At 62.1% G+C, this 52019-nt stretch carries 50 protein-coding genes and 1 other RNA gene (1 of these 51 running past the window's edge); 13 read left to right on the top strand and 38 right to left on the bottom strand.

Features of this window, described 5'->3' with window-relative positions:
• Positions 1-194: 194 nt before the first annotated feature.
• The 5 genes from groL to NLX68_RS21975 form a co-directional block, all read right to left on the bottom strand.
• On the bottom strand, positions 195-1847 hold the full coding sequence (groL, locus tag NLX68_RS21995; RefSeq protein ID WP_254285777.1) for a chaperonin GroEL: 1653 nt from the start codon (positions 1845-1847) through the stop codon (positions 195-197).
• A gap of 47 nt (positions 1848-1894) precedes the next feature.
• Positions 1895-2188 (bottom strand): co-chaperone GroES, encoded by a 294-nt coding sequence (locus tag NLX68_RS21990; RefSeq protein ID WP_016395539.1) that lies wholly within the window; start codon positions 2186-2188, stop codon positions 1895-1897.
• A 257-nt stretch (positions 2189-2445) separates the two neighbouring features.
• The gene (locus tag NLX68_RS21985) at positions 2446-2949 is read right to left on the bottom strand and encodes an FxsA family protein (protein ID WP_115085452.1); all 504 of its coding nucleotides are present in this window, start codon (positions 2947-2949) and stop codon (positions 2446-2448) included.
• 64 nt (positions 2950-3013) lie between these two features.
• Positions 3014-3745 carry a HugZ family protein gene (locus NLX68_RS21980; protein WP_254285776.1) on the bottom strand — a complete coding sequence of 244 codons (732 nt, stop codon included), beginning with the start codon at positions 3743-3745 and terminating at the stop codon, positions 3014-3016.
• A gap of 110 nt (positions 3746-3855) precedes the next feature.
• Complete coding sequence (locus NLX68_RS21975) at positions 3856-4863, bottom strand: DUF481 domain-containing protein (RefSeq protein ID WP_254285775.1); 1008 nt, start codon at positions 4861-4863, stop codon at positions 3856-3858.
• 161 nt (positions 4864-5024) lie between these two features.
• Between NLX68_RS21975 and NLX68_RS21970 the strand changes: the two genes are divergently transcribed.
• A complete protein-coding gene (locus NLX68_RS21970) occupies positions 5025-5369 on the top strand; it encodes an MGMT family protein (protein ID WP_254285774.1) in 345 nt (114 codons plus the stop codon).
• A 43-nt stretch (positions 5370-5412) separates the two neighbouring features.
• On the top strand, positions 5413-6954 hold the full coding sequence (locus tag NLX68_RS21965; protein WP_010220811.1) for an AmpG family muropeptide MFS transporter: 1542 nt from the start codon (positions 5413-5415) through the stop codon (positions 6952-6954).
• Between the two features lie 24 nt (positions 6955-6978).
• On the opposite strand, the gene NLX68_RS21960 is transcribed toward NLX68_RS21965, so the two are convergent.
• From NLX68_RS21960 to NLX68_RS21950, 3 genes are all read right to left on the bottom strand, one after another.
• Complete coding sequence (locus tag NLX68_RS21960; RefSeq protein WP_254285773.1) at positions 6979-8229, bottom strand: MFS transporter; 1251 nt, start codon at positions 8227-8229, stop codon at positions 6979-6981.
• Positions 8230-8410: 181 nt separating this feature from the next.
• Positions 8411-9253 (bottom strand): mechanosensitive ion channel family protein, encoded by an 843-nt coding sequence (locus tag NLX68_RS21955; protein ID WP_254285772.1) that lies wholly within the window; start codon positions 9251-9253, stop codon positions 8411-8413.
• Positions 9254-9369: 116 nt separating this feature from the next.
• On the bottom strand, positions 9370-9855 hold the full coding sequence (locus NLX68_RS21950; protein ID WP_010220808.1) for a YajQ family cyclic di-GMP-binding protein: 486 nt from the start codon (positions 9853-9855) through the stop codon (positions 9370-9372).
• A 113-nt stretch (positions 9856-9968) separates the two neighbouring features.
• Here NLX68_RS21950 and NLX68_RS21945 point away from each other — a divergent pair, with 113 nt between their 5' ends.
• Genes NLX68_RS21945 through NLX68_RS21935 form a run of 3 tightly spaced genes read left to right on the top strand, consistent with a single transcriptional unit; the run spans position 9969 to position 13513 of the window.
• Entirely contained in the window at positions 9969-10886 is a 918-nt protein-coding gene (locus NLX68_RS21945; RefSeq protein ID WP_254285771.1) for a putative 2-dehydropantoate 2-reductase, read from the top strand.
• A 51-nt stretch (positions 10887-10937) separates the two neighbouring features.
• Positions 10938-12950: an ATP-binding protein gene (locus NLX68_RS21940; protein ID WP_254285770.1), complete on the top strand. Its 2013-nt coding sequence runs from the start codon at positions 10938-10940 to the stop codon at positions 12948-12950.
• 2 nt (positions 12951-12952) lie between these two features.
• Entirely contained in the window at positions 12953-13513 is a 561-nt protein-coding gene (locus NLX68_RS21935) for a cob(I)yrinic acid a,c-diamide adenosyltransferase (RefSeq protein WP_254285769.1), read from the top strand.
• Between the two features lie 72 nt (positions 13514-13585).
• On the opposite strand, the gene NLX68_RS21930 is transcribed toward NLX68_RS21935, so the two are convergent.
• The 4 genes from NLX68_RS21930 to secA all read right to left on the bottom strand — a co-directional run bounded on the left by NLX68_RS21930 (position 13586) and on the right by secA (position 19317).
• Positions 13586-14530, bottom strand: coding sequence for a Nudix family hydrolase (locus NLX68_RS21930; protein ID WP_254285768.1), 945 nt, complete (start codon positions 14528-14530; stop codon positions 13586-13588).
• Positions 14527-15159: a glutathione S-transferase gene (locus NLX68_RS21925; RefSeq protein ID WP_254285767.1), complete on the bottom strand. Its 633-nt coding sequence runs from the start codon at positions 15157-15159 to the stop codon at positions 14527-14529. Before NLX68_RS21925 ends, NLX68_RS21930 begins: the two co-directional genes overlap by 4 nt.
• 81 nt (positions 15160-15240) lie before the next feature.
• Positions 15241-16458 (bottom strand): bifunctional glutamate N-acetyltransferase/amino-acid acetyltransferase ArgJ, encoded by a 1218-nt coding sequence (argJ, locus tag NLX68_RS21920; protein ID WP_254285766.1) that lies wholly within the window; start codon positions 16456-16458, stop codon positions 15241-15243.
• A 126-nt stretch (positions 16459-16584) separates the two neighbouring features.
• Positions 16585-19317 (bottom strand): preprotein translocase subunit SecA, encoded by a 2733-nt coding sequence (gene secA, locus NLX68_RS21915; protein WP_254285765.1) that lies wholly within the window; start codon positions 19315-19317, stop codon positions 16585-16587.
• A 283-nt stretch (positions 19318-19600) separates the two neighbouring features.
• Here secA and NLX68_RS21910 point away from each other — a divergent pair, with 283 nt between their 5' ends.
• Positions 19601-20068, top strand: a complete 468-nt coding sequence (locus NLX68_RS21910; RefSeq protein ID WP_254285764.1) for a DUF721 domain-containing protein — start codon at positions 19601-19603, stop codon at positions 20066-20068.
• 137 nt (positions 20069-20205) lie between these two features.
• On the opposite strand, the gene lpxC is transcribed toward NLX68_RS21910, so the two are convergent.
• The 18 genes from lpxC to rsmI form a co-directional block, all read right to left on the bottom strand.
• Entirely contained in the window at positions 20206-21117 is a 912-nt protein-coding gene (gene lpxC / locus NLX68_RS21905) for a UDP-3-O-acyl-N-acetylglucosamine deacetylase (RefSeq protein ID WP_010220795.1), read from the bottom strand.
• 112 nt (positions 21118-21229) lie between these two features.
• The gene (ftsZ, locus tag NLX68_RS21900) at positions 21230-22420 is read right to left on the bottom strand and encodes a cell division protein FtsZ (protein ID WP_010220794.1); all 1191 of its coding nucleotides are present in this window, start codon (positions 22418-22420) and stop codon (positions 21230-21232) included.
• A gap of 57 nt (positions 22421-22477) precedes the next feature.
• Entirely contained in the window at positions 22478-23737 is a 1260-nt protein-coding gene (ftsA, locus tag NLX68_RS21895) for a cell division protein FtsA (RefSeq protein ID WP_010220793.1), read from the bottom strand.
• Between the two features lie 15 nt (positions 23738-23752).
• The gene (locus NLX68_RS21890; RefSeq protein WP_254285763.1) at positions 23753-24622 is read right to left on the bottom strand and encodes a cell division protein FtsQ/DivIB; all 870 of its coding nucleotides are present in this window, start codon (positions 24620-24622) and stop codon (positions 23753-23755) included.
• A 4-nt stretch (positions 24623-24626) separates the two neighbouring features.
• A complete protein-coding gene (locus NLX68_RS21885) occupies positions 24627-25586 on the bottom strand; it encodes a D-alanine--D-alanine ligase (RefSeq protein ID WP_254285762.1) in 960 nt (319 codons plus the stop codon).
• Entirely contained in the window at positions 25583-27037 is a 1455-nt protein-coding gene (gene murC, locus NLX68_RS21880; protein WP_254285761.1) for a UDP-N-acetylmuramate--L-alanine ligase, read from the bottom strand. The genes NLX68_RS21885 and murC overlap by 4 nt, the downstream gene beginning before the upstream one ends.
• The gene (gene murG / locus NLX68_RS21875; protein WP_254285760.1) at positions 27030-28109 is read right to left on the bottom strand and encodes an undecaprenyldiphospho-muramoylpentapeptide beta-N-acetylglucosaminyltransferase; all 1080 of its coding nucleotides are present in this window, start codon (positions 28107-28109) and stop codon (positions 27030-27032) included. Before murG ends, murC begins: the two co-directional genes overlap by 8 nt.
• A complete protein-coding gene (ftsW, locus tag NLX68_RS21870; protein ID WP_174242338.1) occupies positions 28099-29310 on the bottom strand; it encodes a putative lipid II flippase FtsW in 1212 nt (403 codons plus the stop codon). The genes murG and ftsW overlap by 11 nt, the downstream gene beginning before the upstream one ends.
• Entirely contained in the window at positions 29310-30656 is a 1347-nt protein-coding gene (gene murD, locus NLX68_RS21865; protein WP_254285759.1) for a UDP-N-acetylmuramoyl-L-alanine--D-glutamate ligase, read from the bottom strand. Before murD ends, ftsW begins: the two co-directional genes overlap by 1 nt.
• A 6-nt stretch (positions 30657-30662) precedes the next feature.
• A complete protein-coding gene (gene mraY, locus NLX68_RS21860; RefSeq protein WP_036996790.1) occupies positions 30663-31745 on the bottom strand; it encodes a phospho-N-acetylmuramoyl-pentapeptide-transferase in 1083 nt (360 codons plus the stop codon).
• Complete coding sequence (murF, locus tag NLX68_RS21855; protein WP_254285758.1) at positions 31745-33115, bottom strand: UDP-N-acetylmuramoyl-tripeptide--D-alanyl-D-alanine ligase; 1371 nt, start codon at positions 33113-33115, stop codon at positions 31745-31747. The genes mraY and murF overlap by 1 nt, the downstream gene beginning before the upstream one ends.
• Positions 33108-34571 (bottom strand): UDP-N-acetylmuramoyl-L-alanyl-D-glutamate--2,6-diaminopimelate ligase, encoded by a 1464-nt coding sequence (locus NLX68_RS21850; protein ID WP_254285757.1) that lies wholly within the window; start codon positions 34569-34571, stop codon positions 33108-33110. The genes murF and NLX68_RS21850 overlap by 8 nt, the downstream gene beginning before the upstream one ends.
• Positions 34571-36304 carry a penicillin-binding protein 2 gene (locus NLX68_RS21845; protein ID WP_254285784.1) on the bottom strand — a complete coding sequence of 578 codons (1734 nt, stop codon included), beginning with the start codon at positions 36302-36304 and terminating at the stop codon, positions 34571-34573. Before NLX68_RS21845 ends, NLX68_RS21850 begins: the two co-directional genes overlap by 1 nt.
• Positions 36304-36597, bottom strand: a complete 294-nt coding sequence (gene ftsL / locus NLX68_RS21840; RefSeq protein ID WP_036996796.1) for a cell division protein FtsL — start codon at positions 36595-36597, stop codon at positions 36304-36306. Before ftsL ends, NLX68_RS21845 begins: the two co-directional genes overlap by 1 nt.
• Positions 36594-37535 carry a 16S rRNA (cytosine(1402)-N(4))-methyltransferase RsmH gene (gene rsmH, locus NLX68_RS21835; protein ID WP_254285783.1) on the bottom strand — a complete coding sequence of 314 codons (942 nt, stop codon included), beginning with the start codon at positions 37533-37535 and terminating at the stop codon, positions 36594-36596. The genes ftsL and rsmH overlap by 4 nt, the downstream gene beginning before the upstream one ends.
• 2 nt (positions 37536-37537) lie before the next feature.
• On the bottom strand, positions 37538-37993 hold the full coding sequence (mraZ, locus tag NLX68_RS21830) for a division/cell wall cluster transcriptional repressor MraZ (protein WP_010220775.1): 456 nt from the start codon (positions 37991-37993) through the stop codon (positions 37538-37540).
• Between the two features lie 310 nt (positions 37994-38303).
• Positions 38304-38663, bottom strand: an RNA gene (rnpB, locus tag NLX68_RS21825) — RNase P RNA component class A.
• Positions 38664-38730: 67 nt separating this feature from the next.
• Complete coding sequence (gene rsmI, locus NLX68_RS21820; RefSeq protein WP_026001180.1) at positions 38731-39606, bottom strand: 16S rRNA (cytidine(1402)-2'-O)-methyltransferase; 876 nt, start codon at positions 39604-39606, stop codon at positions 38731-38733.
• Between the two features lie 186 nt (positions 39607-39792).
• Between rsmI and NLX68_RS21815 the strand changes: the two genes are divergently transcribed.
• From NLX68_RS21815 to NLX68_RS21795, 5 genes are all read left to right on the top strand, one after another.
• Positions 39793-41613, top strand: coding sequence for a penicillin-binding protein activator (locus tag NLX68_RS21815; protein ID WP_254285756.1), 1821 nt, complete (start codon positions 39793-39795; stop codon positions 41611-41613).
• Positions 41613-41984, top strand: a complete 372-nt coding sequence (locus tag NLX68_RS21810) for a YraN family protein (protein WP_010220772.1) — start codon at positions 41613-41615, stop codon at positions 41982-41984. The genes NLX68_RS21815 and NLX68_RS21810 overlap by 1 nt, the downstream gene beginning before the upstream one ends.
• Before the next feature lie 134 nt (positions 41985-42118).
• Positions 42119-42712 carry a phosphoheptose isomerase gene (locus NLX68_RS21805; RefSeq protein ID WP_026001179.1) on the top strand — a complete coding sequence of 198 codons (594 nt, stop codon included), beginning with the start codon at positions 42119-42121 and terminating at the stop codon, positions 42710-42712.
• Positions 42709-43287: a BON domain-containing protein gene (locus NLX68_RS21800; protein WP_254285755.1), complete on the top strand. Its 579-nt coding sequence runs from the start codon at positions 42709-42711 to the stop codon at positions 43285-43287. Before NLX68_RS21805 ends, NLX68_RS21800 begins: the two co-directional genes overlap by 4 nt.
• 98 nt (positions 43288-43385) lie before the next feature.
• The gene (locus NLX68_RS21795) at positions 43386-43604 is read left to right on the top strand and encodes a YgdI/YgdR family lipoprotein (protein ID WP_010220769.1); all 219 of its coding nucleotides are present in this window, start codon (positions 43386-43388) and stop codon (positions 43602-43604) included.
• 51 nt (positions 43605-43655) lie between these two features.
• Here the strand turns inward: NLX68_RS21795 and NLX68_RS21790 are convergent, their stop codons facing one another.
• The 7 genes from NLX68_RS21790 to rplM form a co-directional block, all read right to left on the bottom strand.
• The gene (locus NLX68_RS21790; protein WP_254285754.1) at positions 43656-44087 is read right to left on the bottom strand and encodes a ClpXP protease specificity-enhancing factor; all 432 of its coding nucleotides are present in this window, start codon (positions 44085-44087) and stop codon (positions 43656-43658) included.
• A gap of 17 nt (positions 44088-44104) precedes the next feature.
• Entirely contained in the window at positions 44105-44722 is a 618-nt protein-coding gene (locus NLX68_RS21785; RefSeq protein ID WP_010220766.1) for a glutathione S-transferase N-terminal domain-containing protein, read from the bottom strand.
• A gap of 118 nt (positions 44723-44840) precedes the next feature.
• On the bottom strand, positions 44841-45620 hold the full coding sequence (locus NLX68_RS21780) for a cytochrome c1 (protein WP_254285753.1): 780 nt from the start codon (positions 45618-45620) through the stop codon (positions 44841-44843).
• Positions 45620-46831 (bottom strand): cytochrome bc complex cytochrome b subunit, encoded by a 1212-nt coding sequence (locus tag NLX68_RS21775; RefSeq protein ID WP_254285752.1) that lies wholly within the window; start codon positions 46829-46831, stop codon positions 45620-45622. The genes NLX68_RS21780 and NLX68_RS21775 overlap by 1 nt, the downstream gene beginning before the upstream one ends.
• Positions 46831-47424, bottom strand: a complete 594-nt coding sequence (gene petA / locus NLX68_RS21770) for a ubiquinol-cytochrome c reductase iron-sulfur subunit (RefSeq protein ID WP_010220763.1) — start codon at positions 47422-47424, stop codon at positions 46831-46833. Before petA ends, NLX68_RS21775 begins: the two co-directional genes overlap by 1 nt.
• A 264-nt stretch (positions 47425-47688) precedes the next feature.
• Entirely contained in the window at positions 47689-48081 is a 393-nt protein-coding gene (gene rpsI / locus NLX68_RS21765; RefSeq protein WP_115085418.1) for a 30S ribosomal protein S9, read from the bottom strand.
• Positions 48082-48095: 14 nt separating this feature from the next.
• Positions 48096-48524 (bottom strand): 50S ribosomal protein L13, encoded by a 429-nt coding sequence (gene rplM, locus NLX68_RS21760; RefSeq protein ID WP_010220758.1) that lies wholly within the window; start codon positions 48522-48524, stop codon positions 48096-48098.
• 252 nt (positions 48525-48776) lie between these two features.
• Here rplM and NLX68_RS21755 point away from each other — a divergent pair, with 252 nt between their 5' ends.
• Positions 48777-49817 carry an NADP(H)-dependent aldo-keto reductase gene (locus NLX68_RS21755; RefSeq protein WP_254285751.1) on the top strand — a complete coding sequence of 347 codons (1041 nt, stop codon included), beginning with the start codon at positions 48777-48779 and terminating at the stop codon, positions 49815-49817.
• Positions 49818-50031: 214 nt separating this feature from the next.
• Positions 50032-50928 carry a GlxA family transcriptional regulator gene (locus NLX68_RS21750; RefSeq protein WP_254285782.1) on the top strand — a complete coding sequence of 299 codons (897 nt, stop codon included), beginning with the start codon at positions 50032-50034 and terminating at the stop codon, positions 50926-50928.
• 72 nt (positions 50929-51000) lie between these two features.
• Here the strand turns inward: NLX68_RS21750 and zapE are convergent, their stop codons facing one another.
• Positions 51001-52019, bottom strand: the 3' portion of a protein-coding gene (gene zapE, locus NLX68_RS21745) for a cell division protein ZapE (RefSeq protein ID WP_010220754.1). It continues 76 nt past the right edge of the window; 1019 of the gene's 1095 nt are visible here — the last part of the coding sequence; its start codon lies beyond the right edge, outside the window — the gene reads right to left on this strand; its stop codon occupies positions 51001-51003.

Raw genomic sequence — 52019 nt, 5'->3', positions numbered from 1 at the left:
AGCTTGAAATGCTCTGAGTACTTGCTCATAACTCCCCCAAGGGTTGGATTGGTGTCCAACTTCTTGGGGGCAGTCCATACAGATCCCTGTGGGAGCCGGTCTTGCCGGCGATGGGTTGCACAGCAACCCCAGAATTCAGGCAAAAAAAAAGCCCCGCACTAGGCGGGGCTTTTTATCGAGCGGGTCAGGCTGGCTTACATCATGCCGCCCATGCCGCCCATACCACCCATACCGCCCATGTCTGGCATGCCGCCGCCAGCACCAGCTTCTACTGGAGCGTCAGCAACCATGGCTTCGGTGGTGATCATCAGACCACCGATCGAAGCTGCAGCTTGCAGGGCCGAACGGGTTACCTTGGCAGGGTCGAGGATACCCATTTCGATCATGTCGCCGTACTCGCCGGTAGCAGCGTTGTAACCGAAGTTGCCGGAACCTTGCTTGACCTTGTCGACCACCACGCTTGGCTCGTCGCCGGCGTTGGCAACGATCTGGCGCAGCGGCGATTCAACAGCGCGACGCAGCAGCTGGATACCAACGTTCTGGTCTTCGTTGTCGCCTTTGAGCTCGGCAATCGCTTGCAGAGCGCGAACCAGGGCAACACCACCGCCAGGCACCACGCCTTCTTCAACGGCTGCACGGGTAGCGTGCAGGGCGTCTTCAACGCGGGCTTTCTTCTCTTTCATTTCGACTTCGGTGCCAGCACCGACCTTGATCACGGCAACACCGCCAGCCAGCTTGGCCAGACGCTCTTGCAGTTTTTCACGGTCGTAGTCCGAGGAAGTCTCGGTAACCTGAGTGCGGATCTGGGCGATGCGCGCTTCGATGTCGCCTTGTACACCAGCGCCGTCGACGATGATGGTGTTTTCCTTGGACAGGGTCACACGCTTGGCGTTACCCAGGTGCTCCAGGGTAGCGGACTCCAGGCTCAGGCCGATTTCTTCGGAGATCACGGTACCGCCGGTCAGGACGGCGATGTCCTGCAGCATGGCCTTGCGACGGTCACCGAAGCCAGGGGCCTTGACCGCAGCAACCTTGACGATGCCGCGCATGTTGTTGACTACCAGGGTAGCCAGCGCTTCGCCTTCAACGTCTTCAGCCACGATCAGCAGCGGACGGCCGGCCTTGGCAACGGCTTCCAGAACTGGCAGCAGTTCACGGATGTTGGAGATTTTCTTGTCAACCAGCAGCAGCAGCGGGCCATCCAGCTCGGCGACCATGGTGTCTGGCTTGTTGACGAAGTAAGGGGACAGGTAGCCACGGTCGAACTGCATGCCTTCCACGACCGACAGTTCGTTTTCCAGGCCCGAGCCTTCTTCGACGGTGATCACGCCTTCTTTACCGACTTTTTCCATGGCTTCGGCGATGATGTCACCGATGGAGTTGTCGGAGTTGGCCGAGATGGTACCGACCTGAGCGATGGCCTTGGAGTCGGCGCATGGCTTGGACAGGGACTTCAGCTCTTTGACAATGGCGATGGTGGCCTTGTCGATACCACGCTTCAGATCCATCGGGTTCATGCCGGCAGCAACGGCTTTCAGGCCTTCGCTGACGATGGCCTGAGCCAGAACGGTTGCGGTGGTGGTGCCGTCACCGGCTTCGTCGTTGGCCTTGGAGGCAACGTCTTTGAGCAGCTGGGCGCCCATGTTTTCGAAGGCGTCTTTGAGCTCGATTTCTTTGGCAACCGAAACACCGTCTTTGGTGATGGTCGGAGCGCCGAAGCTCTTGGCCAGAACAACGTTACGGCCTTTCGGGCCCAGGGTGGCTTTTACAGCGTCAGCCAGAACGTTGACACCAACGAGCATTTTCTTACGGGCGGAGTCGCCGAATTTTACGTCTTTAGCAGCCATGATCGTTTAATCCTTGAATACTTTGGAGTAACGGGAAACCAGCGGAATCAGCCTTCGATGACAGCGAGAATCTCGTTCTCAGCCATCACCAGCAGGTCTTCGCCGTCAACTTTCACAGTGTTGCTGCCCGAGTAAGGGCCGAAAACCACCTTGTCACCCACTTTCACGGCCAGCGCACGCACTTCACCGTTGTCCAGAATGCGGCCGGCACCTACAGCGACGACTTCGCCACGGTTAGGTTTTTCAGCGGCCGAACCTGGCAGAACGATACCGCCAGCGGTTTTCGATTCTTCTTCGCTGCGACGGATAACGACGCGGTCATGCAGAGGACGAAGCTTCATTGTCGATCTCTCCTAATTGTGGTTTTCATCGGCCGGTATCGACACCGGCGGGTTGATGCTTGCGGCGTAGCCGCTCGTAGCCCGCAGGGCGGACCACACATGTAATGTCTGGTGCAAATCACCAGAAACCTTGCGGTGACCCATACATGAGGTCGCCAAGGGCAATTACAAGGCTTGCTGATGAAAATTTTTAGCGATCAGTCCCCTGTACAGCAAAACGGCCCCAAAAGGGGCCGTTGGCAAAGCACAAGCAACCTTTACAGATCCCGAGGATTGCGCAGGTTGGGCTGAGCAGGATCTTCACGGCCGACCACTTCGCCTTCGATCACCGTTGGCTGGTGGCCACGGCTGGATTGACCTGGGCGCGCCATGAACGGGTCATCGCCAAAGGCGCGCTGGCGCATGGCCTGGGCCTCGGCGCGCTCGCGCATCTTGCGCCCGAGCAGGCGGCGGGTGAACGGCAGCAGGCAGACCAGGCCGATCACGTCACTGATGAAACCTGGCAACAGCAGCAGGCCGCCACCCAGCGCCAACATCAGCCCGTGGAACATGTCTTCGGCAGGCAACTCGCCACGCTGCAGGCTCTCGCGGGCACGCAGGGCGGTGGCCAGACCCGCCACCCGCACCACCAGCACGCCCAGGGCGGAGCCGGCGATGATCAGCAGCAGCGCCGGAAAGAAGCCGATCGCGGTGCTGACCTTGAAAAACACATACAGCTCCAGCACCGGAAAAATCAGAAACAGCAATAGAAAAGCACGCATCAACGGTTCCTCTGCGCAAGATGTCCTTGCAGTAGACCTTTAATGGATGCGATCCATCGCCATTTCAAGCCTCGGCGGTTGCACGTTGCGGCCATTGATCAGCGCGGGCCAGAAAAACCAGGGCTTCGCGCACTTGTATCGGCGTATTGCAGGGCGCCGCGAACGGCAACCAGTACAGCGCCTGGCCAATGCGCAGGTGCATGCCCTCGCTGTCGATACCGACCATCTGCGCCGCCGTGCCCTGAGGCAGGCCGCTGAGCTGGACGTAGTGCTCGATGGCGTTGGCATGATCGCTGTTCATGTGCTCGATCATGCTCTGTTCGGCCTTGCCGGCAAAGGGGTTGGCCAGGGTCAGGTGATCGATCCAGTGAATCGCGCCGAAACCACCGATGTAGCGATGGCGCACCGGCTTGAGCACCCAGAAGTCGAAATCGTGGGCGGCGTGATAATTGGCCGATTCGGGGAAATAACGGTAGTAACGCTCGGCAGCGGCTTCGACCGCTTCGGGCGCAACCAGCTTGTGCGCCTCGGCCAGCACGGTCAGGCGCCCCACTGCCTGGACATCTTCAGCATCACGCTCCCCCACCAGCAGCGAGCACTTGGGATCCTTTTGCAGGTTGTGGGTGTGCTGGGCAATGCGGCTGATCAGGATCAGTGGGTTACCGTCGGCATCCAGGCAGTACGGCACCACCGAACCGAAGGGAAACCCCGGCATCGACTTGGAATGGGTCGACAGCACCCCGCGGTATTCCTTGAGCAGCAGCTCCCGTGCCTGTGTTGCGGCTTTAGCGCTCACTGTATGACTCCCCGCTCGATAAACCTCGTAATGCTGGCCGTGCGCACGAACACACGGCCAGGCTAGTTAACCGACAAAATAATCATTATCGCTCAGGGTTGCCAGCGTGCTTACCAGGCGACGCCGAAACCTGCGGTATAGCGGGTCTTGTCCAGGTCGCTGTCACGGGTACCGCTGATGATGTCCTTCTCGGCCTTGAGGTTGAGCGACGCCCACTCGGTGACCTTGTAGCGCAGACCGACTTCGGCATCCAGGGCGTACTCGGCGACGCCGCCCAGAGGCTTGCCGACTTCGCCGTTGGTGAAAAACTCGACGCGCTTGCCGATCAGGTAGCGGTTGTAGTCCCACTTCATGGCCAAGGAATAGAAGTTGTCCTTGCCGCCGTCAGCGTATTCATAGTCGGTACGGTTGAGCAGCGAACCGAGGGAGAACGCGCCCAGTTCATTGTCCCAGAACTGGTAACCCGGGCCGGTACCCACGGTGCGCTGGCGAGCGAGGTCTTCGATATGATCGCGCTTGTATTCCAGACGGCCCTGCCAGAACCACTTCTCGGTGATGAAGCGGTCCAGCGCGTATTCGCCACTCCAGTTGTTGGTGGTGGTGACGTCGTTCTTGCTCTCGCGGTTGTATTCGCCTTCGGCCTGGTGCCGCCAGCGGCCGTGGCGTGCGGTGGTCTTGAAGTCGATGTCGTAGTCGTCGCTGTCGGTTTCGGCGCGCTTGTAGTCCATGGCCAGGTCGACGTTCCCCTTCCACGACAGGTCCTCGACCACCGGCTTTGGCTTCATGATCTGCTGGATGCTGGCAAGCTCGACGGTCTTGGGTGTCTCGCCATTGGCCAACGTCACCTGGCCTGCGTCCGCCGCGTGCAGCGACTTGGCCTTCTCACCGCTGTAGGCATCCTGCTTGACCAGCAGCTCCTGGTCGCTTTCCAGGGTCTTGACCTGTTTCCAGTCCAGGGCGATGGAGCCACCGTACGATGTTTCGAGCAACAGTTTGCCGCCATCGAAGACCTTGATCTTGCCACTGAGCTTGTCACCGTTTTTCATCCACACGGTGTCTGCAAGGGCGGGGGAACAGGCAGCGGCGAGGGCAACGCACAACAGGGCTCTAGAAAACATAAGCAGCAACGGACTCGGGTTCGCGAAAAAAGTCGGGCATTATCCAGATACCCGCCATCAGAGCAAGGACTGACCTGCCCCATGTCGATGAGTTCAATTCTTATTTGCCCGCACGGCCCGGTGCTCCTCGCACGGCATGGGCGCATCCCGCGATGAACGGGATGCCTGGCGATCCGACCGACAGCGCCGAAGCCCGACGAATGGCACTCTATCTGGTGCTTGGCCAGGTGCCCGAGGGCAAGGTGATCAGCTACGGCGAGCTCGCGCAACTGGCCGGCCTTGGTCGCGCAGCGCGCTGGGTCGGGCGTACCCTCAGCCAGTTGCCCAGCGACACCCAGCTCCCCTGGCACAGGGTACTGGGCGCCGGCGGGCGCTTGAGCCTGGCGTTGGGCACCCCTTCGGGCGACGAACAGCGTGCGCGACTGCGCGCAGAAGGCATCACCTTGCACAATAATCGTGTGGATATGCTGCGCCATGGCTGGCGCCCGATGGAGCACAGCGGTTAGAGTGCGCGCTTTGTTTTCGCAAACTTGAGGCAGATGTTGGCCCATGCCCCGTAAAACCTGGCGCGCTGCGCTCGCTGCCTATGCCAGCCCGTCGACACTGGTGCTGTTGTTGCTCGGCTTTGCCGCCGGCTTGCCTTACATGCTGGTGTTTTCGACCCTGTCGGTCTGGCTGCGCGAAGCCGGCGTGGCCCGTGAAACCATCGGTTATGCCAGCCTGATCGGCCTGGCTTATGCCTTCAAGTGGGTGTGGTCGCCGCTGCTCGACCAATGGCGCCTGCCGCTGCTTGGCAAACTCGGACGCCGCCGTTCCTGGCTGGTGCTGTCGCAAGTCCTGGTCGTCATCGGCCTGGTCGGCATGGGCTTTTGCGACCCGCAAAAGCATCTGTCGTGGCTGATCGCCCTGGCGGTGCTGGTGGCCTTTGCTTCGGCTACCCAGGACATCGCCGTCGATGCCTACCGCCTGGAAATCGCCGACGACCAGCGCCAGGCCGCCCTTGCCGCCAGTTACATGGCCGGCTACCGGGTTGCTGCGCTGCTGGCCACCGCCGGTGCGCTGTTCTTCGCCGAAGGCTTCGGCTCCACCGGCTTCAGCTACCTGCACAAAGCCTGGACCGGCACCTACGTGCTGTTCGGCGTGATGATGCTGCCAGCGGTCATCACCACCCTGTTGATGCGCGAACCACCCGTGCCGCTGCGCACCCAGCTGTCGGCGGCGCGCTATGGCCTGGCCCACCAGTTGGCGTCGGTGTTCGTGCTGATCATCCTGCTGGTATCGGTACCGGCGACCTTCACCCAGCTGTACAACACCGATTTTGCCAGCGTGCTGTTCGAAGGCGTGAGCCTGCTCGACCTGCTGCTCGAAGACCGCGCCTTCCTGCGCGCGATCCTCTACATCACCCTCACCGCCCTGTGCCTGTCGTCCATGGGTCGGCGCGGGCTGGCGCCGGTACTCACGCCGGTCAACGATTTCATCACCCGCTATCGCTGGCAGGCCCTGCTGCTGCTCGGGCTGATCGCCACCTACCGGATGTCCGACACGGTGATGGGCGTGATGGCTAACGTGTTCTACATCGACCAGGGCTTTACCAAGGACCAGATCGCCAGTGTCAGCAAGATCTTCGGCCTGATCATGACCCTGGTGGGTGCCGGTTTTGGTGGCCTGCTGATCGTGCGCTTCGGCATTCTGCCGATCCTGTTCATCGGCGGCGTGGCTTCGGCGGCGACCAACATCCTGTTCCTGATGCTCGCCGACATGGGCGCCAACCTGCAGATGCTGATCGTCACCATCTCGCTGGACAACTTCAGTTCAGGCCTGGCCACTTCGGCGTTCGTCGCCTACCTGTCGAGCCTGACCAACCTGAAGTTCTCGGCTACTCAGTACGCCCTGCTCAGTTCGATCATGCTGCTGTTGCCACGGCTGATCGGCGGCTATTCAGGGGTGATGGTCGAGAAGTTCGGTTATCACGACTTCTTCCTGATCACCGCCCTGCTCGGCGTGCCGACCCTGATTCTGATTGCCCTGCAGTGGCACCAGGAGCGGGGCAAGCAAGAGCCCGTCGAAAACGCCGCTGCAGAACGCCCCTGAACCGCGCTGAGGCTATTGCCGGATTTACTCCGGGATAGCCTCTGGCAAGCGACTGCAAGCGCTCAGAACGACCCACAGCGGCCACAGCGCCAGAATCCCCGCCGCGCCTGCCGCCAAGGCGAAGTGCAACAGGCTGGCGCCAGCGCCGAGCATCGCCAGCAACGCCCCACCAAGGCCCAGCAGGGCAATGGTGATCATCCCCAGCATCGCCGACACCAGGCCCTTGCTCTGTTCGCTGGAGAACAGCGTCATGCGGTACAGCACGGCGTTGGCGATGCCCAGGCCCAGCGCATACACCGACATGCCGATCACCAGGCTCAGTACCGAAGGGAGCAGCCAGGTGCCGAGCATCATGCCGAGCAAACCGATCAGGAATGGCCACAACGCCAGGCGCACCAAGGCGGTGAGTGCATAACGGTCGGCAATCCGGTTGATGATCAGGTTGCCGAGGATCAGGCCGCCAAACACCGGCAACTGCCACAGGGCGTAATCGAAAGTGCTCAGGCCCTCGTCATGGATCAAAAGCACCGGCGACAGCCCGATCCAGCCGATCAGCGGCAGGCCGACCAGGCCCAGCGCAGCACTGCCGGCAACAAAGCGGCGGTTGGCCAACAGTTGCCCATACCCTGCCAGCAACGGCAGCAGGTGGATCGGCTGGAACGCCAGGCGCGAGCCGTCGCGGCGCTCGACGCCGAGGGTTTCCGGCATGAACCGGTACAGGGCGAACCAGGCCAACACCGCCGCCGTGCCAAGCAGCACGAACAGCCAGCGCCAGGACACCCACTCCAGCAGCAGGGTACCGACCAGCGGGCCGAGCAGTGGCGACAGCAAGGCGATGTTGGCCAGCAAAGCCATCATTCGCACCGCATCGGCCTCGCTGAACGCCTCGTTGAGCGCCGGGTAGCTGACCGTTACCACAAAGCCCAGGCCGATACCCTGCAGCAGCCGCAGCAGGTTGAACAACTCGATGCTCTGCACCCAGAAGGTGGCGATGCAGGCCAGGCAGAAGAACGCACAGCCGCCCAGCAGCATCGGACGACGGCCATAGCGGTCGGCCAGCGGGCCGATCAGCCATTGCAACAGCACGCCACCGAGCAGGTACAGGTTCAACGCGTGGGGAATGAATTCGGGGCTGGCGTTCAGGTCACCGACCACCACCGGCATGGCCGGCATCACCACGTCACTGGCGAGGTAGGTGAGCAGTTCGAACAGCGCCAGGGTCATGGCGAAACAAAACGCCCGCAAAGGCGTGATGTTGATCAGGGGGGTAAGCATGATAAGACCGGGCAAACAGAAGTAAGCCAGCCTGTATGCCAGAATGCACCAGGCGCAGATAGCGCGAAGACGTGAACAAGTGTAATGGCTGCTGAAAGCATCGCGGGGCAAGTCGGGTCGCCGCACCCACTGTGGGAGCGGCGGTGCGGCGACCCGACTTGCCCCGCGATTGCGTCGGTCGTTATTGCACCGCCGCTTCCTGTACCACGCGGATCACCCGCTGCGGAAAGGGAATGTCGATGCCTTCGGCCTTGAGGCGGTCACGGGCATGCTCGTTGAGCATGAACAGCACGTCCCAGTAGTCGGCAGTGTTGACCCAGATACGCAGCGAGACGGTGATCGAGCTGTCGCCCAAGGTCGAAATCACTGCCTGGGGTGCCGGGTCCTGGTGCACTCGCGGGTCCTGGGCCAGTTCCAGCAGCACGTTGCGGGCCTTTTGCAGGTCGGCGTCGTAGTCGACGCCAACATCGAACACCACCTTGCGCGTCGGCTGGCGGTTGGTGTTGGTGATGATGCCGTTGGACAGGCTGCCGTTGGGCAGGATCACGGTCTTGTTGTCGCCGGTACGCAGCACGGTATGGAAGATCTGGATGCTGTCGACGGTACCCGCCACACCCTGGGCTTCGATCCAGTCGCCGATACGGAACGGACGGAACAGCAGGATCAGCACGCCGCCCGCGAAGTTGGCCAGGCTACCCTGCAGGGCCAGACCGATGGCCAGGCCCGCAGCACCGATGGCCGCGACGAACGAGGTGGTCTCGATGCCGATCATCGAGGCCACGCTGACAATCAGCAGGATCTTCAGAATAATGTTGGCCAGGCTGCTGATAAAACCCTGCAGGGCCAGGTCGGCATTGCGCAGGGCCAGCAGTTTGCCCAGGCGGTAGGTGACCTTGTTGATTACCCACCAGCCGATGGCCAGGGTCAGCAGCGCCAGCAACAGGCGGCTGCCGTATTCCATGATCATCGGTAGCCAGGTTTGCGAAGCCTTGACCAACTGGTCGACCTCAGCGTTGAAATCCATCGTGTACTCTCCTGATGCCGAGCGGCAAAAAGCTGAAAAAGACCTGCCGCAAACGATTCAGCGGCGCCTCGGCCCTCGGACGCCAAAAAGGCGCCAAGGTTCCGGGCTCCGTGACTTCAGTCGCGGAAATTGTTGAACTGCAGGGGCATGCCGAACTCTTTGGCGCGCAGGGCGGCGATCGCCTCTTGCAGGTCGTCGCGCTTCTTGCCGGTGACGCGTACCTGCTCGCCCTGGATCGCGGCCTGGACCTTGAGCTTGGCATCCTTGATGTGAGCAACGATTTTCTTCGCCAGCTCTTTATCGATGCCCTCTTTGAGCACTGCTTCCTGCTTCATGACCTTGCCCGAGGCGAAGGCGTCCTTCACTTCCAGGCACTGCACGTCGATCTTGCGCTTGACCAAGGCCAGCTTGAGGATGTCGATCATCGCCTCGAGCTGGAATTCAGCTTCGGCGGTGAGGTTGACGGTCAGTTCCTTTTCCTTGAACTCGAAGCTGCCCTTGCCCTTGAGGTCATAGCGACGATCCAGCTCTTTGACCGCGTTTTCCACGGCGTTGGTGACTTCGTGTTTGTCCAGTTCCGATACCACGTCGAACGACGGCATACCTTTTCTCCAAAAAATAACGGCACCCTCGCGGCTCTGCTGAAAGAGCGCGATGGAGCGCGCAGGGTTTGACGGTTAAAATACCGGATCATTATAACGGTTGCGAAACGCTGATGAGCAGCACCTGGCATATTCTCGGCGCCGGCAGTCTGGGCAGCCTCTGGGCCTGTCGGCTGGCCCGTGCGGGCAAACCGGTGCGGCTGATCCTGCGCGATGCGGCGCGCGTGCAGGCCTATGAGGCCGCTGGCGGCCTGACCCTGATCGAACACGGCAAGACGCAGTTGCAGGCGATCCCGGCGCAACTGGCCGACGACAACACGCCGATCCATCGCTTGCTGGTGGCGTGCAAGGCCTATGACGCCGAACAGGCGGTGGCGCACCTGGCGCCGCGCCTGGCCCGGGACGCCGAGCTGATCCTGCTGCAAAACGGCCTCGGCAGCCAGGAAGCGGTGGCCAATCGCGTGCCCCACGCCCGTTGCGTATTCGCCTCCAGCACCGAAGGTGCGTTCCGCGAACAGGACTGGCAGGTGAATTTCGCCGGCCACGGCTTCAACTGGCTGGGTGATCCGGCCAACCCGGGTGCCCCGGACTGGCTCGACGATCTGAGCGACGCCGGCATTCCTCACCAGTGGACCCCGGACATCCTGACCCGGCTGTGGCGCAAGCTGGCGCTCAACTGCGCGATCAACCCGCTGACCGTACTGCATGACTGCCGCAATGGCGGTCTGCAGGCACATCACTGCGAAGTCGCCACCCTGTGCACCGAACTCGCCGAGCTGCTGCAATACTGCGGTCAGCCCGAAGCCGCCGAGGGCCTGGTCGATGAAGTCGAACGGGTGATCCAGGCGACGGCGGCCAACTACTCTTCCATGTACCAGGATGTTCGCCACGGCCGGCGCACCGAAATCCATTACCTGCTCGGCCATGCCTGCCGCACCGCCAGCCGCCACGGCCGGCAGTTGCCGCACCTGGAACGGCTGTACCGGCGCTTGGTCGAACACCTGAACACGCGCGGATTGCCCAGCGACTGAGCACGGCGCTACCCTGCCCTTTCACTTACAAACCGGGATTACGCCTTTCACATGACCTTGCGCGAACGCCTGGAGAACCTGCCGGTCGGCCAGAAGTTGCTGGCCGCCCTGCTGGTGCTGTTGATCACCATCCTGCTGGTGGCCAACCTGACCTTTATCAGCGCCGCCTACTGGATCTCCCAGGAGAGCATGGCCCCGCAAGCCCTGCAGACCATTGGCCGGCTGGTGTCCAACCCGCAACTGGCGCAGCAGGCCAGCGATTCGCCGGAGGCCGCCAAGACCCTGCTCAAGGAACTCGACAGCTACACCCCGCTGCGGGCCGCCGCCCTGTACGGCAGTGACGGCAAGCTGCTGGCGCAGTTGCAGCATGGCGAGCAGCTGCCATTGCCCAAGCGCTACCGCACTATCGAAAACTGGCGCCTGACCGAGTTTCGCAGCACCCAACTGGTGAACCTGCCACGCGCTGGCGGCCCGCCCGGGCACCTGTTGCTGGTGGCCAGCAGCGAGTTGCCGATGGCCTTCTACACCGGCACCCTGACCGCCAGCCTGGGCATCCTGGTGTTCAGTGTCCTGCTGTGGATGATCATCGCCCGGCAGATCAAACGCCTGATCACCCAACCGATCTACCAGCTTGAAGAGCTCTCGCGCCAGGTCACCCGCGAAGAAAACTACGCCCTGCGCGCCAAACGCGGCAACGACGATGAAATTGGCAGCCTGGCCGACGCCTTCAACACCATGCTTTCGCGCATCGAAGCCCGCGAACAGCAACTCAAACGCACCCGCGACGAGTTCCAGGAAGCCTACGACCAAGCCCAGGGCCTGGCCGAAGAAACCCGCCACACCAACCGCAAGCTGGAGCTGGAAGTCCAGGTACGCAGCAAGATCGAGAAAAAACTCACCGGTTTTCAGAATTACCTCAACAGCATCATCGACTCCATGCCCTCGGCGTTGATCGCCCTCGACGAACAGCTCTACGTCACCCAGTGGAACCAGGAAGCCAGCGCGCTCTCCGGTACGCCGCTGGATGAAGCGCTGAACCAGCCGATATTCCTCGCCTTCGAACCGCTCAAGCCGTTCCTCCCGCAGCTCAAGGAGAGCGTCGAGAAGCACCAGGTGGCGAAGATCGAGCGGGTGACCTGGACCAAGGACGACGACGCCCGCCATTACGCCCTGACCTTCTACCCGCTGATGGGCGGCGGTGGCCGTGGCGTGGTGATCCGCATCGACGACATCACCCAGCGGCTGTCGCTGGAAGAAATGATGGTTCAGTCGGAGAAGATGCTTTCAGTCGGTGGCCTGGCAGCCGGCATGGCTCACGAAATCAACAATCCCCTCGGCGCCATCCTGCATAACGTGCAGAACATTCGCCGGCGGCTGTCGCCGGACCTGGCCAAGAACATCGAACAGGCCGACGAAATCGGCATTGACCTGCCCTCCGTCAACCGCTACCTGGAAAACCGCGAAGTGCCGCAGTTGCTCGACGGCATCCAGCAGGCCGGCGCCCGCGCCGCGAAGATCGTTACCCACATGCTCAGCTTCAGCCGCCGCAGCAACCGCCAGTTGGCGCCTTGCGACCTGCCGGCGCTGATTGACCAGGCGGTGGAAATTGCCGGCAACGACTTCGACCTGACCATCGGTTTCGACTTCAAGGGCCAGGCCATCGTCCGCCAGTTCGACCCCAACCTGGGCCCGGTGCCGTGCACCGCCAACGAACTGGAACAGGTGCTGCTCAACCTGCTGAAAAACGCCGCCCAGGCCATTCACCTGCGTCCGGACGACAGCGAACCCGGGCGTATCACCCTGCGCACCCGGCTCAACCCGCCGTGGGCAGAGATCCAGGTCGAAGACAACGGCATCGGCATGCCCGAAACGGTGCGCAAACGTACCTTCGAGCCGTTCTTCACCACCAAGGAAATCGGCCAGGGCACAGGCCTGGGCCTGTCGGTGTCGTACTTCATCATCACCAACAACCACAAGGGGCAGATGGAGGTGCAATCGGCACCCGGCCAGGGCACCTGCTTCACCTTGCGCCTGCCGCTTGCCCCCACCAAAACGGAGTCATGAGCATGGGTTTTCGATTGTCGAAGATCTACACCCGCACCGGCGACAAAGGTGAAACCGGCCTGGGCGATGGCCGCCGCGTGCCCAAGGACCACCCGCGGATCGAAGCCATTGGCGAGGTGGACAGCCTCAACAGCCAGCTGGGTATGTTGCTGGCCGGGTTGGCCGAGCAAAGGCTGGATGAGCTCAGTGAAGTGTTGGCGCCTTGTCAGCACCGGCTGTTCGATCTGGGCGGGGAACTGGCGATGCCTGCTTATCAGGCGCTGAACAACGCTGAAGTGGAACGCCTGGAAGCGGCAATCGACCGTTGGAACGAAGAGCTGGGGCCACTGGAGAACTTCATCCTGCCCAGTGGCTCCGCGCTGATTGCCCAGGCCCATGTGTGCCGCAGCCTGGCGCGCAGCGCCGAGCGGCGTTGCCAGCAGTTGAACAGTGTCGAGCCATTGGCCGGGGTCGGCCTGGCGTACATCAATCGGTTGTCGGATTTGCTGTTTGTCGCGGCACGGTTGATTGCACGGCGCCAGGGCGTTGCCGAGGTGTTGTGGCAGGCTGCGGCTAAACCCTGAGGGCCTCATCGCGGGTCAAGCCCGCTCCTACAGGTGGCGATCCTGTAGGAGCGGGCTAGCCCCGCGATCAGTTCAAAGCTCAGGCCAGAACGCGCGGATCCCCGCCACACCCTGGGCCCCATGCAGCCAGGCCTTGTCGCGCTCGACAGCACCCACGCCACCGAGCAAATACACCGGCTTGCTGAAACCCTCGATCAGTTGCTGCGCCTGCTCCCAACCCAACGGCACGGCGTGCGGATGAGTCTGGGTTGCCTGCACCGGCGACAGGGTGACGAAATCCACGCCTATCTGCTCGGCCAACGCCAGCTCTTCAGCGTTATGGCAGGACGCCGCCAGCCAGCGTTCCTTGGGGAACGGCCGGCCGTTGCTGGCGTACTTGCGCAATTGCTCGGAGGTCAGGTGCCAACCGGCCGCCGGGAAGTCTCCCAGCCACTCCAGCGGGCCCTTGAGCATCAACTGCGCCTTGCCCGCACACAGCCCCACCGCATCCACCGCCACATCGCGGTACTTGGGGTCGTACATGTTCGGTGCACGCAGTTGTACCAGTTTGATTCCACCGGCAATGGCCTTCTGAATGCCACGCAGCATCTGCGGGACTTCCAGGCCCTCGGGGGTGATCAGGTATTCAGCCGGCAAGCGCGCAGCGGCTACGATCGGCTGGTTGGCCTCGGGGAAGTCGTACTGCGGCAGTTCCCGCGCGGCCACCCAGGCCAAGGGCTGGCCTTCGGCGCCATGGGGCTCGCCGGTAAAGCCGTTGACCTCCCAGACATCCAGCAGCACTTGCTTGTCCGGGTAATCATGCTTGACCTTGATCAGCGGACGCGCCGCAGTGACGACGATGCCCAGCTCTTCCTGCAGCTCGCGCGCCAGGGCCAGCTCGACCGCTTCGCCGTCTTCGACCTTGCCACCCGGAAATTCCCACAGACCGCCCTGATGCTGGCTGTCAGCGCGGCGGGCAATCAGAATACGCCCGTCGGTGCCACGGATGACCGCAGCGGCTACATGCACACGCTTCACCCTTCACGCTCCGCCAAGCCGGCCTTTTGCCAGGCCTGGAAGGCTGGCCATTGGTAGATGGTTTCGATATAGGCCGCCGCTTCTGCCGGCACTTCAACCCGGTAGGTGCGCAAGCGCACGGCGATCGGGGCGAAGAAGGCATCGGCCAGGCTCACCCTGCCGAACAGGTACGGGCCCGCTTCCTTGGCTGCCAGGCGGCATTCGGACCAGAGCGCGACGATGCGGTCGATATCGACTTGCACGTCCAGCGGCACGGTTTCCAGCGCTTGATCCCGGGACAGGTCGAACGGCATGTTGCCACGCAGGGCGAAAAAGCCGCTGTGCATCTGCGCGCAGGCCGAACGGGCCTGGGCCCGGGCAGCGATGTCGGTGGGCCAGAGGTTGGCTTGAGGATGACGCTCAGCCAGGTATTCGGCGATCGCCAGGGAGTCAGCGATCACGCCATGCTCGCTCTTGAGCAGCGGCACCTTGGCGGTGGGCGAATGCTCGAGCAGACGCTGGCGGGTATCGGGCTGGTTGAGTTTGATCAGGGTTTCTTCATAGGAAACACCGGCCAGCTCAAGGGCCAGGGCGGCGCGCAGCGACCAGGAGGAGTACAGCTTGTCGCCGATGATCAGTTGATAGCTCATGGTTCAGCTCCATCAGGGACTTTTCGCGGGTCAAGCCCGCTCCTACAGGTTTGGTAGGAGCGGGCTTGCCCCGCGATGAAGTTAAGTACGGTATTCGGCGTTGATTTTCACGTACTCGTGGGACAGGTCGGTGGTCCAGATGGTTTCGCTGCACTGGCCACGGCCCAGCTCGATACGGATGGTGATCTCTTCCTTGGCCATGACCGCCGAGCCCTGGGCTTCGGTGTAGCTGGCGCTGCGCCCGCCCTTGCTGGCGATGCACACATCACCCAGGTAAACGTCGATCAGGCTGACGTCCAGGTCCGGCACGCCGGCACGGCCGACGGCGGCAAGGATACGGCCCCAGTTCGGGTCGGAGGCGAACAGGGCGGTCTTGATCAGCGGCGAGTGGGCCACGGCATAACCGACGTCCAGGCACTCCTGGTGGTTGCCGCCGCCGTTGACTTCAACGGTGACGAACTTGGTCGCGCCTTCGCCGTCACGGACGATGGCCTGGGCCACGTCCATGCACACTTCGAACACGGCCTTTTTCAGCGCGTCGAACAATGGGCCGCTGGCTTCGGAGACTTCGGCGACATCGGCCTTGCCGGTGGCAATCAGCATGCAGCAGTCGTTGGTCGAGGTATCGCCGTCGATGGTGATGCGGTTGAACGACTTGTTGGCGCCGTCGAGGATCAGGTCCTTGAGCACCGCCGGGGCCACCTTGGCGTCGGTGGCGATGTAGCCGAGCATGGTCGCCATGTTCGGGCGGATCATCCCCGCACCCTTGCTGATACCGGTGACGGTAATGGTCACGCCGTCATGCTGGAACTGACGGCTGGCACCTTTTGGCAGGGTATCGGTGGTCATGATGCCGGTGGCGGCAGCGGCCCAGTTGTTTTCCGACAGGTCATCGATGGCTGCCTGCAGGGCGCCTTCGATCTTCTCGACCGGCAGTGGCTCACCGATCACACCGGTGGAGAACGGCAGCACGGCGCTGGCGTCAACGCCGGTCAGCTCGGCGAGTTTCGCGCAGGTGCGCTCGGCCGCGGCCAGGCCCGGGGCGCCGGTGCCGGCGTTGGCGTTGCCAGTGTTGGTCAGCAGGTAGCGCACGCTGCCCTGCACGCGCTGCTTGGCGAGGATCACCGGGGCGGCGCAGAAAGCGTTCAGGGTGAACACGCCGGCAACGCTGGAGCCTTCGGCGCAGCGCATTACCACCACGTCCTTGCGCCCTGGGCGCTTGATGCCCGCAGAGGCAATGCCGAGTTCAAAACCTGGAACCGGGTGCAACGTTGGCAAAGGACCAAGACCAACAGCCATGAAAGCGCTCCTAGAAAAAATGCGTCGGATCGAGATTACCGGCGCTTGAGATGGAACAACGCCGCGACGGTCAGGACCAGTCGCGGCGCGGTGTTCAGATGTCAGCGGGGTGCAACGACGGTTTGATCAGTCGATCTTGCCGTGGCACTGCTTGAACTTCTTGCCCGAACCGCACCAGCATGGCTCGTTGCGGCCCAGTTTCTGCTCGTTGCGCACGGGCGCGGTGGCCACGGCAACGTCAGCGCCCTCTTCCTGCGGTTCAGCTTCCAGGCCCGGAGCCTCGGCGTGCTGGAACTGCATGCGTGCGGCCAGTTCTTCGGCTTCGCGGCGCAAACGGGCTTCTTCCTCGACCGGATCTTCGCGGCGCACCTGAACGTGCGAGAGCACGCGGATGGTATCGCGCTTGATCGAATCGAGCAGTTCCTGGAACAGGTTGAACGACTCGCGCTTGTACTCCTGCTTCGGGTTCTTCTGCGCATAACCGCGCAAGTGGATACCGTGACGCAGGTGGTCCATGGTCGACAGGTGGTCTTTCCACAGGTCGTCGAGTACGCGCAGCAGGATCTGCTTCTCGAAGGTGCGCAGCGCTTCGGCGCTGGCCTGTTCTTCCTTCTCGTTGTAAGCCGCCAGCAGCTCGGCCATCAGCTTGGCACGCAGGGTTTCTTCGTACAGGTGGTCGTCTTCGTCGAGCCATTGCTGGATCGGCAGCTTGACCCCGAAATCGCTGGCCAGTGCCGCTTCCAGACCGGCCACGTCCCACTGTTCTGGCAGCGACTGCGGCGGAATGTGCAGGGCGACGGTGGCGTCGAGCACTTCCTCGCGGAAGTCGGCGATGGTATCGCCAATATTGTCGGCTGCCAGCAGGCTGTTACGCATGTGGTAGATGACTTTACGTTGCTCGTTGGCGACGTCGTCGAATTCGAGCAGTTGCTTGCGAATGTCGAAGTTGCGGCCTTCGACCTTGCGCTGGGCCTTTTCGATGGCGTTGGTGACCATCCGATGCTCGATGGCTTCACCGGACTGCATGCCCAGCGCCTTCATGAAGTTCTTCACCCGGTCAGAGGCGAAGATACGCATCAGGCTGTCTTCCAGCGACAGGTAGAAGCGGCTCGAACCCGGGTCGCCCTGACGGCCGGAACGGCCACGCAGCTGGTTGTCGATACGGCGCGATTCGTGACGCTCGGAGGCGATCACGTGCAGGCCACCGGACTCGATCACCTGCTGGTGACGCTTCTGCCAGTCGGCCTTGATCTGTGCGACCTGCTCGGGGGTCGGGCTTTGCATGGCGGCGACTTCGACTTCCCAGTTACCACCCAGGAGGATGTCGGTACCGCGACCGGCCATGTTGGTGGCGATGGTCAGCGCACCCGGGCGACCGGCCTGGGCAATGATCTCGGCTTCTTTTTCGTGGTACTTGGCGTTCAGAACCTTGTGATCGATGCCTTCCTTCTGCAGCAGGTTGGACATGTGCTCGGAGGTTTCGATGGTCGCCGTACCCACCAGGACGGGGCGGCCCTGGGTCATGCTTTCCTTGATGTCGGCAATGATCGCCTGGTACTTCTCATCGGCGGTCAGGTACACCAGGTCGTTGAAGTCCTTACGGGCCAACGGCTTGTTCGGCGGGATCACCATCACGTTGAGGCCGTAGATCGACTGGAACTCGAACGCTTCGGTGTCGGCGGTACCGGTCATGCCGGACAGCTTGTTGTACAGGCGGAAGTAGTTCTGGAAGGTGGTCGAGGCCAGGGTCTGGCTCTCGGCCTGGATGTTCAAGTTCTCTTTCGCTTCGATCGCCTGGTGCAGGCCTTCGGACAGGCGGCGGCCCGGCATGGTACGGCCGGTGTGCTCGTCGATCAGCAGGATCTGGCCGTCCTGGACGATGTACTCGACGTTGCGATGGAACAGCTTGTGCGCACGCAGGCCAGCGTAGACGTGGGTCAGCAGGCCCAGGTTGTGCGCCGAGTAGAGGCTCTCGCCCTCGGCCAGCAGGCCGACCTGGGTGAGCATTTCTTCGATGAACTGGTGACCGGCTTCGTTGAGTTCAACCTGACGGCTCTTCTCGTCGATGCTGTAGTGGCCTTCCTGGGTAACCTGGCCCTCGACTTCCTCGATGTGCTGCTTGAGGCGCGGGATCAGCTTGTTGATCTCGATGTACAGCTTGGAGCTGTCTTCGGCCTGGCCGGAGATGATCAGCGGGGTACGCGCTTCGTCGATCAGGATGGAGTCGACTTCGTCGATCACGGCGAAATTCAGCTCACGCTGGAATTTCTCTTCCATGCTGAACGCCATGTTGTCGCGCAGGTAGTCGAACCCGAATTCGTTGTTGGTGCCATAGGTGATGTCGGCGGCATAGGCGATGCGCTTCTCTTCCGGCGGCTGGAACGGTGTGACGACACCGACGGTCAGGCCGAGGAATTCGTACAGGGGACGCATCCAGTTGGCGTCGCGGCGGGCCAGGTAGTCGTTCACCGTGACCACGTGCACGCCTTTGCCCGACAGGGCATTGAGGTATACGCCCAGGGTTGCGACCAAGGTCTTGCCTTCACCGGTACGCATTTCTGCGATCATGCCTTCGTGCAAGGTCATGCCGCCGATCAGCTGCACATCGAAGTGACGCATGCCCATGACCCGCTTGCCCGCTTCACGGGCGACCGCGAAGGCTTCAGGCAACAGCTGGTCGAGGGTCTCGCCTTTGGCCAGGCGCTCTTTGAACTCTGCGGTCTTGGCGCGCAGCTGCTCATCCGAGAGGGCCACCATCTGCTCTTCGAAGGCATTGACGATCTGTACCGTCTTGAGCATGCGTTTGACTTCACGCTCGTTCTTGCTTCCAAAAAGTTTTTTTAACAAAGGCGCAAACATATCGGCAGGATCTTCCACACGTGGGGATGGAGGGCGGCCCCGTAAGTCGCCCGTGCAGCCCTTATGGCCGCATGCGAACGAGCATTCTACCCGGAAACGATGGTGAGGAAAGTGGCGGATTTCCACGATGCTGGCACAGCGCTTTGACGGGGCCTGGTTAAAATAAGGCCTTTTTCGCCAACTTCAACCCATTGCAACATGAAGTTTTACCCTCGCAGCCCAAGCAAGGCCTGGCACGGGCGATCTGCTAAGATGGCAGCTCTGTAACTTCAGGTGTCCCTTCATGGCTTTTCGCCCCTCGCCAGCCCGCGCCCCCGCTGTTCTTCTGCGCGAAGCCCGGCCGCTCAAAGCCCTGTTCAGCCAGGCCCAGCGCCTGGCGCAACTGCAAAAGCTGCTCGACAGCCAGCTGCAGCCGGCGGCTCGCGAACATTGCCACATCGCCTCCTGGCGCGAAGGCACGCTGCTGCTGATCGTCACCGACGGCCACTGGGCCACCCGCCTGCGTTACCAGCAAAAACGCCTGCAACGCCAGTTGCAGACCCTCGAAGTCTTCGCCAGCCTGACCCGGATCCTGTTCAAGGTGCAGCCACCGACCACCCAGAGCCGGGCGGTCGGGCATACCGCAGACTTGTCGAGCCGGGCGGCCGAGAGCATTCAGGCGACGGCAGAGGGCATCAGCGATCCGAAGTTGCGTGCGGCATTGGAGCGCCTGGCCAGCCATGCCCGGGACAAGGATGCGGCGGACGGCTGATATTCCGTGCATGGGGCTGCTGCGCAGCCCATCGCCGGCAAGACCGGCTCCCACAGGTACTGTGTCAAGCAAAAATCAGGCATAAAAAAGGCCACCCGAAGGTGGCCCAAAAAAACTAAAGAAGAGAGTGTTCGTACTTACACTGCCGCAACCGGACGCATGTAAGAGATCGGTGCCGTGCTGGCATCTTCGAAAGTCACCACTTCCCAGGCGTCTTTTTCCTCGATCAGCTTGCGCAGCAGCTGGTTGTTCAGCGCGTGTCCGGACTTGTAGCCCTTGAACTCGCCGATCAGGCTGTTGCCCAGCAGGTAGAGGTCGCCGATGGCGTCGAGGATCTTGTGCTTGACGAATTCGTCTTCGTAGCGAAGACCGTCTTCGTTGAGCACGCCGTCCTTGTCGACCACGATGGCGTTTTCCACACTGCCACCGAGTGCGAGGTTGTGCTTGCGCAGGTACTCGATGTCACTCATGAACCCGAAGGTACGGGCGCGGCTGACTTCCTTCACGAACGAGGTGCTGGAAAAGTCCACGCTGGCACTTTGAGTCCGGTTGCGAAACACCGGGTGATCGAAATCGATCTCGAAACTCACCTTGAACCCGTCGAACGGCAGGAAAGTGGCGCGCTTGTCGCCGTCTTCCACTGTCACTTCGCGCAGGATGCGGATGAACTTCTTGGCTGCGTCCTGTTCTTCCAGGCCGGCAGATTGAATCAGGAATACAAAGGGTCCTGCGCTACCGTCCATGATCGGCACTTCGGACGCGGAGAGCTCGACGTAGGCGTTATCGATGCCCAGGCCAGCCATGGCCGAGAGCAAGTGCTCAACCGTGTCTACCTTGGTATCGCCATTGACCAGTGTCGTCGACATGGTGGTCTCGCCGACGTTGGCCGCGCGGGCGGGAATTTCCACCACGGGGTCGAGGTCGGCACGGCGAAATACGATGCCGGTATCCACAGGTGCAGGTTTGAGGGTCAGGTAAACCTTTTCCCCGGAGTGCAGGCCGACACCTGTGGCACGGATAATATTCTTCAGGGTGCGTTGTTTAATCATGGCATTGGCCGCTTCAGCGCAAATTGCGAACTGGTATCAACAAAGGCTGAGGATAATACCAGACCCGGCCTTTGCTGAACACCAATCACCCTTATACCCCTGATAAATTTCATTAATCGGCCTGACGACGCAGGAATGCCGGGATGTCCAGGTAGTCCAGATCGTCTTGCGGATTAAGTTTAGCAGCAGCGGCAGCACCGGCGTGGGCCTGGTTGCGCATCACGGTCGGACGCTCCAGGTCACGGTAGTTCACCGAAGACTGCTCGTTGCGCACAGGCGCCGGTGCCGGGGTTTGCGCCGCAGCGGCCTGCATGGTGTTGTCGATAACCTTGACCGGCTTCTCGATTTTCGCACCCAGGCCAGTGGCAACCACGGTAACGTGCAGCTCGTCGCGCATGTCCGGATCGATAACGGTACCGACCTTGACCATGGCGTGATCGGAAGCGAAGGCTTCGATGATGCTACCGACGTCCGAGTATTCGCCCAGCGACAGGTCAGGACCTGCAGTGATGTTGACCAGGATGCCGCGGGCGCCCTGCAGGTTGACGTCTTCGAGCAGCGGGTTGCGAATGGCTGCCTCGGTCGCTTCACGTGCACGGTTAGGACCGCTGGCGCAGCCGGTACCCATCATGGCCATGCCCATCTCGCTCATCACGGTACGCACGTCGGCGAAGTCGACGTTGATCATGCCCGGACGCTTGATGATGTCGGAGATACCGCGAACGGCACCGGCCAGTACGTCGTCAGCCTTGGCGAAAGCCGACAGCAGGCTGGCGTCCTTGCCGAGAATGGTCAGCAGCTTCTCGTTGGGGATGGTGATCAGCGAGTCGACGCTGTCAGCCAGTGCACGGATGCCCTCGTCGGCAATCTGCATGCGCTTGCGGCCTTCGAACGGGAACGGACGCGTGACCACGGCAACCGTGAGGATGCCCAGCTCTTTCGCCACTTCGGCGATGATTGGCGCCGCACCGGTACCGGTACCGCCGCCCATGCCGGTGGTGATGAACACCATGTTGGTGCCTTGCAGCACTTCGGCGATGCGCTCACGGTCTTCCAGCGCGGCCTGACGGCCGACTTCCGGATTGGCACCGGCACCCAGGCCCTTGGTGACGCCGGTACCCAGTTGCAGGATGGTACGCGCGCCGATGTTTTTCAGCGCTTGAGCATCGGTGTTGGCGCAGATGAACTCGACGCCTTCGATGTTGCTCTTGACCATGTGATTGACGGCGTTGCCACCGCCGCCACCGACACCGATCACTTTGATGACCGGACTTTGCGGGACGTTGTCTACGAGCTCGAACATTTTCCCTCTCCTTACAGTTCTCTAGTTTTTTGCGCCTACTACTACTGCTTTGAAACTTTAAAAGTTGCCCTGGACCCAACGTTTGAAGCGTTCAAACGCTGGAGCCTTCGGTTCATCGCCATAGCCGTTGTTGCTGCTGCTGATACCGGTCAGGGTCAAGCCGTCGGACTGCTTCTGCAGGCCGTAGGTCAAAAGGCCCACACCGGTGGAATAGATCGGATTGCGCACCACATCGCTAAGGCCGCGAACACTGTGCGGCACGCCCAGGCGTACCGGCATGTGGAAGATTTCCTCGGCAAGTTCTACCGCGCCTTCCATTTTCGAGGTACCGCCGGTCAGGACGATGCCCGCCGGTACCAGGTCTTCGTAGCCGCTGCGACGCAGTTCGGCCTGAATCAGGGTGAAGAGCTCGTCGTAACGCGGCTCGACCACTTCGGCCAGGGCCTGGCGCGACAGTTCGCGCGGCGGACGGTCGCCAACGCTCGGCACCTTGATGGTTTCACCGGCACCGGCCAGCTTGGCCAGGGCGCAGGCGTAACGGATCTTGATCTCTTCGGCGTACTGGGTCGGCGTACGCAGGGCCATGGCGATGTCGTTGGTCACCTGGTCGCCGGCAATCGGGATCACCGCGGTATGGCGGATCGCGCCTTCGGTGAAGATGGCGATGTCGGTGGTGCCGCCGCCGATGTCGACCAGGCACACGCCCAGTTCTTTCTCGTCATCGGTCAGGACCGAGTAGGCCGAGGCCAGTTGCTCAAGGATGATGTCGTCGATTTCCAGGCCGCAGCGACGCACGCACTTCTCGATGTTCTGCGCGGCATTGACGGCGCAGGTGACCACGTGGACCTTGGCTTCCAGACGCACGCCGGACATGCCCAGCGGCTCGCGCACGCCTTCCTGGTTGTCGATCACGTAGTCCTGCGGCAGGGTGTGCAGGACCCGCTGATCGGCCGGGATAGCCACGGCCTGGGCGGCGTCGAGCACGCGCTCCAGGTCCGCCGCGCTGACTTCGCGATCACGGATGGCGACGATGCCATGGGAGTTCAGGCTGCGGATGTGATTGCCGGCAACACCGACGAACGCCGAGTGAATCCGGCAGCCCGCCATCAGCTGGGCCTCTTCGACCGCGCGCTGGATCGACTGCACGGTGGACTCGATATTGACCACCACGCCCTTCTTCAGCCCGCGCGATGGGTGAGTGCCGATACCGACGATTTCCAGGGTGCCGTCGGCGGCGACTTCGCCCACCAGGGCCACAACCTTGGAGGTGCCGATATCCAGCCCGACGATCATTTTGCCGCTATGCGCATTTGCCATGGGTCCTGCCTCTCTCTAATTCTTCGCAACGGCGGGTTGGGCCGTCGTCGGTGCAATCGGTTCCCGCCAGCCAACGGCCAGGCCATTGGCGTAACGCAGATCGATGCGGGCGATGTTCGTGATCTGTTCTTTGAGTGTCTTGTCGTAAATGGCAATGAAGCGGCGCATCTTTTCCACCAGATGATCGCGTCCCAGCAGCAGTTCGATACCTGGCCCGGCGCTACCGGCACCGGTGGTCAGGAACCAGCTGCCGCGCTCGCGCAACTCCAGCCGGGCAATCGAAAAGCCCATCGGCCGCAACATCTGGCTCAGGACCTGATATTGCTGCATTACTTTTTGCTGCGCCCGCTGCGGCCCGAACAGCTGCGGCAGGTGCTCGTAGTTGGCCAGTTCGCGCGGGGTGAAGGCCTGGCCCTGGTTATTGAGCAAGGCTTCGTCACCCCAGCGCGCCACGGGCAACTGTTCTTCCAGGCGGATCACCACTTCATCCGGCCACACCCGGCGCACTTCGGCGTGGGCGATCCAGGGCATCTGCTCCAGTTCCGCACGCATGCTCGCCAGGTCGACGGTGAAGAAGCTTGCCGCCACGTACGGGGCGATCCGTTGCTGCACCGCCTGCTGGCTGATGTAGCTCAGATCACCCTGCACGGCGATCTTGGTAATCGGCCGGTCGGCGTACGGCATCAGGCGCTGGGCACCCTCGTAGGCAGCAAACCCTGCGGCGACCAGCAACACCGGCCAGAGCAGACGCTTGAACACGCTAAAGTTGGCCTTGGGCAGGCGCGCCGACAGCGGCTCTTTGGCCACCATCCGGCTGGCACCACGCGGCACCGGCTTGTTACGGCCGGGGGCGGGTTGCTGATGACGTAACATCGCGCCTTGCATGGGCTTAACCTCGCGCCTCTACGCTGGCCGCCAGGATCGCCAGCACCAACTGCTGGAAGTCCAGGCCGGCCGCGCGTGCCGCCATCGGGACCAGGCTGTGATCAGTCATGCCTGGTGCGGTGTTGACCTCGAGCAGCCAGAAACGCCCCTGCTCGTCCTGCATCACGTCCAGGCGGCCCCAGCCGGCGATGCCAATGGCGTCGCAGGCACGTGCAGTCAGGTCGATCAGCTCTTGTTCCTTGGCCGCGTCCAGGCCGCACGGGATGCGGTACTGGGTATCGTTGGCGATGTACTTGGCGTCGTAGTCGTAGAACGTGTGCGGGGTGCCCAGGGCGATTGGCGGCAGGACCTGACCACGCAGCACAGCCACAGTGAACTCCGGACCCTTGATCCATTGTTCAACCAACACTTGCGAGTCGTAGGTGGCAGCGTCCTTCCAGGCAACGATCAATTCTTCGACGCTGCTCACTTTCGCCATACCGATACTGGAACCTTCATGGGCCGGTTTGACGATCAAAGGGAAGCCCAGTTCCGCACCTGCAGAAATACAGTCAACTTCGCTGGAGAGTACGGCGTGACGTGGGGTCGGAATACCCAGGCTGTGCCAGACCTGTTTGGTCCGCAGCTTGTCCATGGCCAGCGCCGACGCGAGGATGCCGCTGCCGGTGTAGGGAATGCCCAGGCACTCCAGCAGGCCCTGCATGCTGCCGTCTTCACCGCCACGGCCGTGGAGGATGATGAAGGCGCGGTCGATCTTCTCGCGCTGCAGGCGATCGAGCAGGTCGTCGCCGACGTCGATGGCGACCACGTCGACCCCAGCGCCGCTCAGCGCCTCGATAACCGCGGCGCCGGACTTCAGCGAAACCGCGCGCTCGGCGCTCTTGCCGCCGTAAAGCACGGCTACGCGGCCGAAGGCTTGCGGATCAATGGTCGAGTGCAATGTAGCGTATGCGTTATCAGTCATTTCGACTTCCCCTGACTGGCAACAGCACCAGCGAACAACGGACTCTTGAGTAATTGCGGGGCCAGGCCACCGATGTCACCGGCACCCTGGCACAGCAGGATGTCGCCAGCGCGCAACAGCGGCTTGACCAGCGGCGCCAGCTCGATGCCGCGCTCGATGTAGATCGGGTCGAGTTGGCCGCGCTGGCGGATGCTGTGGCACAGCTGACGGCTGTCGGCGCCTGGGATCGGTTCTTCGCCGGCCGGGTAGACTTCCATCAGCAGCAACACGTTGGCGTCGGCCAGGACCTGGACGAAATCGTCGTAAAGGTCGCGGGTGCGGCTGTAACGGTGCGGCTGGTACACCATCACCAGGCGCCGCTCAGGCCAGCCACCGCGCACGGCCTTGATCACCGCCGCGACTTCGGTCGGGTGGTGGCCGTAGTCGTCGACCAGCATCACGCTGCCGCCGTCTACCGGCAGCTCGCCATAGACCTGGAAGCGCCGCCCTACCCCCTGGAACCCCGAGAGGCCCTGGACGATGGCTTCATCGCTGATGCCCTCGTCGGTGGCAATGGCGATGGTCGCCAGGGCGTTGAGCACGTTGTGGTTGCCCGGCATGTTGACCGACACCTCCAGCGGCTCGCGATCGCGGCGCAGCACGGTGAAGTGGGTCTGCATGCCCGACTGGCGGACATTGATCGCGCGCACGTCGGCTTCTTCGCTGAAACCGTAGGTCACCGTCGGACGCTTGACCTGCGGCAGGATCTCGCGCACCACCGGGTCGTCCAGGCACATCACCGCCAGGCCATAGAACGGCAGGTTGTGCAGGAACTCGACGAAGGTTTTCTTCAGCTTGTTGAAGTCGCCTTCGTAGGTCGCCATGTGGTCGGCGTCGATGTTGGTGACCACGGCCACCAGCGGCTGCAGGTGCAGGAAGCTGGCGTCACTCTCATCGGCTTCGGCGATCAGGTAGCGGCTGGTGCCGAGCTGGGCATTGGTGCCGGCGGCATTGAGGCGGCCACCGATGACGAAGGTCGGGTCCAGGCCACCGGCGGCGAATACCGAGGCCAGCAGGCTGGTGGTGGTGGTCTTGCCATGGGTACCGGCCACGGCGATGCCGTGGCGATAGCGCATCAGCTCGGCGAGCATCTCGGCCCGCGGCACCACCGGAATGCGTCGCTCAAGAGCGGTGGCGACTTCCGGGTTGGCGGTGTTGATGGCGCTCGACACCACCAGCACATCGGCGCTGGCGGCGTTCTCGGCACGGTGACCGATAAAGATCTGCGCACCGAAGGATTCCAGGCGCTCGGTGACCGGCGAGGTCTTGAGGTCGGAGCCCGACACCTGGTAACCCAGGTTCAGCAGCACTTCGGCGATACCGCACATGCCCACGCCGCCGATACCGACGAAGTGGATGCGACGGATACGGCGCATTTCCGGTTGCGGGATGGCTTTCTGACTTTCAACCATGGGCCACCTCCAGACAGATATCGACCACGGTGCGGGTGGCAGCGGGCTTGGCCAGGCGCCGGGCAGTGGCGGCCATGGTGATGAGTTTTTCCGGTTGCATCAGCACCTCGTTCAGGCGTTCAGCGAGTTGCGCTGCGCCAGTTGTCGCTTGTGGCATCAGGAAGGCAGCGCCTTCACGGGCCAGATAATGGGCGTTGTGGGTCTGGTGGTCGTCGATGGCATGGGGCAAGGGCACCAGCATCGAAGGCAAGCCGGCCGCAGCCAGCTCGCTGACAGTCAGCGCACCCGCGCGGCAGACCACCAGATCAGCCCAGCCATAGGCGTGGGCCATGTCCTTGATGAACGGTTCTACCTGAGCCTCGACACCGGCCTCGCGGTAACGCTCGGCGGTAATCTGGTCATACTGCTTGCCAGCCTGATGGAATACCTCGGGACGAATCTCCTGAGGCACCAAGGCCAAAGCCTGGGGCAGCAATTTGTTCAGCGGTTCGGCGCCCAGGCTTCCGCCGAGCACCAGCAAACGAGGCTTGCGCACGCCCAGGGGCTCGCGCGGGGTTTCCATGAACAGTTCGCTGCGCACCGGGTTACCGGTGGTGCGCAGTTTGTCCGACGCCGCGAAGGTGTCGGGGAAAGCTTCGCAGACTCGGCCAGCCAAAGGCACCAGCAGCCGATTGGCGGTACCGGCACGGGCGTTCTGCTCGTGAATCACCACCGGCACTGCGCACAGCCGGGCCGCAACGCCGCCCGGGCCGGTCACGTAACCGCCAAAGCCGACCACACACACCGGCTTGAGCTGACGGATGATCCGCCGCGCCTGCAGCACGGCCTTGACCAGGGTGAACGGCGCCTTGAGCAGCGACAGCTTGCCCTTGCCACGCAGGCCGGTGACCTGGATCAGGTGCAATTGCAGCCCGGCCTGGGGTACCAGCTCGTTTTCGATACCGCGCGGGGTGCCCAGCCAGTGCACGCTGTAACCGCGCGCCTGGAATTCACGGGCACAGGCCAGCGCCGGGAACACGTGGCCCCCGGTGCCGCCTGCCATGATCAGTACGTTCTTGCCGTTAGCGGCCATGATTCGGCTCCTCGGCAAAATCGCTTTCATTGAATTCGTGTTCTTCACTGCCCAGGTGCGTGCGGCTCTCCCACTCGATGCGCAGCAGCAAACCGACGCAGGCACAGCAGATCACCAGGGAGCTACCGCCGTAACTGAGGAACGGCAGGGTCAGGCCCTTGGTCGGCAGCAGGCCGACGTTCACGCCGATATTGATCAAAAACTGACCAATCCACAGGAACGCCAGGCCGAAGGCCATGTAGGCGGCAAAGAACTGTTTGGCTTTTTCTGCCCACAGGCCGATGTACAGCGCGCGCACGGTGACGAACACGAACAGCGCCACAGTGATCAACGAGCCGACCACGCCCAGCTCTTCGGCCAGTACCGAGAAAACGAAGTCGGTGTGCGCTTCGGGCAAATAGAACTGCTTCTGCACACTGTTGCCCAGGCCAACGCCGAGCCACTCGCCGCGACCGAAGGCGATCAACGCCTGGGTCAACTGGTAGCCGGAGCCGAACTGATCCGACCAGGGGTCGGTAAAGGTGATCAGGCGCGCCATCCGGTAGGGCTGGGCCTGGACCAGGATGAACACCGCTGCAACCGCCAGCACCACCATCAGGCTGAAGCGGAACAAGCCGACGCCGCCGAGGAACAGCATCGCCGCCGCCGCGCCCATCATCACCACCGTGGCACCGAAGTCCGGCTCCATCAGCAGCAGGCCAGCCATGGGCAGCAACACGATGAACGGCTTGAAGAAGCCCATCCAGCTTTCGCGCACTTCCTGCTGACGACGCACCAGGTAGCCGGCGAGATAAATGACCACGAAAACCTTGGCGATTTCCGAGGGCTGGACGTTGAAGAAGCTGAAGCCGATCCAGCGCATCGAACCGTTCACTTCACGGCCAATGCCCGGCACCAGTACCAGCACCAGCAACGCGAAGGCGCCAACCAGCATGGTGAAACCCATCTTCTGCCAGGTGGCGATCGGCACCATCATGGTGACGATGCAGGCAAAGACGCCGATGGCCACGTACACCAGGTGGCGGAACATGTGGTACAGCGGGTTGCCCGACTGCGCAGCGGCCACTTCCGAAGACGCCGAGGTGATCATCACCAGGCCAAGGCCGAGCAGCGCCAGGCAACCGGCGAGCATGGCGAAATCAAGGTCGATGCCGCGACCGCTGATCAGCGGCGATGGGTAAGGCTTGATGATGCCGAAGATCATGCCAGCCCTCCTACGGCCTGGGCGAACAGGCGCCCACGCTCTTCGAAGTTCTTGAACATGTCCAGGCTCGCGCACGCCGGCGACAGCAGCACGGCATCGCCGGGCCGGGCCAGTTCGGCGCATTGCTGCACCGCTTCATCAAGGGTTTTCACCCGGATCAGCGGCACGCCGTCACCCAGCGCTTCGGCCAGACGCTCGGCATCGCGGCCCAGCAGCACGACGGCGCGGCAGTTGGCGGCGACCGGCGCAGTCAACGCGCTGAAGTCAGCACCTTTGCCATCGCCACCGGCGACCAGCACCAGCTTGCCGTCGATATCGGCGCCCAGGCCTTCGATGGCCGCCAGGGCGGCACCGACGTTGGTCGCCTTGGAATCGTCATACCAGTTCACGCCATTGCGCTCACGAATCCACTGGCAACGGTGCGCCAGGCCCGCGAAGGTGCGCAGGCTGGAAAGCATGGCGTCCATCGGCAGGCCAACGGCATGGCCCAGGGCCAGGGCCGCCAGGGCATTGGACTGGTTGTGGGCACCGCGAATCTTCAGTTCGCGTACCGGCATCAGGTTGTGGAACTCGAAGGCCAGGTACTTCTCGCCGTTCTCTTCGCGCAGGCCAAAGGCCTTGAAGTCGGGAGTGTTCAGACCGAAGGTCCATACCGGCTGGCCTTCAGCCAGCAGCGGACGGCTGAGGGCGTCCTGGCGGTTGACCACCACCTGCCGCGCGCCACGGAAAATCCGGTGCTTGGCCAGGTGATAGGCCGGCAGGCCGCTGTAGCGGTCCATGTGGTCTTCGCTGACGTTGAGCACGGTGGCCACTTCGGCATTGAGCTGGTCGGTGGTTTCCAGCTGGAAGCTCGACAGCTCCATCACGTACAGCTCGACATCATCGCTGAGCAAGTCCAGCGCCGGGGTACCGAGGTTGCCGCCGACCGCCACACGCTTGCCAGCCGCGGCGGCCATTTCGCCGACCAGGGTGGTGACGGTGCTTTTCGCGTTGGAGCCGCTGATGGCAATGATCGGCGCCTTGGCGTTGCGGGCGAACAGTTCGATGTCGCCCGACAGCTTCACGCCACGGGCAGCGGCCTGCTGCAGCGCCGGCGTGGCCAGGGCCAGGCCGGGGCTGACATACAGTTCGTCGGCACGGCAGAGAAACTCTACGTCCAGCTCGCCACAACGCACTTCCACCTGCGGGAAATCGCGGCGCAGGGTGTCCAGTTCCGGCGGGTTGTCACGGGTGTCGGCAACCGCAAAGGCAATGCCCCGGTTCGCCAGGAAGCGAACCAGGGACATGCCGCTCTTGCCGAGGCCGACAACAATGCGGAAGTGGTCAGAAGCGATCAAGGACACGCGTTTCTACCTCAGTTTCAGGGTGGCAAGGCCGATCAGCACCAGAATCACGGTGATAATCCAGAAGCGGACGATCACCCGAGGCTCGGGCCAACCCTTGAGTTCAAAGTGGTGATGGATCGGCGCCATGCGGAACACGCGCTTGCCGGTCAACTTGAAGGAGGCCACCTGGATCACCACCGACAGGGTCTCCATGACGAACACACCGCCCATGATGAACAGGACGATTTCCTGACGCACGATCACGGCGATGGTGCCCAGTGCCGCACCCAGTGCCAGGGCACCGACGTCGCCCATGAACACCTGGGCCGGGTAAGTGTTGAACCACAGAAAGCCCAGGCCGGCACCGATCAGCGCGCCGCAGAACACGATCAGCTCACCTGCGCCCGGTACGTAAGGGATCAGCAGGTATTCGGCGAATTTCACGTTACCCGACAGGTAGCAGAAGATGCCCAGGGCGCCGCCAACCATGACCGTCGGCATGATCGCCAGGCCATCAAGGCCGTCGGTGAGGTTGACCGCGTTGCTCGAACCGACGATGACGAAGTAGGTCAGCACCACGAAACCGATCCCCAGCGGGATGGTGACGTCCTTGAGCATCGGCACGATCAGGGTGGTTTCGACGCTGGTCGGGGCGGTCATGTACAGGAAGATCGCAGCGCCCAGGCCGAACACCGACTGCCAGAAATACTTCCAGCGGCTGGGCAGGCCGCGCGAGTTCTTCTCGATCACCTTGCGGTAGTCATCGACCCAGCCGATGGCGCCGAACAGCAAGGTGACGATCAGCACCACCCACACGTAACGGTTGGTCAGGTCGGCCCACAGCAGAGTGCTGATGCCGATAGCCGAGAGAATCAGTGCGCCACCCATGGTCGGGGTGCCGGATTTGGACAGGTGCGATTGCGGGCCGTCGTTACGGACCGCTTGGCCGATCTGGCGAATCTGCAGGGTACGGATCATCCATGGGCCCAGCCACAGGGCCAGCGACAACGCGGTCAGGACACCGAGAATCCCGCGCAGGGACAGGTACTGGAAGACCGCGAAGCCTTTATAGAACTGTTGCAGATACTCAGCCAGCAGCAGCAGCATTAATGTTTCTCCCCGCTGGAACCGCACAAAGCCGCCACGACGTTCTCCATCGCAGCGCTGCGCGAACCCTTGATCAAAATAGTGGTGTTGGTGGCCTGCTCAGCGGCGCGAACGGCGTCGATCAGGTCAGCTTGATTAGCGAAATGTCGGGCATTGGCGCCGAACGCTGCTACCGCGTGGGCCATGTTGGTGCCCACCGCATAGAGTGCCGAAACCTTGTCTTTGGCGTACTCGCCTACCTGCCGATGCCCTTCCTCAGCCCACTGGCCCAATTCGCCGATATCCCCGAGCACCAGGACGGTGCGGCCGGAAAAGCCGGCGAGTATATCAACGGCAGCGCACATGGAGGTGGGGTTTGCGTTGTAAGTATCATCAATTACCCGCACACCGTTGGGCGCCATCTGCACCACAGTGCGGCCCTTGACCGGTTGCACGGCATTGAGGCCCTGAACGATGCCATCCAGCGTCAGACCAAAGGCATGCGCGGCAGCGGCGGCGGCCAGTGCATTGGCAACGTTATGGGTACCGAGCAGGTTCAGCTGGACCCGCGCCACGCCCAGCGGGCTGTGCAGGTCGAACGACGGGCAACCGCGCAGGTCGTGAGCAATGCTACTGGCGTGAAAGTCGGCACTTGGGTTGTTCAGGGCGAAGGTCAGCAACGGGTGATTGCCGGCGCGTTTTTTCCAGATGCCGAAGGCCTTGTCATCAAGGTTCAATACAGCCACGCCATCCTGACCCAGACCTTCGAGGATCTCGCCCTTGGCTTCGACAATCTTCTCTGGCCCGCCGAACTCGCCGACATGAGCGGTACCGGCGTTGTTGATCAGTGCCACTTGCGGTTTGGTCAGACCGACGGTGTAGGCAATTTCGCCGATGCGCGAGGCGCCCAGCTCGATCACCGCCGCTGTGTGTTCCGGGGCCAGTTCGAGCAGGGTCAGCGGGGCGCCGAAGTCGTTATTGAGGTTGCCACGGGTGGCCAACACCGGGCCACGGGTACGCAGGATGCTGGCGAGCATTTCCTTGACCGTGGTCTTGCCGCTGGAACCGGTAATGGCAGCGACCGGCTTGTCGAATGCGGCGCGGTTCAGCGCGCCCAACTGGCCCAGGGCCAGACGGGTATCGGCCACCACCAACTGCGGCAGGCTGCTACCCGGCACTTCGCGCTGCACCAAGGCGGCGACCGCGCCTTTGGCGGCAACGTCGTTCAAGTAATCGTGGCCGTCGAAGCGCGGCCCGGCCAGGGCGACAAACAGCTGCCCGGCCGTGATTGCGCGGCTGTCGATGCTGACGCCATTGAAGGTTGCGTCCTGGCCGTGCAGGCGGCCATTGAGCGGCGCGGTCAGCTGGCTGAGGGACAATGGCTTAAGCATGGGGAGCCTCCCATACGGCGAGGGCTTTTTCGGCTTCGACCAGGTCGGAGAAGTCGTGGCGCTCGCCGTTGATTTCCTGATAGTCCTCATGCCCCTTGCCGGCCAGGACGATGACATCGTCAACGCCGGCGCTGGCGATCAACTGTGCGATGGCCGCGCCGCGACCGGCAACGAACTCGACGCTATCGGCCTGGGCAAAGCCAGGGCGGATATCGGCGAAGATCTGCTGCGGGTCTTCGGTGCGCGGGTTGTCGTCGGTAACCAGCACGCGGTCAGCCAGGCGCTCGGCCACTTCCGCCATCAGCGCACGCTTACCGCGATCGCGGTCGCCACCGCAGCCGAACAGGCACAGCAACTGGCCCTTGGCATGCGGACGCAGCGCTTGCAGCACCTGCTCCAGGGCGTCGGGGGTATGCGCGTAATCGACCACCACCAGCGGCTTGAGGCCGCCACCCAGGCGCTGCATGCGCCCGACCGGGCCTTCCAGCGTCGGGGTGACCTTGAGAATTTCGTCCAGCGGGTAATCCAGGGCCAGCAAGGTGCCGACCGCCGCCAGCATGTTGCTCAGGTTGAAGCGCCCGAGCAGGCGGCTGCGCAGGGAGTGCTCGCCCTGCGCGGTAACGATCACGGCGCGCACGCCATCGTCGTCAAAATGCGCTTCGCGACAGTACAACGAAGCGGCTGGATCCTTGAGGCTGTAACTGATCAGGCGCGACTCGCCCTGCTCGGCCGCCAGACGACGACCAAACTCGTCATCGAGGTTGACCACCCGGCAACGCAGGTTCGGCCAGGTAAACAGGCGCGCCTTGGCGTCTTCATAAGACTGCATGCTGCCGTGGTAATCGAGGTGATCACGCGACAGGTTGGTCATCACCGCAATGTCGAATGCCAGGGCCGCGACCCGGCCCTGGTCCAGGGCATGGGAAGAGACTTCCATGGCCACGGCCTTGGCCCCGGCCTTCTTCAGGTCGTTGAGGGTCGCCTGCACGGCGATCGGGTCCGGGGTGGTCAGGCGGCCGCTTTGCAGCGCGCCATAAAAACCGGTACCCAGGGTGCCGATCAGGCCGCAGTGCTGACCGAGCTGGTCCAGCGCCTGGGCCACCAGTTGGGTAACGCTGGTCTTGCCGTTGGTGCCGGTGACGCCCACCAGATCGAGCAGACGGCTCGGCTCACCATAGAAACGCCCGGCGATGTCCGACAGTTGCGCCGCCAGGCCCTTGACTGGAATCAGCGGCACGTCGGTGATCGGCAACACGTTGGCGCCTTCGGCTTCGTAGGCAACCGCCGCCGCACCGCGGCTGAGCGCGTCGGCAATGTGTTCACGACCATCCATGCGCGTACCCGGTACCGCCAGGAACAGGTCGCCCGGGCGCACGTTACGGCTGTCCAGGGTCAGCTCTCGGATCGACGGATCGCGACTGGCCTGGGTAAAAAGCTTGCTCAATGGCATTGTCATCAACCGCGTCCTCCCTTGACTGGTGCAACATTGACTTGCTGCGCTGGTGTTGCCGGCGGCAGGTTGTCCGGCGGAATATTCATCAGGCGCAAGGTGCCGGACATGACTTTGCTGAACACCGGCGCCGATACCAGGCCGCCGAAGTAGCCGCCCTTGCTCGGTTCGTCGATGACCACCACCACCGCGTAGCGCGGGTCGCTCATCGGCCCGAAGCCAGCGAACAGCGAGCGGTAGGCGTTTTCGGTGTAGCCCTTGGAGCCGATGGTGGCCTTACGCGCGGTACCCGATTTGCCGCCAACGTGGTACGACGGCACCTGGGCGCGGAACACGCCGCGCGGCGCTTCAATCACCTGCTGGAGCATGCCCTGCACGGTCTCGGCGACATCCTTAGGCACCACCTGGGTGGACTCCGGCGTCTTGTCGACCTTGAGGATGCTCAGCGGCACCATCTTGCCGTCGTTGGCCAGCGCGGCGTAGGCATGCACCAGTTGCAGCGCGGTCACCGACAGGCCGTAGCCGTAGGACAGGGTCGCGGTCTCGGCCTTGCGCCACTCGCGGTGGTTGGGCAGGTTGCCGACGCGCTCGCCAGGGAAGCCAAGGCCGGTGTACTGGCCAAGGCCCAGCTGGGACATGACGCGGTAGATGGATTCGCCACCGATATCGAAGGCGATCTTGCTCATGCCGACGTTACTGGAGTTGATCAGGATGCCGGTCAGGTCGAGGATCGGGCCTTCGCTCTTGGATACGTCACGAATGGTGTAACGGCCCAGTTGCAGGGTGCCCGGGTACACCTCGACCTTGTCGGTGGGCTTCCAGCGCCCGCTCTGCAGGGCGGCACTCATGGACAACGGTTTTACCGTCGAGCCTGGCTCGAACACGTCGATGATCGCCCGGTTGCGCATGGCCGCCGGGAACATGCTGCGACGGTTGTTGGGGTTGTAGGTCGGCTGGTTGACCATCGCCAGCACTTCGCCAGTCTTGACGTCCATGATCACCAGGCTGCCGGCCTTGGCTTCCTGTTCGGCGATGGCGTTGCGCAGTTCGCGGGTGGCCAGGTATTGCAGGCGCAGGTCGATCGACAACGCCAAGGTCTTTCCGGCCTTGGCGTTTTTGGTTACCTGGATGTCCTTGATCAGCCGACCGCGCCGGTCCTTGATCACCTGTCGCTTGCCGGGCACGCCGGCCAGCCATTCATCGTAGGCCAGCTCCACCCCTTCGCGACCGTGGTCGTCTAGGTCGGTAAAGCCGACCATGTGCGCGGCAACATCGCCGGCCGGGTAGAAACGGCGGAATTCCTCGATGCCGTAGACACCGGGGACTTTAAGATCGAGCACCACCTGGCCCTGCTCCGGGGTCAGGCCGCGGACCAGGTAGATGAATTCTTTGCTGGCCTGTTGCTCCAGGCGCGCCGCCAGTTGCTGCGGGTTCTGCTTGAGCGCGGCGGCCAGGGCCGGCCAGCGGTCCTTGGCAGCCTGCATCTCCTTGGGGTTGGCCCACAGGGTGGTCACCGGGGTACTGACTGCCAGCGGCTCGCCATTACGGTCGGTGATCAGCCCGCGGTGCGCAGGAATAGGAATATGCCGCAAGCTGCGGGCATCGCCCTGCCCCTTGAGGAAGTCACGGTCGACCACCTGCAGGTCGATGATACGCCAGGCAATCGCACCGACCATCAGCGCCAGCAGGGCGATGACCACGCGAAACCGCCACGGGTAGAGTGCGCCTTCAAGCTTCATCATGGCGCCACCATCCGTACTTCGTCAGCCGCCGGGATGCGCATCTTCAGCTGCTCGCTGGCAAGGTTCTCGATACGGCTGTGGGCGGTCCAGGTGCTCTGTTCGAGAATCAGCCGGCCCCACTCGGCCTGGGCCTTGTCGCGCTCGTTGAGTTCGCCGTACAGGGAGTTGAGCAACTGACGGTTCCAGTGCGCGCTGTAGGACACCGCCACCGAAGAAACGAGCACGGCAACGAACAGCAGAAGCATCAGGAAGCTTCCGCCTGGCAAAGGCTTGGCGAACAAGCGGCTCACCGCAGCTTCTCGGCAACGCGCATGACGGCGCTACGCGAACGCGGGTTGGCCTTGAGCTCGGCCTCGGAGGCGAACTGGGCCTTGCCGTGGACCTTGATCTTCGGTTCGAAATGCTTGTGCTGGACCGGCAGGTTGCGCGGCAGGTTGTCGGCCTCGCCCTTGACCAGCTTGCGCATGAACAGCTTGACGATGCGGTCTTCCAGGGAATGGAAGCTGATCACCACCAGGCGCCCGCCGACTTCCAGCGTATCGAGCGCGGCTTCAAGGCCGGCCTCAAGATCGCCGAGTTCGTTGTTGACGTGAATGCGCAGGCCCTGGAAGGCACGGGTAGCCGGGTTCTTGCCCTTTTCCCAGGCCGGGTTGGCGACCTTGAGCACTTCGGCAAGGTCGGCGGTGCGGGTGAACGGGGTTTCTTCGCGGCGCAGTACCACGGCACGGGCCATGCGCTTGGCAAAGCGCTCTTCGCCGTATTCCTTGAACACCCGGGCGATTTCTTCTTCGGGCGCGCTGGCAATGAACTCGGCAGCACTGACACCGCGGGTCGGGTCCATGCGCATGTCCAGCGGGCCGTCGTTGAGGAAGCTGAAGCCACGCTCAGGGTCGTCCAGCTGAGGCGACGATACGCCCAGGTCGAGCAGGATGCCGCTGACCTTGCCGGCCAGACCGCGCTCGGCGACTTCGGCACCCAGCTCAGCAAAACTGCGCTGCACAATGACAAAGCGGCCGTCTTCGGCCGCCAGCGCTTGCCCGGTGGCAATCGCTTGAGGATCTTTGTCAAAACCCAGCAGCCGGCCCTGCGGCCCGAGCTTGCTGAGGATCAAGCGGCTATGCCCGCCGCGTCCGAAGGTGCCATCCAGATAGCAGCCATCGGCGCGTACGGCGAGAGCCTCGACGGCTTCGTCAAGCAGTACGGTGATGTGGTTAAAGCCGCTATCTATAGTCACAGGATCAAATCACGCAGTTCATCAGGCATGGCGCCCGGTTGTTGGATAGCTGCAAGGTCGGCTGCCGAAACCGCGTTCCAGGCATCCTCGTCCCACAGCTGAAATTTGTTCAGTTGCCCCACCAGCATTGCCTTCTTGTCGAGCTTGGCGTACTCGCGCAAACGCGGCGGCACCAGGAAACGCCCACTGCCATCAAGCTCCAGATCCACCGCATTGCCGATCAGCAAGCGCTGCAGGCGACGGTTCTCTTCACGCAATGACGGCAACGCGCGCAACTTGGCTTCAATCAGTTCCCACTCATCGAGGGGATACACGCATAAACAGGGATCAACCGCATCGATGGTCACGATCAACTGCCCGGAACTACGCGAATCGAGCTCGTCACGGTACCGGCTCGGCATTGCGAGACGGCCCTTTGCGTCGAGGTTGATGGCGTTGGCTCCGCGGAACACGGCTGCGATTCCCCACAATGTTAGCGTTTTTGTGCCAGAAAACCCACTTCATGCCACTTTCTGCCACTTGCGCACACTATAGGAATCCGCCTACCACACCGTCAAGGCGCGCTTATAAGGAAATCCCTTACAGATCGGAGATTTAGCGCACACGGAGAAGGCAAAAGGGTAAATCGGAGGGGATTTTGACGAAAAAAATCAAACCCACTCAGATGGATAGAGTGCGAACTTAAAGTGATTTATTAAGAGTAAGATTTTTTTGGTATTACAAAGACGCATCTGCTATCGATTCAAGCAGGAGGGGGGAAAGGTGGAGAGTCGATCTGTAAGCCGGGTTCTGTCGAGGACAGTCATTCCTCTACGACGGCCATCACTGGACGCCTTTAGCAACCTACCCGGTTCCAACGCGGGCCGCGCCATATGGAACCCTATTTGGTCTTGCTCCGAGTGGGGTTTACCTAGCCATGAACTGTTGCCAGTCATGCGGTGCGCTCTTACCGCACCTTTTCACCCTTACCGGCACCGAAGTGCTTAGGCGGTTATTTTCTGTGGCACTTTCCGTAGGCTCGCGCCCCCCAGGCATTACCTGGCACTCTGCCCTATGGAGCCCGGACTTTCCTCCCCCCTCTATTGCGAAACAATAGAAGGCAGCGACTGTCCAATCGACTCTCCGCCACAAAGGTTAACGGTAGCGAGCGTCAAGAACAAGCGATAAAAGCGATAATGTCACTATAACATCAGTGGGCTTTCTGTTTTTCCAGCGCCACTTGGTACAGCAGGTTCTTGCGGACTCCGGTAATTTCCGCCGCCAGGGCCGCCGCGCGCTTGAGCGGCATCTCCGCCAGCAGCAGGTCGAGAATGCGCATCGCCTCGCTATTCACCGCTTGCTCATCTTCCGGCGCGCTATAGCCCGCCACCAGCACCACGCACTCGCCACGCTGCTGATTGCTGTCGGCCTCGACGAAGGCGCGCAGTTCAGCCAGGGGCAAGCCCTTGAGGGTCTCGAAGGTCTTGGTCAGCTCGCGGGCCAGCAGCGCCGGACGCTCACCACCAAACACCTCTTCCATATCCTGCAGACACTCGAGGATCCGGTGCGGCGCTTCGTAGAAGATCAACGTACGCGGCTCTTCCTTGACCTGACTCAGGCGCGCACGACGCCCTACAGCCTTGGCCGGCAGGAAGCCTTCGAAGATAAAACGGTCCGATGGCAGGCCGGCGGCCGACAGCGCCGCGATCAGGGCGCAGGCACCCGGTACCGGCACCACCGCAATGCCCGCGGCACGGGCCTGACGCACCAGGTGATAACCAGGATCGGAAATCAGCGGCGTGCCGGCATCGGAAATCAGCGCAACGTTATCCCCGGCCAGCAAGCGGGTGAGAAAGCGGCTGCCCTCATCACGCTCGTTGTGCTCATGGCAGGCAGCCAAGGGGGTATTGATGCCGAAGTGCTGCAACAGACGAATGGAGTGACGGGTGTCTTCAGCGGCAATCAACGCCACATCGCCGAGCACTTTCAGCGCCCGGGCACTCATGTCATCCAGGTTGCCGATCGGCGTGGCCACCACGTAAAGCGTGCCCGAAGTGGATTGGGAAGCCCCTGGAACATCAGTCACTGCATACACCTGTCGTCATGATCAAAGCGCCATTGTAGCCCGAGACTCGGCAACATTGGGCAACCAGGATCGCCGCAAACCGGTGTTCCACCACCTATATTGAAGGATTAACGCCAGCAAGATCGCGCCCCGGCCAGCGCTTGGGTACAATCGCCCGTTAATTTGATCGAGTAACAGGACCCTTACATGATCGCTTGCCTGCGGCTGTTCACAGCCCTTTGCCTCGCCGCCCTGCTGGCAGCCTGCGCCAGCTCGCCCTCGTCGAGCCTCGGCGAACTGCCGCGCACACCGGATGCCAGCATCGAGCAACTGCTTGAACAGGCCACCACCAGCAAGACCCCGGAGCAAGCAGCACTGCTGCGCCTGAGCGCCGCCGACCTGGCCTACAAGCAAAAGGACAATGCCCGCGCCGCGCGCATCCTCGAGCAAGTGCCGCTGGAGCAGCTCAAACCGGCCCAGCAGATGTTCGCCAGCACCCTGGCGGCAGAACTGGCCATGAGCCGCAACCAGCCCAAGCTGGCCCTGACCGCCCTGAGCCACCCGAGCCTGGCGCGCCTGAACGAACTGCCGGAGGATCAACAGATCCGCACCCGCAACGTGCATGCCATGGTACTGGAAGCCAACGGCCAGCCCCTGGCTGCTGCCCAGGAACGCGCGCAACTGACGCCGCTGCTCAAGGGCAACGCCGCCAACGCCAACAATGACGCGATCTGGAACCTGGTGGCGGCCGTTCCGCGCGACCAGCTCAAAGGCTTGAGCGCCGGTACCGACACCATGGCTGGCTGGGCCAGCCTGGCCCTGGCGGTCAAAGGTGCCGGCACTGTCGAACAGCAACAAGCCGCCATCGACGCCTGGCGCGCGCAGCATGCCGATCACCCGGCCGCCGCCCAACTGCCGCCATCGCTGATCAAGCTGATGGAGCTGACCAGCCAGCCGCTGACCAAGATTGCCCTGCTGCTGCCACAAGAAGGCCAGCTGGCCGGCGTCGCCCGCGCCCTGCGCGACGGCTTCATGGCCGCGCACTTCCAGGCCCAGCAGGCCGGACAGAAGCCGCCGACCATCGAAGTCTTCGACAGCTCGCGGCTGACCTCGCTGGATGACTTCTATCGCCAGGCCCAGGCCGCCGGCGTACAGCTGGTGGTTGGCCCGCTGGAAAAGCCGCTGGTGAAAAAGCTTGCGGCCTACCCACAACTGCCCATCACCACCCTGGCCCTGAACTACAGCGACGCCGGCCAGAAAGGCCCGGAGCAGCTGTACCAGTTCGGCCTCGCCGCTGAAGACGAAGCCCGCGAAGTGTCGCGCCGCGCCCACGCCGACGGCATGCTCCGCGCCGTTGCCCTGGTGCCGCGTGGCGAATGGGGCGACCGGGTGCTCAAGGCCTTCCGCCAGGACTGGGAAGCCAAGGGCGGTACCCTGCTGGCCGCCGAGCATATCGATCAGCCAGTAGCCCTGGCCAAACAGATTGCCGACCTGTTCCAGCTGCGCCAGAGCGAAGGTCGCGCCAAAAGCCTGCAGAACACTGTCGGCGGCGCCGTATCGGCCCAGCCTTCGCGCCGCCAGGACATCGACTTCATCTTCCTCGCCGCCACCCCGCAGCAAGGCCAGCAGATCAAGCCGACCTTGAACTTCCAGTACGCCGGCGACGTACCGGTGTACGCCACCTCGCACGTGTACAGCGCCAGCGGTGACGTCAACCAGTACAACGACATGAATGGCGTGCGCTTCTGCGACACCCCCTGGCTGCTCGACAGCGGCAACCCGCTGCGCCAGCAGGTCGAACGCCAGTGGCCCCAGGCCGCCGGCAGCCTGGGCCGCCTGTACGCCATGGGCATCGACGCCTACAGCCTGGCGCCGCGCCTGGGTCAATTGCGTGCACTGCCTGAAAACCGCATCGACGGCCTGTCCGGCAGCCTGAGCTTGAATGAAAACCAGCGCATCGAGCGGCAACTGCCCTGGGCCGAGTTCTCCGGCGGCCAGATCAAACGCCTGCCCGATACGCCACGCTGATGCCTGCCAGTTCGCGCCAACAAGCCGGCCAGGCCGCCGAACGGCAAGCCCTTGAATACCTTCAGGGGCAAGGCCTGCAGCTACTGGCGCAGAACTGGCGATGCAAACGCGGCGAGCTTGATCTGGTCATGCTCGACAGCGATACAGTAGTATTCGTCGAAGTCCGCTACCGGCTGCACGCGGACTTTGGCGGTGCCCTGGCCAGTATCGACGGGCGCAAGCAGGACAAACTGGTGCTAGCCGCCGAGTCTTTTCTGCAAAAGGAAACACGCTGGGCCAACCACCCCTGCCGTTTCGATGTCATCGCCCTGCAAGGCAAAGGCCATTCGGGCCCAGCACTGAACTGGCTGAAAAATGCCTTCGAGTGCTGAACCCGCGATCGCTGCGCCCCATTACCCCTACAACTTTTTTGCTCTTTGCTTCACGGGCTGCACAGTCATGTGCCGGGACCTTTTTTGTATACTCCCGACGCGCCCGGCCAGCCGCCCTACTTAAGGTCACACTGATGGACATGCAATCCCGAATTCGCCAGCTTTTTCAGGCCAGCATCAACACCAAGCAACAGGCGATGGAAGTCCTTGCACCACACATCGAGCAAGCCAGTCAGGTCATGGTCAATGCGCTGCTCAACGAGGGCAAGATGCTTGCCTGCGGCAACGGCGGCTCGGCCGGCGATGCCCAGCACTTCTCTTCCGAACTGCTCAACCGCTTCGAGCGCGAACGCCCGAGCCTGCCGGCCATCGCCTTGACCACCGACAGCTCGACCATCACCTCGATCGCCAACGACTACAGCTACAACGAAATCTTCTCCAAGCAGATCCGCGCCCTGGGCCAACCCGGCGATGTACTGCTGGCAATTTCGACCAGCGGTAACTCGGCGAACATTATTCAGGCGATCCAGGCCGCACATGATCGCGAAATGATTGTCGTAGCTCTGACCGGACGCGATGGCGGCGGCATGGCCTCGCTGCTGCTGCCTGAAGACGTCGAGATTCGCGTTCCGGCCAACGTCACCGCACGTATCCAGGAAGTCCACCTGCTGGCGATCCACTGCCTCTGCGACTTGATCGACAGCCAATTGTTCGGGAGTGAAGAATGACCCCTAACCGCCTCGGCCTGATGGCCCTGACCCTGTGCCTGAGCCTCACCGGTTGCAGCTCGGTGCTCACTGCCACCCGCGATACGCCAATCGAGGACGATCGCGGCACCCGTACCTTTGGCAGCAAAATTGATGACTCGCTGATCGAAACCAAGGTATCGGTCAACGTTGCCAAGGCCAGCCCTGACCTGGACAAGAGCTCGCACATTGTCGTCAGCAGCTTCAACGGTATCGTCCTGCTCGCCGGGCAGACCCCGCGCGCCGACCTCAAGAGCCTGGCCGAACAGGCTGCCAGCCAGGTCCAGCGAGTGAAAAAGGTGCACAACGAGCTGCAGGTGCTGCCGCCCTCCTCGATCCTGGCGCGCAACAATGACGCTTGGCTGACCACCAAGATCAAGACCCAGATGCTCACCGACAGCAGCATCCCCGGCTCGCGTATCAAGGTGATCACCGAGAACGGCATCGTCTACCTGCTCGGCCTGCTGACCCAACAGGAAGCCACCCGTGCCACCAACCTGGTGCAGGGCGTGTCGGGCGTGCAGAAGATCGTCAAGTTGTTCGAATACATCGACTGATAAACCCATCGCGGGGCAAGCCCGCTCCTACACGGTGGGAGCGGGCTTGCCCCGCGATGAGGACCTGATTGACACCCACCTGAACCTAGGAAGTCCCCATGAAAAACGGCCTGCTGCCAACCTTGCTGATTGGCGCCCTCGCCACCCTGGCCGGCTGCTCCACCCCAAGCCAGATCACCCTCAACGACGGCCGCGAATTCCAGGCAGTCGACGCGCCGTACTACGATCGCGCCGCCGGCTTCTACGAGTTCAAGCAGCTCGATGGCAAGGTGATCAAGGTCAACAAGGACCAGGTCCGCACCATCACCGACCTGTAATCCAGGCCGGCAGACACAAAAAAAGGCGATCCGCATGGATCGCCTTTTTCGTTACTTGACCACCTTCAGGCTCGGACGCCCGCTGGGCCGTGGCGGCTGGCCACCACCCTGCGGACCATCGTCATCCGGCTCAACGCTGTCGTCTTCCTCTTCATCTTCATCGTCGAGCAACGGCGGCTCGAGCTCGAAGACCATGCCCTGGCCGTTTTCCCGGGCATAAATACCCAGAATCGCACCGGCCGGCACGAACAGGGTGTGGGCGACGCCGCCAAAGCGGCCCTCGAAGCTCACTGCTTCGTTATCCATGTGCAGGTGACGTACGGCATTGGGTGAGATGTTCAGGACGATCTGGCCGTCACTGGCGAAGCTCTGGGGTACCTGGACGGCCGGGTATTCGGCATTGACCAGCATATGCGGTGTGCAGTCGTTGTCCACGATCCACTCATAGAGTGCACGTACCAAATAGGGGCGACTGGAGTTCATCGACAGCTCCTTAAAACCTAGCGCATTTCACGTTCAGCAGCGGACAGGCTTGCCTGGAAGGCTTCGCGGGCAAACTGTCGCTCCATGTAATCGAGCAACGGCTTGGCCGGCCGCGGCAGTTCGATGCCCAACACTGGCAAACGCCAGAGTATGGGCAATAGACAACAATCGACCAGACTTTGCTCCTCACTGAGGAAACAAGGCTTGTCGGCAAACAACGGCGACACCCCGGTCAGGCTCTCGCGCAATTCCTTGCGCGCCTGCACGCGTGCAGGCTCCTTGCTGCGCGGGTCGAGTATCAGGTCGACCAGCGCACACCAGTCGCGCTGGATGCGGTGGATCAGCAGGCGGCTGTTGGCCCGCGCCACTGGATACACCGGCAACAGCGGCGGATGCGGGTAACGTTCATCGAGGTATTCCATCACCACGGTCGACTCGTACAACGCCAGGTCGCGATCGACCAGGGTTGGCACGCTGCCATAGGGGTTCACTTCAACCAGCTTGGGCGGCAGGCGACCAGGATCGACGTTGATGATCTCGACACTGACACCCTTCTCGGCGAGAACGATGCGCACCCGATGAGAATAATGGTCAGCGGGGTCGGAGTAGCAGGCTAACCGGTTGGTCACGCCCATAGTGGTCCTCCTCGCGTATGAATTTATAAATGCTGCAAATGCAAACGCGCCCTGCGAGCGCCCCTGTGAATCCAGAGGCGCCCCAGGGCGCGTTCAACTACCAGAAACTACTGCGTGATCAGTGCACGTCCTTCCAGTATTCGCGCTTGAGCAGGTAAGCGAATACGAAGAAGAAGGCCAGATACAGCAGCACATAGGTACCGATGCGCTGGCTTTCCAGTTTGACCGGGTTAGCCGAGTAGGCCAGGAAGGTCACCAGGTTCTTGACCTTCTCGTCGAACTGCTCTGGCGTCAGGGTACCGGATTTCGGCTCCACGGTCAGCTGGTCACATGCTTCATGGGTCAACGGCGAGCCCGTCAGCGGGTCGTATTGCTTCTTGCCATCGACCACGGTCTGCACTTGCTTGCAGCCAATCACCTGGTTGCCTTGCAGGCCAACCAGCACGTTGGGCATGCCGACGTTGGGGAAGACCTTGTTGTTCACACCCCATGGGCGCGACTTGTCTTCGTAGAAGCTGCGCAGGTAGCTGTACAGCCAGTCGGTGCCGCGCACGCGGGCTACCAGGGTCAGGTCGGGCGGTGCCGCACCGAACCAGGCCTTGGCATCGTTGGGCTGCATGCCGATCTTCATGTGGTCGCCAATCTTGGCGCCGGTGAACACCAGCTTCTCGAGCATCAGCTCGTGGGGAACGCCCAGGTCATCGGCAACCCGCTCGTAACGCTGGAACTTGGCGCTGTGGCAACCCATGCAATAGTTTGCAAAGGTGCGGGCACCGTCCTGCATGGCGGCCTTGTCGGTCAGGTCGATATCGACCTTGTCCAGCTCCAGGCCATGCTCGGCGGCGAAGGTGAACGCGGGCATCACTGCCAGAATCAATACTGCAAATAGCTTTTTCATCAGCCAGTCACCCTTTCCGGAACCGGTTTGGTCTTCTCAAGCCTGGTGTAGAACGGCATCAGAATGAAGTAGGCGAAATACAGGAAGGTGCATACCTGCGACAGCAGCGTACGGCCCGGGGTAGGCGCCAGAACACCGAGCACACCGAGGATCACGAACGAGATGCAAAACACCAGCAGCCAGGTTTTGCTCATCCAGCCCTTGTAGCGCATGGACTTGACCGGGCTGCGATCCAGCCACGGCAGGACGAACAGCACGGCAATCGCAGCGCCCATGGCGATCACGCCCAGGAGCTTGTCCGGCACCGCCCGCAAGATTGCGTAGAACGGTGTGAAGTACCAGACCGGGGCAATGTGCTCAGGGGTCTTGAAGGCGTTGGCCTGTTCGAAGTTCGGTTTTTCCAGGAAGTAACCGCCCATTTCCGGGAAGAAGAACACGATCGCGCAGAACACGAAGAGGAACACGACGACGCCGACGATATCCTTCACGGTGTAGTAAGGGTGGAACGCGATGCCGTCCAGCGGCACGCCGTTTTCGTCCTTGTGCTTCTTGATGTCGACGCCATCAGGGTTGTTCGAACCCACTTCGTGCAGCGCCAGGATGTGCAGCACCACCAGGCCGAGAATGACGATCGGCAGGGCCACCACGTGCAGGGCGAAGAAGCGGTTCAGGGTGATGCCGGAGATCAGGTAGTCACCACGGATCCACTGGGTCAGGTCGTCGCCGATCACCGGAATGGCACCGAACAGCGAGATGATCACCTGGGCACCCCAGTAGGACATCTGGCCCCACGGCAGCAGGTAGCCCATGAAGGCCTCGGCCATCAGTGCCAGGTAGATCAGCATGCCGAACACCCAGACCAGCTCACGAGGCTTCTGGTACGAGCCGTACAGCAGGCCGCGGAACATGTGCAGGTAGACCACGATGAAGAACGCCGATGCACCGGTGGAGTGCAAGTAGCGCAGGATCCAGCCGTATTCGACGTCACGCATGATGTATTCGACCGAGGCGAATGCCTCCTCGGCCGACGGCGTGAAGCTCATGGTCAGCCACACACCGGTGACGATCTGGTTGACCAGCACCAGCAGTGCCAGGGAGCCGAAGAAGTAGAAGAAGTTGAAGTTCTTCGGCGCGTAATACTTGCTGAGATGGTCTTCCCACATCTTGGTCGCGGGGAAGCGGGCGTCAACCCAGTCCATTAACTTACTCATCACGCGTTCTCCTGATCGACGCCGACGACGATAATGTCGTCCGACTCATAAGAGTGCGGCGGCACTGGCAGATTGAGCGGCGCCGGCTGAGATTTGTAGACGCGGCCAGCCAGGTCGTAGTGGGAACCGTGGCACGGGCAGAAGTAGCCGCCGACCCACTTCGGACCCAGGTCGACAGGTGCCACTTCCGGACGGAAGGTTGGCGAGCAGCCCAGGTGGGTGCACAAACCGACCAGCACCAGGATCTCCGGCTTGATCGAGCGGTTCGACGGATCGACATAGGTGGGTTGAACCGATGCCTTGGACTCAGGGTCGGAGAGGTCGCCGGTGATCTTCTTGAGGTTACCGAGAATCTCTTCGGTACGGCGGACGATGAACACCGGTTGGCCGCGCCACTCAGCAATCATCTGCTGACCAGGCTCTACCTTGGCGATATTGACCTTCACCGGTGCACCTGCGGCTTTCGCCTTGGCACTGGGGAACCATGACCCTACGAACGGGACCGCAGCCCCCACCGCTCCTGCAGCACCCACCACGGACGTGGCTGCTACGAGGAAGCGACGCCGGCCTGCATTGACGCCGTCATTGCTCATTCAGTCCTCTCCCATCAGCTTTAATGGCCTGTTGCAACAGGCATCTACTAAGTAATTTCTGAACTGCTAAAAATTTGCCGCATGGTAATGAAAAGACCCTTCTCTGACAAGGTGATTAGCCTTATGCCACCCCGCTATCCCTTGTAACTCTTGACTTGCGTCTATGCGGCAAGTTGTCACAGCAAACAACAGCATAGTTATTCAAGACATAAAAAAAGCCCGGTTCCACCAGGAACCGGGCTTTTTTTGAACACCGAAGCGAAATTAACGCTTGGAGTACTGAGGACGCTTACGTGCTTTACGCAGACCCACTTTCTTACGCTCGACTTCACGAGCGTCGCGGGTGACGAAGCCAGCACGACGCAGAGCGCCACGCAGGGTTTCGTCGTAGTCCATCAGTGCACGGGTGATACCGTGACGGATCGCACCGGCCTGGCCGCTGACACCACCACCGATAACGGTGACGTAGATGTCGAACTTTTCGGTGGTCTCGGTCAGTTCCAGCGGCTGGCGTACTACCATGCGCGCGGTTTCACGACCGAAGAACACGTCCAGAGAACGGTTGTTGATGGAGATGTTACCGGTACCTGGACGCAGGAAAACGCGAGCGGTTGCGGTCTTGCGACGGCCAGTGCCGTAATTTTGAGTCGCCGACATAATGAACTATTCCGTTAAATCTTCAGTTCTTGGGGCTGCTGAGCAGTATGAGGGTGAGTAGCGCCCGCATAGACTTTCAGCTTACGGTACATGTCGCGACCCAGTGGGTTCTTAGGCAGCATGCCTTTAACCGCGGTCTCGATCACGCGCTCTGGGGCCTTGGCGATCAACTTCTCGAAGTTGATTTCCTTGATACCGCCCGGGAAGCCGGAGTGGGAGTAGTACATTTTGTCCGAAGTCTTGGCACCAGTGACACGAACCTGCTCGGCGTTGATGACGACGATGTAGTCGCCGGTGTCAACGTGAGGAGTGTACTCTGGCTTGTGCTTGCCACGCAGACGGCTCGCGATCTCAGTGGCCAGACGACCCAGGGTCTTGCCAGCAGCGTCAACGACGAACCAGTCGCGCTTTACTGTTTCCGGTTTAGCAGTAAAAGTTTTCATTCTTTATAGCCTCAGGGGCCGCCCAGCGAAAATAAGACGGCAGATCTTACTGGATAGTGCGCACCTTGACAAGTCAAGGACACAGCCGCACACGGACGCTATCGGGGGCTCGGGTCAGCGCGTCCAATATTCGGCAGGGTTCTTCTATGGAGCGGGGCATCACTCCCACCGCACGGAGAGGGGCTGAATTATCCAGATTGCGAAAAAAAATTCAACCTGCTTTTATGCTTCTTTTAGACAGGAAGCAGCCGAATGGACTATCGCCAGCTGGGCCGAACCGACCTCAACGTCAGCGCCCTGTGCCTGGGCAGCATGACCTGGGGCGAGCAGAACGACCAGGCCCAGGCCTTCGCCCAGATCGAACGGGCCAAGGCCGCCGGGATCAACTTCATCGATACTGCCGAGATGTACCCGGTCCCTCCCCGCCCGGAAACCTACGCGGCCACCGAGCGCATCATCGGCAACTGGTTCAGCCAGCGTGGCGACCGTGCCCAGTGGATCCTGGCCAGCAAGGTGGCCGGGCCCGGCAACGGCATCAACCATATTCGCGATGGCCTGCTCAAGCACAACCGCCAGCACATCGTCGCCGCCCTGGACGACAGCCTCAAGCGCCTGCAGACCGACTGGATCGACCTCTACCAGTTGCACTGGCCCGAGCGCAGCACCAACTTCTTCGGCAAGCTGGGTTACCAGCACGCGCCGCAGGACCTGTTCACCCCGCTGGAAGAAACCCTCGAGGTGCTCGACGAGCAGGTCAAGGCCGGCAAGATCCGCCACATCGGCCTGTCCAACGAAACCCCGTGGGGCACCATGAAATTCCTGCAGCTGGCCGAAAGCCGTGGCTGGAGCCGTGCGGTTTCAATCCAGAACCCCTACAACCTGCTCAACCGCAGCTTCGAGGTTGGCCTGGCGGAGATCGCCATCCGCGAACAGTGCGGCCTGCTGGCTTACTCGCCACTGGCCTTCGGCATGCTCTCGGGCAAGTATGAAGACGGTGCGCGCCCGGCCGATGGCCGCCTGACCCTGTTCAACCGCTTCTCGCGCTATTCCAACCCACAGACCGTGAGCGCCTGCAGCCGCTACGTGAAGCTGGCCCGCGACCATGGCCTGGACCCGGCACAGATGGCCCTGGCCTTCGTCACCCGCCAGCCGTTCGTGACCAGCAACATCATCGGTGCGACAACGCTTGGGCAACTGGACAGCAACCTGGCCAGCATCAACCTGAAGCTCACTGACGAGCTGCTGGCGGGCATCGAGGCCATCCATCAGGACCAGCCCAACCCCGCGCCCTGAGACGCGATCCCGGTTCCCACAAACAAGGTGGGAACCGAGGGTAGACACAATCGCCAAAAAATAAGACGATCCAGCCGGTGATTGACCACTCTACCCTATAAGAATAAAGAAAATGATGTTTACCCAACCCACGGCGTCCTTGCGGCGCGTCAGCATCCTGGCTATCGACAACGTCTTTGCATCGACCCTGATGCAGGCCAAGGACTTCTTTCACCTGGCCAGCCTGCGCTACAGCAAACAATTGGGGCTGGGCCTGCAACCGATGTTCGAAACCCGCCTGGTGAGCCCTGACGGCCAGCCAGTACGCAGCTTCAGCGATGTGATGCTGCCGGTCGACAGTGGCCTGGAAGCCGCCGACATCATCATCCTGCCGGCCTTCTGGGACGATTTCGATGCCCTTTGCCAGCGCTACCCGCAAGTGCTGCCCTGGTTGCGCGAGCAGCATGCCCGCGGTGCCGTGCTGTGCGGCGAGGCCAGCGGGGTGTTCTGGCTGGCCGAAGCTGGCCTGCTCGATGGCAAGGAGGCGACCACCTACTGGCGCTTTTTCAGCCAGTTCGCCGAGCGCTTTCCCAAAGTCAGCCTCAACCAGGACAAGCACCTGACCGATGCCGACAACCTCTACTGCGCCGGCGGCACCACCTCGGCCTGCGACCTGTACATCTACCTGATCGAGCGTTTCTGCGGGGCCAACGTGGCGCAAGCGGTGGCCCGCGACATCCTCTACGAAGTGCAGCGCAACTACACCCCGGGGCGCATGGGCTTTGGCGGGCAGAAGCTGCACCAGGACCTGATCATCCTGCAGATCCAGCACTGGCTCGAGGAGCATTTCGCCGACAAGTTCCGCTTCGAGGACGTCGCCCGCAACCACGGCATGAGCATCCGCAACTTCATGCGCCGCTTCCAGAGCGCCACCGGTGACAAGCCGCTGCACTACCTGCAACGGCTGCGGATCGAAACGGCCAAGGGCTTGCTGTCGGGCACACGCAAGAGCATCAAGACCATCAGCTATGAAGTTGGCTATGACGATGCGAGCTTCTTTGCCCGGTTGTTCAGGCAGCACACGGAGTTGTCGCCGAATCAGTATCGGCAGCAGTTTATGCAGGAGGCCTGAAAGGCCTCATCGCGGGGCAAGCCCGCTCCTACCGGTAGGAGCGGGCTTGCCCCGCGATGAAAGCACCGCCGATTAGGGTTTGTGCGCCCGCGACAGGAATTCGTGGGACTGCATTTCCAGCAAGCGGCTCAGGGTCCGCTGGAATTCGAAGGTCAGGCGACCACCGGTGTACAGGTCCTTGAGCTCAACCTCGGCCGAGATGATCAGCTTGACGTTGCGGTCATAGAATTCGTCGACCATGTTGATGAAGCGCCGGGCGATGTCATCGGTCGCCACGCTCATCTGCTCGACGTCGCTCAGCAGCACGGCATGGAAGATCTTGCCCAGTTCGATGTAGTCGTTCTGGCTGCGCGGGCCGTCGCACAGTTCGCGGAATTCGAACCAGGCCACGTCGTCGCAGGTGCGCAGGGCACGAATTTCACGGTTCTCGATCACCAGTACATCGTTCTCGACCGCCTGGGTGCATTCCGGCGTCAGTGCGCGGAAGCTCTTGCGCAGGCTTTCGTGGGCCGCTTCGTCGAGCGGGAAGTGGAACAGCTCGGCTTGCTCCAGGTGACGCAGGCGATAGTCGACGCCGCTGTCGACGTTGACGATCTCGGTGTTCTGCTTGATCAGGGCGATCGCCGGCAGGAAGCGCGCACGCTGCAGGCCGTCCTTGTACAGGCCATCAGGGACGATGTTGGAGGTGGCCACCAGGGTCACGCCGTTCTTGAACAGCTCCTCCATCAGGGTGCCGAGGATCATCGCGTCGGTGATGTCGGAGACGAAGAACTCGTCGAAGCAGATTACCCGCGCCTCTTCCGAGAAGCGCTTGGCAATGATGGTCAGCGGGTTCTTCTCGCCCTTGAGGGTTTTCATTTCCTCGTGGACGCGCTTCATGAAGCGGTGGAAGTGCGTACGCACTTTCTGCTTGAACGGCAGCGCCTCGAAGAAGGTATCGACCAGGTAGGTCTTGCCGCGGCCTACCCCACCCCAGAAGTACAAGCCCTTGACCGGTGCCTGGTCCTTCTTGCCAAACAGCTTGCCGAACACACCCGGCTTGTTGTTCTGCGCCGCGATCAGATCGTCGTACAGGCGCTGCAGATGACGCA

Source organism: Pseudomonas sp. SBB6 (genome assembly GCF_024213215.1).
GTDB classification, from domain to species: Bacteria; Pseudomonadota; Gammaproteobacteria; order Pseudomonadales; family Pseudomonadaceae; genus Aquipseudomonas; species Aquipseudomonas donghuensis.
This window is presented reverse-complemented; position numbering and strand designations above follow the sequence as displayed.

Bases quoted from the DNA above. Each gene is read 5' to 3' on its own strand.
- groL (WP_254285777.1), bottom strand. From the start codon at position 1,847: ATGGCTGCTAAAGACGTAAAATTCGGCGACTCCGCCCGTAAGAAAATG.
- NLX68_RS21990 (WP_016395539.1), bottom strand. From the start codon at position 2,188: ATGAAGCTTCGTCCTCTGCATGACCGCGTCGTTATCCGTCGCAGCGAA.
- NLX68_RS21985 (WP_115085452.1), bottom strand. From the start codon at position 2,949: ATGCGTGCTTTTCTATTGCTGTTTCTGATTTTTCCGGTGCTGGAGCTG.
- NLX68_RS21975 (WP_254285775.1), bottom strand. From the start codon at position 4,863: ATGTTTTCTAGAGCCCTGTTGTGCGTTGCCCTCGCCGCTGCCTGTTCC.
- NLX68_RS21970 (WP_254285774.1), top strand. From the start codon at position 5,025: ATGCCTGGCGATCCGACCGACAGCGCCGAAGCCCGACGAATGGCACTC.
- NLX68_RS21965 (WP_010220811.1), top strand. From the start codon at position 5,413: ATGCCCCGTAAAACCTGGCGCGCTGCGCTCGCTGCCTATGCCAGCCCG.
- NLX68_RS21960 (WP_254285773.1), bottom strand. From the start codon at position 8,229: ATGCTTACCCCCCTGATCAACATCACGCCTTTGCGGGCGTTTTGTTTC.
- NLX68_RS21955 (WP_254285772.1), bottom strand. From the start codon at position 9,253: ATGGATTTCAACGCTGAGGTCGACCAGTTGGTCAAGGCTTCGCAAACC.
- NLX68_RS21950 (WP_010220808.1), bottom strand. From the start codon at position 9,855: ATGCCGTCGTTCGACGTGGTATCGGAACTGGACAAACACGAAGTCACC.
- NLX68_RS21945 (WP_254285771.1), top strand. From the start codon at position 9,969: ATGAGCAGCACCTGGCATATTCTCGGCGCCGGCAGTCTGGGCAGCCTC.
- NLX68_RS21940 (WP_254285770.1), top strand. From the start codon at position 10,938: ATGACCTTGCGCGAACGCCTGGAGAACCTGCCGGTCGGCCAGAAGTTG.
- NLX68_RS21935 (WP_254285769.1), top strand. From the start codon at position 12,953: ATGGGTTTTCGATTGTCGAAGATCTACACCCGCACCGGCGACAAAGGT.
- NLX68_RS21925 (WP_254285767.1), bottom strand. From the start codon at position 15,159: ATGAGCTATCAACTGATCATCGGCGACAAGCTGTACTCCTCCTGGTCG.
- argJ (WP_254285766.1), bottom strand. From the start codon at position 16,458: ATGGCTGTTGGTCTTGGTCCTTTGCCAACGTTGCACCCGGTTCCAGGT.
- secA (WP_254285765.1), bottom strand. From the start codon at position 19,317: ATGTTTGCGCCTTTGTTAAAAAAACTTTTTGGAAGCAAGAACGAGCGT.
- NLX68_RS21910 (WP_254285764.1), top strand. From the start codon at position 19,601: ATGGCTTTTCGCCCCTCGCCAGCCCGCGCCCCCGCTGTTCTTCTGCGC.
- lpxC (WP_010220795.1), bottom strand. From the start codon at position 21,117: ATGATTAAACAACGCACCCTGAAGAATATTATCCGTGCCACAGGTGTC.
- ftsZ (WP_010220794.1), bottom strand. From the start codon at position 22,420: ATGTTCGAGCTCGTAGACAACGTCCCGCAAAGTCCGGTCATCAAAGTG.
- ftsA (WP_010220793.1), bottom strand. From the start codon at position 23,737: ATGGCAAATGCGCATAGCGGCAAAATGATCGTCGGGCTGGATATCGGC.
- NLX68_RS21890 (WP_254285763.1), bottom strand. From the start codon at position 24,622: ATGCAAGGCGCGATGTTACGTCATCAGCAACCCGCCCCCGGCCGTAAC.
- NLX68_RS21885 (WP_254285762.1), bottom strand. From the start codon at position 25,586: ATGACTGATAACGCATACGCTACATTGCACTCGACCATTGATCCGCAA.
- murC (WP_254285761.1), bottom strand. From the start codon at position 27,037: ATGGTTGAAAGTCAGAAAGCCATCCCGCAACCGGAAATGCGCCGTATC.
- murG (WP_254285760.1), bottom strand. From the start codon at position 28,109: ATGGCCGCTAACGGCAAGAACGTACTGATCATGGCAGGCGGCACCGGG.
- mraY (WP_036996790.1), bottom strand. From the start codon at position 31,745: ATGCTGCTGCTGCTGGCTGAGTATCTGCAACAGTTCTATAAAGGCTTC.
- murF (WP_254285758.1), bottom strand. From the start codon at position 33,115: ATGCTTAAGCCATTGTCCCTCAGCCAGCTGACCGCGCCGCTCAATGGC.
- NLX68_RS21850 (WP_254285757.1), bottom strand. From the start codon at position 34,571: ATGACAATGCCATTGAGCAAGCTTTTTACCCAGGCCAGTCGCGATCCG.
- NLX68_RS21845 (WP_254285784.1), bottom strand. From the start codon at position 36,304: ATGAAGCTTGAAGGCGCACTCTACCCGTGGCGGTTTCGCGTGGTCATC.
- NLX68_RS21815 (WP_254285756.1), top strand. From the start codon at position 39,793: ATGATCGCTTGCCTGCGGCTGTTCACAGCCCTTTGCCTCGCCGCCCTG.
- NLX68_RS21810 (WP_010220772.1), top strand. From the start codon at position 41,613: ATGCCTGCCAGTTCGCGCCAACAAGCCGGCCAGGCCGCCGAACGGCAA.
- NLX68_RS21805 (WP_026001179.1), top strand. From the start codon at position 42,119: ATGGACATGCAATCCCGAATTCGCCAGCTTTTTCAGGCCAGCATCAAC.
- NLX68_RS21800 (WP_254285755.1), top strand. From the start codon at position 42,709: ATGACCCCTAACCGCCTCGGCCTGATGGCCCTGACCCTGTGCCTGAGC.
- NLX68_RS21795 (WP_010220769.1), top strand. From the start codon at position 43,386: ATGAAAAACGGCCTGCTGCCAACCTTGCTGATTGGCGCCCTCGCCACC.
- NLX68_RS21790 (WP_254285754.1), bottom strand. From the start codon at position 44,087: ATGAACTCCAGTCGCCCCTATTTGGTACGTGCACTCTATGAGTGGATC.
- NLX68_RS21785 (WP_010220766.1), bottom strand. From the start codon at position 44,722: ATGGGCGTGACCAACCGGTTAGCCTGCTACTCCGACCCCGCTGACCAT.
- NLX68_RS21780 (WP_254285753.1), bottom strand. From the start codon at position 45,620: ATGAAAAAGCTATTTGCAGTATTGATTCTGGCAGTGATGCCCGCGTTC.
- NLX68_RS21775 (WP_254285752.1), bottom strand. From the start codon at position 46,831: ATGAGTAAGTTAATGGACTGGGTTGACGCCCGCTTCCCCGCGACCAAG.
- petA (WP_010220763.1), bottom strand. From the start codon at position 47,424: ATGAGCAATGACGGCGTCAATGCAGGCCGGCGTCGCTTCCTCGTAGCA.
- rpsI (WP_115085418.1), bottom strand. From the start codon at position 48,081: ATGTCGGCGACTCAAAATTACGGCACTGGCCGTCGCAAGACCGCAACC.
- rplM (WP_010220758.1), bottom strand. From the start codon at position 48,524: ATGAAAACTTTTACTGCTAAACCGGAAACAGTAAAGCGCGACTGGTTC.
- NLX68_RS21755 (WP_254285751.1), top strand. From the start codon at position 48,777: ATGGACTATCGCCAGCTGGGCCGAACCGACCTCAACGTCAGCGCCCTG.